The 56,741-nt window shown below is 65.5% G+C and carries 53 protein-coding genes, 1 tRNA gene and 1 pseudogene (1 of these 55 running past the window's edge); 41 read left to right on the top strand and 14 right to left on the bottom strand.

The genetic code is table 11. The annotated features are described in order from the left end of the window. From IT472_RS05100 to IT472_RS05080, 5 genes are all read right to left on the bottom strand, one after another. Positions 1-809, bottom strand: the beginning of a protein-coding gene (locus tag IT472_RS05100) for an AAA family ATPase (protein ID WP_297179335.1). Its footprint begins 820 nt before the window's first position; only the first 809 of its 1,629 coding nucleotides appear in the window; its start codon is at positions 807-809; its stop codon lies beyond the left edge, outside the window. 144 nt (positions 810-953) lie between these two features. Beyond that, positions 954-1,367, bottom strand: coding sequence for a hypothetical protein (locus tag IT472_RS05095; protein WP_297179331.1), 414 nt, complete (start codon positions 1,365-1,367; stop codon positions 954-956). 38 nt (positions 1,368-1,405) lie between these two features. Then, positions 1,406-1,888 (bottom strand): rRNA maturation RNase YbeY, encoded by a 483-nt coding sequence (ybeY, locus tag IT472_RS05090; RefSeq protein WP_297179329.1) that lies wholly within the window; start codon positions 1,886-1,888, stop codon positions 1,406-1,408. Then, positions 1,885-2,805 carry a hypothetical protein gene (locus IT472_RS05085; RefSeq protein ID WP_297179325.1) on the bottom strand — a complete coding sequence of 307 codons (921 nt, stop codon included), beginning with the start codon at positions 2,803-2,805 and terminating at the stop codon, positions 1,885-1,887. The genes ybeY and IT472_RS05085 overlap by 4 nt, the downstream gene beginning before the upstream one ends. Position 2,806: 1 nt before the next feature. Beyond that, positions 2,807-3,790 (bottom strand): PhoH family protein, encoded by a 984-nt coding sequence (locus IT472_RS05080; protein WP_297179322.1) that lies wholly within the window; start codon positions 3,788-3,790, stop codon positions 2,807-2,809. An 85-nt stretch (positions 3,791-3,875) separates the two neighbouring features. Here IT472_RS05080 and IT472_RS05075 point away from each other — a divergent pair, with 85 nt between their 5' ends. The 4 genes from IT472_RS05075 to IT472_RS05060 are packed head-to-tail and all read left to right on the top strand — an operon-like array spanning position 3,876 to position 7,573. After that, positions 3,876-4,598, top strand: a complete 723-nt coding sequence (locus IT472_RS05075; RefSeq protein ID WP_297179319.1) for a TetR/AcrR family transcriptional regulator — start codon at positions 3,876-3,878, stop codon at positions 4,596-4,598. Next, positions 4,595-5,554 (top strand): HlyD family efflux transporter periplasmic adaptor subunit, encoded by a 960-nt coding sequence (locus tag IT472_RS05070; protein ID WP_297179316.1) that lies wholly within the window; start codon positions 4,595-4,597, stop codon positions 5,552-5,554. The genes IT472_RS05075 and IT472_RS05070 overlap by 4 nt, the downstream gene beginning before the upstream one ends. 13 nt (positions 5,555-5,567) lie before the next feature. Further along, positions 5,568-6,494, top strand: a complete 927-nt coding sequence (locus IT472_RS05065; RefSeq protein WP_297179410.1) for an ABC transporter ATP-binding protein — start codon at positions 5,568-5,570, stop codon at positions 6,492-6,494. After that, entirely contained in the window at positions 6,491-7,573 is a 1,083-nt protein-coding gene (locus IT472_RS05060; protein WP_297179313.1) for an ABC transporter permease, read from the top strand. Before IT472_RS05065 ends, IT472_RS05060 begins: the two co-directional genes overlap by 4 nt. Before the next feature lie 15 nt (positions 7,574-7,588). Here the strand turns inward: IT472_RS05060 and IT472_RS05055 are convergent, their stop codons facing one another. After that, on the bottom strand, positions 7,589-10,711 hold the full coding sequence (locus IT472_RS05055) for a diguanylate cyclase (protein ID WP_297179310.1): 3,123 nt from the start codon (positions 10,709-10,711) through the stop codon (positions 7,589-7,591). A gap of 173 nt (positions 10,712-10,884) precedes the next feature. On the opposite strand from IT472_RS05055, the gene IT472_RS05050 reads away from it, so the two are divergent. Next, entirely contained in the window at positions 10,885-12,546 is a 1,662-nt protein-coding gene (locus tag IT472_RS05050) for an amidohydrolase (RefSeq protein ID WP_297179307.1), read from the top strand. A 2-nt stretch (positions 12,547-12,548) separates the two neighbouring features. Here the strand turns inward: IT472_RS05050 and miaB are convergent. Continuing rightward, positions 12,549-13,868: pseudogene (gene miaB / locus IT472_RS05045) on the bottom strand (tRNA (N6-isopentenyl adenosine(37)-C2)-methylthiotransferase MiaB); the annotation flags it as partial. Between the two features lie 204 nt (positions 13,869-14,072). Here miaB and IT472_RS05040 point away from each other — a divergent pair. The 6 genes from IT472_RS05040 (at position 14,073) to IT472_RS05015 (ending at position 19,027) form a co-directional block, all read left to right on the top strand. Then, positions 14,073-15,092, top strand: coding sequence for a lytic transglycosylase domain-containing protein (locus tag IT472_RS05040; protein WP_297179301.1), 1,020 nt, complete (start codon positions 14,073-14,075; stop codon positions 15,090-15,092). An 84-nt stretch (positions 15,093-15,176) separates the two neighbouring features. Next, the gene (petA, locus tag IT472_RS05035) at positions 15,177-15,773 is read left to right on the top strand and encodes a ubiquinol-cytochrome c reductase iron-sulfur subunit (protein ID WP_297179298.1); all 597 of its coding nucleotides are present in this window, start codon (positions 15,177-15,179) and stop codon (positions 15,771-15,773) included. Positions 15,774-15,776: 3 nt separating this feature from the next. Next, a complete protein-coding gene (locus IT472_RS05030; protein ID WP_297179295.1) occupies positions 15,777-17,060 on the top strand; it encodes a cytochrome bc complex cytochrome b subunit in 1,284 nt (427 codons plus the stop codon). Beyond that, a complete protein-coding gene (locus IT472_RS05025) occupies positions 17,053-17,796 on the top strand; it encodes a cytochrome c1 (protein ID WP_297179291.1) in 744 nt (247 codons plus the stop codon). The genes IT472_RS05030 and IT472_RS05025 overlap by 8 nt, the downstream gene beginning before the upstream one ends. 114 nt (positions 17,797-17,910) lie before the next feature. Continuing rightward, positions 17,911-18,546 carry a glutathione S-transferase N-terminal domain-containing protein gene (locus IT472_RS05020; RefSeq protein ID WP_297179288.1) on the top strand — a complete coding sequence of 212 codons (636 nt, stop codon included), beginning with the start codon at positions 17,911-17,913 and terminating at the stop codon, positions 18,544-18,546. A gap of 7 nt (positions 18,547-18,553) precedes the next feature. Then, on the top strand, positions 18,554-19,027 hold the full coding sequence (locus IT472_RS05015) for a ClpXP protease specificity-enhancing factor (protein WP_297179285.1): 474 nt from the start codon (positions 18,554-18,556) through the stop codon (positions 19,025-19,027). A 34-nt stretch (positions 19,028-19,061) separates the two neighbouring features. Here IT472_RS05015 and IT472_RS05010 read toward each other — a convergent pair whose 3' ends face one another. The 4 genes from IT472_RS05010 to IT472_RS04995 all read right to left on the bottom strand — a co-directional run bounded on the left by IT472_RS05010 (position 19,062) and on the right by IT472_RS04995 (position 22,398). Beyond that, positions 19,062-20,429, bottom strand: coding sequence for an SGNH/GDSL hydrolase family protein (locus IT472_RS05010; protein ID WP_297179282.1), 1,368 nt, complete (start codon positions 20,427-20,429; stop codon positions 19,062-19,064). A gap of 431 nt (positions 20,430-20,860) precedes the next feature. Continuing rightward, positions 20,861-21,196: a DUF3301 domain-containing protein gene (locus IT472_RS05005; RefSeq protein WP_297179279.1), complete on the bottom strand. Its 336-nt coding sequence runs from the start codon at positions 21,194-21,196 to the stop codon at positions 20,861-20,863. Positions 21,197-21,277: 81 nt separating this feature from the next. Next, a complete protein-coding gene (gene nadC, locus IT472_RS05000) occupies positions 21,278-22,132 on the bottom strand; it encodes a carboxylating nicotinate-nucleotide diphosphorylase (protein ID WP_297179276.1) in 855 nt (284 codons plus the stop codon). Beyond that, a complete protein-coding gene (locus IT472_RS04995) occupies positions 22,129-22,398 on the bottom strand; it encodes a Trm112 family protein (RefSeq protein ID WP_297179273.1) in 270 nt (89 codons plus the stop codon). The genes nadC and IT472_RS04995 overlap by 4 nt, the downstream gene beginning before the upstream one ends. A 127-nt stretch (positions 22,399-22,525) precedes the next feature. Between IT472_RS04995 and purE the strand changes: the two genes are divergently transcribed. Then, positions 22,526-23,038: a 5-(carboxyamino)imidazole ribonucleotide mutase gene (gene purE / locus IT472_RS04990; protein WP_297179270.1), complete on the top strand. Its 513-nt coding sequence runs from the start codon at positions 22,526-22,528 to the stop codon at positions 23,036-23,038. Continuing rightward, positions 23,035-24,174: a 5-(carboxyamino)imidazole ribonucleotide synthase gene (locus IT472_RS04985; RefSeq protein WP_297179267.1), complete on the top strand. Its 1,140-nt coding sequence runs from the start codon at positions 23,035-23,037 to the stop codon at positions 24,172-24,174. The genes purE and IT472_RS04985 overlap by 4 nt, the downstream gene beginning before the upstream one ends. A gap of 207 nt (positions 24,175-24,381) precedes the next feature. On the opposite strand, the gene IT472_RS04980 is transcribed toward IT472_RS04985, so the two are convergent. Continuing rightward, on the bottom strand, positions 24,382-24,960 hold the full coding sequence (locus tag IT472_RS04980; protein ID WP_297179264.1) for a Fe-Mn family superoxide dismutase: 579 nt from the start codon (positions 24,958-24,960) through the stop codon (positions 24,382-24,384). A 135-nt stretch (positions 24,961-25,095) separates the two neighbouring features. Here IT472_RS04980 and grxD point away from each other — a divergent pair, with 135 nt between their 5' ends. The 5 genes from grxD (at position 25,096) to ppnN (ending at position 32,133) form a co-directional block, all read left to right on the top strand. Continuing rightward, the gene (grxD, locus tag IT472_RS04975; protein WP_297179261.1) at positions 25,096-25,419 is read left to right on the top strand and encodes a Grx4 family monothiol glutaredoxin; all 324 of its coding nucleotides are present in this window, start codon (positions 25,096-25,098) and stop codon (positions 25,417-25,419) included. Further along, a complete protein-coding gene (locus IT472_RS04970) occupies positions 25,416-26,180 on the top strand; it encodes an SDR family NAD(P)-dependent oxidoreductase (RefSeq protein WP_297179258.1) in 765 nt (254 codons plus the stop codon). Before grxD ends, IT472_RS04970 begins: the two co-directional genes overlap by 4 nt. A 52-nt stretch (positions 26,181-26,232) precedes the next feature. Beyond that, positions 26,233-26,826, top strand: a complete 594-nt coding sequence (locus tag IT472_RS04965) for a YhgN family NAAT transporter (RefSeq protein WP_297179256.1) — start codon at positions 26,233-26,235, stop codon at positions 26,824-26,826. Positions 26,827-27,054: 228 nt separating this feature from the next. Then, positions 27,055-30,411: a TonB-dependent receptor gene (locus tag IT472_RS04960; RefSeq protein ID WP_297179252.1), complete on the top strand. Its 3,357-nt coding sequence runs from the start codon at positions 27,055-27,057 to the stop codon at positions 30,409-30,411. Between the two features lie 339 nt (positions 30,412-30,750). Continuing rightward, positions 30,751-32,133: a nucleotide 5'-monophosphate nucleosidase PpnN gene (gene ppnN / locus IT472_RS04955; protein WP_297179407.1), complete on the top strand. Its 1,383-nt coding sequence runs from the start codon at positions 30,751-30,753 to the stop codon at positions 32,131-32,133. A gap of 132 nt (positions 32,134-32,265) precedes the next feature. On the opposite strand, the gene IT472_RS04950 is transcribed toward ppnN, so the two are convergent. Next, positions 32,266-32,340 (bottom strand) — tRNA-Val (locus IT472_RS04950). Positions 32,341-32,602: 262 nt separating this feature from the next. On the opposite strand from IT472_RS04950, the gene IT472_RS04945 reads away from it, so the two are divergent. The 6 genes from IT472_RS04945 (at position 32,603) to IT472_RS04920 (ending at position 40,446) form a co-directional block, all read left to right on the top strand. Next, positions 32,603-33,322: a polysaccharide biosynthesis/export family protein gene (locus IT472_RS04945; protein WP_297179249.1), complete on the top strand. Its 720-nt coding sequence runs from the start codon at positions 32,603-32,605 to the stop codon at positions 33,320-33,322. Between the two features lie 24 nt (positions 33,323-33,346). Then, complete coding sequence (locus IT472_RS04940) at positions 33,347-35,644, top strand: polysaccharide biosynthesis tyrosine autokinase (protein ID WP_297179246.1); 2,298 nt, start codon at positions 33,347-33,349, stop codon at positions 35,642-35,644. A gap of 4 nt (positions 35,645-35,648) precedes the next feature. Then, complete coding sequence (locus IT472_RS04935; RefSeq protein WP_297179243.1) at positions 35,649-37,187, top strand: DnaJ domain-containing protein; 1,539 nt, start codon at positions 35,649-35,651, stop codon at positions 37,185-37,187. Continuing rightward, positions 37,184-38,461: a hypothetical protein gene (locus IT472_RS04930; RefSeq protein ID WP_297179240.1), complete on the top strand. Its 1,278-nt coding sequence runs from the start codon at positions 37,184-37,186 to the stop codon at positions 38,459-38,461. The genes IT472_RS04935 and IT472_RS04930 overlap by 4 nt, the downstream gene beginning before the upstream one ends. A gap of 70 nt (positions 38,462-38,531) precedes the next feature. Continuing rightward, the gene (locus IT472_RS04925; protein ID WP_297179237.1) at positions 38,532-38,957 is read left to right on the top strand and encodes a hypothetical protein; all 426 of its coding nucleotides are present in this window, start codon (positions 38,532-38,534) and stop codon (positions 38,955-38,957) included. Positions 38,958-39,060: 103 nt separating this feature from the next. Next, on the top strand, positions 39,061-40,446 hold the full coding sequence (locus IT472_RS04920; RefSeq protein WP_297179233.1) for an O-antigen ligase family protein: 1,386 nt from the start codon (positions 39,061-39,063) through the stop codon (positions 40,444-40,446). Between the two features lie 205 nt (positions 40,447-40,651). Here the strand turns inward: IT472_RS04920 and IT472_RS04915 are convergent, their stop codons facing one another. Beyond that, the gene (locus IT472_RS04915; protein ID WP_297179230.1) at positions 40,652-40,852 is read right to left on the bottom strand and encodes a hypothetical protein; all 201 of its coding nucleotides are present in this window, start codon (positions 40,850-40,852) and stop codon (positions 40,652-40,654) included. Positions 40,853-40,885: 33 nt separating this feature from the next. On the opposite strand from IT472_RS04915, the gene IT472_RS04910 reads away from it, so the two are divergent. The 17 genes from IT472_RS04910 to IT472_RS04830 all read left to right on the top strand — a co-directional run. Then, complete coding sequence (locus tag IT472_RS04910; RefSeq protein WP_297179228.1) at positions 40,886-42,190, top strand: acyltransferase; 1,305 nt, start codon at positions 40,886-40,888, stop codon at positions 42,188-42,190. Beyond that, positions 42,141-42,890 (top strand): SGNH hydrolase domain-containing protein, encoded by a 750-nt coding sequence (locus IT472_RS04905; RefSeq protein ID WP_343231809.1) that lies wholly within the window; start codon positions 42,141-42,143, stop codon positions 42,888-42,890. The genes IT472_RS04910 and IT472_RS04905 overlap by 50 nt, the downstream gene beginning before the upstream one ends. Positions 42,891-43,015: 125 nt before the next feature. Then, entirely contained in the window at positions 43,016-44,326 is a 1,311-nt protein-coding gene (locus IT472_RS04900) for a nucleotide sugar dehydrogenase (protein WP_297179222.1), read from the top strand. 2 nt (positions 44,327-44,328) lie between these two features. Then, a complete protein-coding gene (locus tag IT472_RS04895; protein WP_297179219.1) occupies positions 44,329-45,306 on the top strand; it encodes a UDP-glucuronic acid decarboxylase family protein in 978 nt (325 codons plus the stop codon). 276 nt (positions 45,307-45,582) lie between these two features. Next, positions 45,583-46,086, top strand: a complete 504-nt coding sequence (locus tag IT472_RS04890) for a transcriptional activator RfaH (protein WP_297179216.1) — start codon at positions 45,583-45,585, stop codon at positions 46,084-46,086. Between the two features lie 346 nt (positions 46,087-46,432). Further along, positions 46,433-46,792: a MarR family EPS-associated transcriptional regulator gene (locus IT472_RS04885; RefSeq protein ID WP_297179214.1), complete on the top strand. Its 360-nt coding sequence runs from the start codon at positions 46,433-46,435 to the stop codon at positions 46,790-46,792. 43 nt (positions 46,793-46,835) lie between these two features. Then, complete coding sequence (galE, locus tag IT472_RS04880) at positions 46,836-47,825, top strand: UDP-glucose 4-epimerase GalE (RefSeq protein WP_297179212.1); 990 nt, start codon at positions 46,836-46,838, stop codon at positions 47,823-47,825. Positions 47,826-47,908: 83 nt separating this feature from the next. After that, positions 47,909-48,766, top strand: coding sequence for an ABC transporter permease (locus tag IT472_RS04875; protein WP_297179209.1), 858 nt, complete (start codon positions 47,909-47,911; stop codon positions 48,764-48,766). Further along, positions 48,766-50,049 (top strand): ABC transporter ATP-binding protein, encoded by a 1,284-nt coding sequence (locus tag IT472_RS04870; RefSeq protein ID WP_297179206.1) that lies wholly within the window; start codon positions 48,766-48,768, stop codon positions 50,047-50,049. Before IT472_RS04875 ends, IT472_RS04870 begins: the two co-directional genes overlap by 1 nt. Continuing rightward, positions 50,046-50,348: a hypothetical protein gene (locus IT472_RS04865; RefSeq protein WP_297179415.1), complete on the top strand. Its 303-nt coding sequence runs from the start codon at positions 50,046-50,048 to the stop codon at positions 50,346-50,348. Before IT472_RS04870 ends, IT472_RS04865 begins: the two co-directional genes overlap by 4 nt. Next, positions 50,233-50,979, top strand: a complete 747-nt coding sequence (locus tag IT472_RS04860) for a class I SAM-dependent methyltransferase (RefSeq protein ID WP_297179202.1) — start codon at positions 50,233-50,235, stop codon at positions 50,977-50,979. The genes IT472_RS04865 and IT472_RS04860 overlap by 116 nt, the downstream gene beginning before the upstream one ends. Before the next feature lie 13 nt (positions 50,980-50,992). After that, on the top strand, positions 50,993-52,141 hold the full coding sequence (gene wecB, locus IT472_RS04855; RefSeq protein ID WP_297179199.1) for a UDP-N-acetylglucosamine 2-epimerase (non-hydrolyzing): 1,149 nt from the start codon (positions 50,993-50,995) through the stop codon (positions 52,139-52,141). Between the two features lie 38 nt (positions 52,142-52,179). After that, entirely contained in the window at positions 52,180-53,136 is a 957-nt protein-coding gene (locus IT472_RS04850) for an NAD(P)-dependent oxidoreductase (RefSeq protein WP_297179197.1), read from the top strand. A gap of 174 nt (positions 53,137-53,310) precedes the next feature. Continuing rightward, positions 53,311-53,499: a hypothetical protein gene (locus tag IT472_RS04845; protein WP_297179193.1), complete on the top strand. Its 189-nt coding sequence runs from the start codon at positions 53,311-53,313 to the stop codon at positions 53,497-53,499. A 166-nt stretch (positions 53,500-53,665) separates the two neighbouring features. Then, a complete protein-coding gene (locus IT472_RS04840) occupies positions 53,666-54,556 on the top strand; it encodes a class I SAM-dependent methyltransferase (RefSeq protein ID WP_297179191.1) in 891 nt (296 codons plus the stop codon). 86 nt (positions 54,557-54,642) lie between these two features. Beyond that, a complete protein-coding gene (locus IT472_RS04835; RefSeq protein ID WP_297179189.1) occupies positions 54,643-55,836 on the top strand; it encodes a hypothetical protein in 1,194 nt (397 codons plus the stop codon). Further along, positions 55,833-56,741, top strand: a 909-nt coding sequence (locus IT472_RS04830) for a glycosyltransferase family 4 protein (RefSeq protein WP_297179187.1), incomplete at its 3' end; no start/stop codon positions are given. The genes IT472_RS04835 and IT472_RS04830, both read left to right, overlap by 4 nt.

Below are 56,741 nucleotides of genomic sequence, written 5' to 3'. Positions count from 1 at the left end.
GGCAGAACCTCGCGTGCCGCCGCATCCACCAAACGGGCATCGATGCTGACCGCATCGCGTGCATAGCCTGCCAGCAGGGCGCGTTCTGCAATCACGTTGATCAGTCTCGGCACGCCGCCGGAACGCGCGTGCAGGCGGCGCACGGCCTTGGCGTTGAACGGGAAGCGCGAGCCGCCGGCCACCCGCCAGCGGTGGCGCAGGTAGGCCGCGGTTTCGCGTTCGTCCAGCGGGCTCAAGTGAAAGCGCGCAGTGATGCGCTGGGCGAGCTGGCGCAGATCGGGACGCGCCAGCAGGTCGCGCAGTTCCGGCTGGCCGAGCAGCAGGATCTGCAGCAGTTTCTGGTTGTGGGTTTCCAGGTTGGTGAGCAGGCGCACCTGTTCCAGCGTGTCGGCCGGCAGGCTCTGCGCTTCGTCGATCAGCACCACCACCCGCAGGCCCTGCGCGTAGGCGTCAAGCAGGTAGCTGTTGAGCGCGTCGATCAGCGCCTTGGCACTGCCGCGTTTGCCTTCGATGTCGATGCGCAGCTCCTCGCACACCGTCTCCAGCAGCTCGATCGGGTTCTGACGTGGGTTCAGCACCAGCGCGATGCGGGCATTCTCGGGGAGCTGTTCCAGCAGCAAGCGGCTGAGCGTGGTCTTGCCGGTGCCGACTTCGCCGGTCAGCTGGACGAAGCCGCCGCCACCGCCCTTGTCGATGCCGAACAACAGATGCGCCAAGGCATCCCGGTGGCGTTCGCTCAGGAAGACGAAGCGTGGGTCCGGCGTAATCGAGAAGGGCGGCTCGCGCAGCCCGTAATAGGCGAGGTACATCCGCCTAGCCTGCCATGACCGGCGCGTCGGCGCGACTGGTGGGGAGCCGGAGCCCGAGCTTGCCTGGTGTTTGCATCGACCCCTGCGGCCCTGTCAGCCCATGCGCCGTGGAATGCGGCGGGGCGATGGTCGGTGGCCGCAATTCTATGGCTGGGATGCCTGACCGAGGACCTCGAGCCAGGCCTGCCCGAGTTTCCGCATGGCATCGACCTCGTTCATGCCACTGGTTTGGTCACCGAAGCTGATGCGTAGCTTCTGGCCATTGTGGGTAAGGTTGATCCCGCCGCCGAAGACGTACCACGGCGAGTGCCACGCAAAGCTTCCCATACGCCATTGGAACAGGGTGCATTGCTCCCCCGCCAGCAGTGCCTGGGCAAATCCTTCGGCCCCCAGCTGCCGCTCGAGTTTCCTGATTTGCCAAGGCCAGGCGGATCCCGGGTGGTTGGTGGAGAAGGACAGGAGTCCTGAATTCAATACGAGCTGGCCGGGCACACTGCTGATGCCACGCAGTAGCCAGGCAGCGGAGGCGAATGCTTGAGTGCGGTCGTACGTGGTCATCGATGGCGTCCCCGGGGTCAGTCCAGTATCCGCTGCTATCAAGCGTCCCGGTAGGGATCAGGCAATCCGAGCCCGGCGAGGATCTCGCGTTCGAGCTGCTCCATCGCCTCGGCTTCGCGCGGCTCCTCGTGGTCCATGCCCAACAGGTGCAGGCAGCCGTGCACGGTCAGGTGGGCGTAGTGGTTGCGCAGGGGCTTGCGCTGGTCCTTCGCCTCGCGCGCGACCACCGGCGCGCACAGCACCAGATCGCCAAGCAGGGGCAGGCGCACATGCTTGGGCAGGCCGACCGGTATTTCCGCCGGAAAGCTGAGCACATTGGTGGCGTAATCCTTGCCGCGGTAGTGGCGATTGAGCGCGCGCCCCTCGCGTGCGTCGACAATGCGGATGGCGACGTCGGCTTCGCGGATCCGCCCGGCCAGCGCGGCGGCGGCCCAGCGCCGGAAGCTCACCGCGGCCGGCAGCCCGAGGCGCGGCAGCGCATAGCCGACGGCGACATCGAGATGGACGGGGCCCTGGGTCATTCGGTCTTCCAGTCGCTGGCGTTGAAATGGATGGTGACGACGCTGGCGTGTTCGGATTTTTCGTCCAGTTTGGCCGCTTGGGTGTCCGCAAAGCAGTTTTCGCTTTCGAATTGCGCCAACTTCCGCATCAGCGTCTCGGCCACGGTGTCGGAGCCTGCATCGGGATTGACCTGGATTTCCTTGTTCGCGCAACCGCCGAGGTTGATGACCTCGATGGCGGGAACCAGCGTCCGCGCGGCGCGGTCGGCCAGCGCGTCGAACTCGGCTTCGGAAATCAGGTCGCGCCCTGCGGAAATGCGGACTTTGTAGTAATACAGTTGGCGATAGAACAAGTAGCCGTTGGAGTAAATCGGGAAATCGCCGCGCGCATCCACCAAGGTGTCGCGCATCCGCAGGCGTCGGCCGATCGGCTTGAATTCGTGGGCGATGGTGGCCAGCATTTCGGCCATCGGATCGGTGGGCTTGTCAGCGGGCCGCGCTGCGGTGGCGGACGAGGCGGGGGGCTGTGCGTCAGGCGGCTGCAGCGGGAAAGGCTCATCGGCAAGGAAAACCAGGTCCTTGATCAGCCCATTGCTCTGCGCCGCCTCCACGCCGCTCTTGAAGGCCGGCATGCCCAGATCCACGGCCTGGTCGTGCGGCAGGCGGCCCGTGGGATAAACGAAAACGTCGAAGCGGATCTGGCCGTAGTCGGGCAGGGCGTAGCGGAAGCCGGCGCCGGCGGCTTTGTTCTTGTCGTCGAACGTCGTTTTTTCGAGCACGAAATCGCCAACGCGTTCGGGTGCGATCAGGTAGCTGGTGGTGATCAGCGGCTGTTCGGCTTGCGCGGTCGTGGGGGCAGGCTGGGCGGCTGGCGCCGGTGCGGCGAGGGTGAAGGCAAACAGCGCCAGCGTCATGCACAGGGTGGATTTGGCGATCACGTCAGTCTCCGATCATGTTGTTTCGCGCATCACGCGCTTCGTAGGCATTGACGATGCGTGCCACCAATGGATGCCGCACCACGTCGCGTGCTTCGAAGAACGTGAAACTCACCCCTTCCACGCCGCGTAGCACTTCCGCCGCGTCCTTCAGGCCGGATTTCTGGTGCTTGGGTAAGTCAATCTGGGTGAGGTCGCCGGTGATCACCGCGGTGCTGCCGAAGCCGAGCCGGGTCAGGAACATCTTCATCTGCTCGATGCTGGTGTTCTGCGCTTCATCGAGGATCACGAAGGCATCGTTCAGGGTGCGTCCGCGCATGTAGGCCAGTGGCGCTATCTCGATGACGTTGCGTTCCAGCAGGCGCGCCACCTTGTCGACGCCGAGCATTTCGTACAGCGCGTCATACAGCGGACGCAGGTAGGGATCGACCTTCTGGGTCAAATCGCCCGGCAGGAAACCGAGCTTTTCGCCGGCTTCGACGGCGGGTCGCACCAGGATCAAGCGCTGCACGCGTGACTGGTTCAGCGCTTCCACGGCCATGGCAACGGCGAGGAAGGTCTTGCCGGTACCGGCCGGACCGACCCCGAAGTTGATGTCGTGGCTGGCGATGCGCTGCAGGTAATGCCGCTGATTGTCGCCGCGCCCGCGCAGGGTGCCGCGCTTGACCCGCACCGCCACGTCCTGGGCAGTCTCGCTCCCGGTGGCAACGGCGGTCGCACCATCGCCCGCGAACGCCCCCAACCGCAGGTGCACGGCATGATCGTCCAGGGCTTCGTGTTCGGCCTCGTCCCAAAGCTGGCGTAACAGGCGTTCGGCCTGCGCCACCGCCCTGTCATCGCCACTGATCCTGAACACGCAGCCGCGATTGGCGATCTCCACGCCGAGGCGAAGCTCGATCAGGCGAAGGTGGGCGTCGAACGGACCGGACAGGTTGGCCAGCCGTTCGGTGTCATCAGGTTCGAGGCTGAAATCGTGTTGTGTGGGCATCGCGAAAGGGTAGCGCGTTTGTCCGGCAATGCCGCATCCATGCGTCATGATTGCATTTAATTAAACAATGAATTAAATTTAGCGCATGACAAGCTCACGTAAATCTCGTACTGGACGGGCAGCGGCCGCATCCAAGCCCGCATCCACGCCGGCGGCAAAGAGCGCAGCCAAGCCACGCAAGCGGACACCCGGGCGTCCACGGATCGATGCCCCCGACCAGCGCGAGCGCCTGCTCGACGGTGCACTTGCCTGCTTCGTGCGCAACGGCATTGCCGCCACCAGCTTGCGCGATATCGCCGCCGAATCGGGGGTGACGCCGGCGCTTGCGCATTACTACTTCGGCGACAAGGCGCAACTGCTGGAGGCGGTGATCGAGACGCGTGCGATGCCGGCCTTCCTGCAGGTGCGCGAGCGTGTGGCCGCAGCCGGCGACGATGTTGCCGACGTGGTGGCTGCTTTCGTGTTCGGTGTCACCGAGGCGGTCAAGCGTTATCCGTGGTGGCCGCAGCTGTGGGTGCGGGAGGTGCTGTGCGAAGGCGGCGCACTGCGCAATCTGCTGCTGACCCGGATCGCCCCGGACCTGGCGCGGATGCTGGCGCAACGCTTTGCCACGGCGCAGGCGCAAGGGCGACTCAACACCGATCTCGACCCGCGCCTGCTGTTGCCGACGCTGATCGGGCTGACCCTGTTCCCGGCTGCCGGTGCGCCGATCTGGCGGCAGATGTTCGAAGCCAATGACCTCGGCATGGACGACGTGCGCCGGCACGCCCTGGCCTTGCTTGATCGCGGACTGGAGCTCAAACCATGAACAACAAGGCGCTGCTGGGCTTCGCGCTGGCGTTGTCGCTGACCGCGTGCAATCAATCGTCGCCGCAGGTTTTGGGGACGCTGGAATGGGATCGGATCAGCTTGCCGGCTCCGGCGGCGGAGAAGATCGTTGCCATCGATGTGCACGAAGGCCAGCAGGTCGCCGCAGGCACGCGCTTGTTGCAACTGGAGCTGACCCGCACGCAGGCGCAACTGGATGCAGCGCGGGCGTTGGCGCGGCAGGGCGACGCGGCGCTGGCGGAACTGCGCGCCGGGCCACGCAGCGAACAGATCGCGCAGGCACGGGCGATGCTGGCCTCCGCGCAGGCGCAGGCCGTGGATGCGCGGGCCTATTACGAGCGCCTGCGGCCGCTCGGCCAACGCAAGCTGGTGGCCGCTGCCGAAGTTGACCGCGCCCGTGCCGCCGCCGGCAATGCCGATGGCCAGGTGCGTGCCGCCCAAGCGGCGCTGGCCGAATTGCTGCATGGCACGCGCAGCGAGGACATCGCGCAGGGCGAAGCCGCCGCCGCTGCCGCGCAAGCAGAGGCTGCGGCGCAGTCGGCAACGCTGGGCAAGCTCGATATCACCGCGCCGCGCGCGGGACGTGTCGACAGCCTGCCGTACAAGCTCGGTGATCAGGCGCCGATCGGTGCGCCCTTGGCCATCCTCTTGGTCGGCGATGCACCGCATGCCCGCGTGTACGTGCCGGAGCGCATGCGCGCGGACGTGAAGCCCGGGATGGCGGCGCAGGTGTTCGTCGATGGCCGCGATGGAAGCTTCGCAGGGCATGTGCGGATGGTGCGCAGCGAACCGGTGTTCACCCCGTACTACGCCCTGAATGGCGATGACGCCGCGCGCTTGAGCTACATCGCCGAGGTCGTGCTGGATCATCCCGGCGATTTGCCGGCAGGGCTGCCGGTGCGGGTCGAGTTCGTGGGCATCGCGCATGCGCGCTGAGGACGACATCGCGATCCGTGCCCGCGGCATCAGCAAGCGCTTCGGCGCGCTGCTGGCGGTGGATCACGTCGATCTCGCCGTGCCGCGCGCCTGCGTGTACGGCTTCCTCGGCCCCAATGGGTCGGGCAAGTCCACCACCATCCGCATGCTGTGCGGCCTGTTGACGCCGAGCGAAGGCACCATCGAAGTCCTCGGCCTCGACATTCCGAAGCAGGCGGAGGCGCTGCGTCGGCGGATCGGCTACATGACCCAGAAGTTCTCGTTGTACGAAGACCTCAGCGTGCGCGAGAACCTCGATTTCCTCGCCACCGTGCAGGGCTTGCCGCGTAGCGCACGCCGGCGGCGGGTGGATGAGTTGCTGCAGACCTACGATCTCGCGGATCGTGCGCGGCAATTGGCCGGCACCATGAGCGGCGGCCAGAAACAGCGGCTGGCCTTGGCCGGTGCGGTGGTGCACGGTCCTGAACTGCTGTTCCTCGACGAGCCGACCAGCGCGGTCGATCCGGAGTCGCGCCGCGCATTCTGGGAAAAACTCTTCGACCTCGTCGATGCCGGCACCACCATCCTGGTTTCCACCCATTACATGGACGAGGCCGAACGCTGCCACCGGCTCGCCATCCTCGACAGTGGCCGCCTGGTCGCCGATGGCGCGCCGGCGGCGCTGGCGGCGCGGTTGTCTGGACGCACGCTGGGTGTGCTGGCGCAGCAGCCGCGCCGCGCGCAGCTGGCATTGCATGGCATCGAGGGCATCCTCAGCGTGGCCCAGATCGGCAACGAATTGCGCGTGCTGTGCGCGCCCGGTCTTGCCGATCCCGCACGCCATCTGCGCGACGCGCTGCGGGTGCAGGCCATCGATGCCGAGGTCAGCGATATCGAGCCGAACCTGGAGGACGTGTTCGTGTCCGCCACCCACAGGCAGGCGGAGGCGCGCGCGGCATGAACCTGCAGCAGGTCCTCGCGGTGATGTGGAAGGAAGTGCGGCAGATGGCGCGCGACCGGATGACGATGGCGATGATGATCGGCATCCCGACCATGCAACTGCTGCTGTTCGGCTATGCGATCAACATCGATGTGCGCAACCTGCCGGCGGCGGTGGCCGACATGGCCGACACCAGTGGCTCGCGCACGTTCGTGCAGGATCTGTTCGCCACCGGTGTAGTGCGGCCGGTGGCCAGCGCCCAGCTGCCGCAGGACCTGCAAGCGCTGCTGCACGCGGGGACGATCAAGGTCGGCGTGGTCATCCCGGCGGATTTCGAGCGCCGGCGCGCCGAGGGCAGGGAAGCGGTGCAAGTGCTGGTCGATGGCAGCGACACGTCCGTGCAGGCGGCCGCACGCCAGCTGGCGCTGATGCCGCTGGACGGGGGTACGGCAATTCCGGCAACGCAGATCGCGGTGTTGCCGCTGTACAACCCGGCGCGCATCTCCGCGATCAATGTGGTGCCGGGACTGATCGGCGTGATCCTGACGATGACGATGGTGATGTTCACCGCGATGTCGATCGTGCGCGAACGCGAGCGCGGCAACCTCGAACTGCTGATCACCACACCGGTGTCGAGCGCGGCCTTGATGGTCGGCAAGGTATTGCCGTACATCGCAGCCGGGTTGGTGCAGGTGACGCTGGTCCTGTTGCTGGGCGCGCTGCTGTTCCAGGTGCCGATCCGCGGCGGCCTGTTTGATGTCTACGTGGTCTCGGCCTTGCTGGTGGTCGCCAACCTCAGTCTTGGCCTGCTGATTTCGACCTTGGCCAAGACCCAGTTTCAGGCCATGCAGATGGCGTTTTTCCTGTTCCTGCCGTCGATCCTGCTGTCCGGTTTCATGTTCCCGTTCGACGGCATGCCGATCATCGTGCAGTGGATCGCCGAAGTCTTGCCCTTGACCCACTTCATGCGCTTGATTCGCGGGGTGATGTTGCGCGGTTCAGACATGGAATCGATGTGGTCGGACCTGCTGGCCCTGCTGGTGTTCACCGTGGCGATGATGAGCTTCGCGACCCTGCGCTTCCGCAAGCGGCTGGATTGATCGGATCGTCCGGCTTCAGCGGACTTCGACGCGCTTGCGTGGCTGGTGCTGCCAGCGCGCCGGGTCATCGACGTCGTCCGTCGCCAGCACGGCGCGGTCACGCCCGCCTCGCTTGGCCTCGTAGAGGGCGGCGTCCGCGCGCGCGATCGCCTGATGCATGGCCTGATCGAGGTGGCGCAGATCGTTGTCCTCGGGCGGTGCGTAACAGGCCACGCCGGCTGACACCGAAATCCGCAGCGTGCCGCCATCGATGGCCACGGGCGTATCGCTGGTCGCCGCCAGCAAGGCAAGCACGCGTCCTGCTGCATGGGCGGGCGCGCAACCGTCGAGGGCGATCAGGAATTCCTCGCCACCCCAGCGCACCAGCATGTCGCCCGTGCGCAAGGCACCCTGGAGTCGCTGCGCCACCTCCTGCAGCACCACGTCGCCGATGGCATGCCCGTGGCTGTCATTGACGTGCTTGAAATGGTCCACGTCGATCAACACCAGCAACAACCGTTCCGCCGCGCCGTCGTGGCGGCGACGATCATCGCGGTGGACCAGGTTGGGCAGGACATCGAGGGCGTGGCGACGGTTGTGCAGGCCGGTCAGCGTATCGGTGCGCGCCATCGCTTCAAGCTGGCGGTTGGCGTCGGCCAATTCGCCGGTGCGTGCGGCGACTTCATCGGCGAGTTCGCGTGCCCGCAGGCGCAGCGAACGGCTCCGCCACCAGCCCAGCAGCAGGCCGCTGGCGACCAGCATCAATGCCCACAGCGCCAGCGCCCACGATCGTTGCCACCACGGTGCCAGGATCCGGAACGGCAGCCGCAGCGGGCCGACGACCTTGCCTTCGGCATCGCGTCCCCAAAGCAGCACTTGATAGTCGCCCGCGCCAAGGCGGTTGAACACGAATCGGTTGTCGGAGGACCACGGCAGCGGCGCGTCATGCAGGCCGATCAATTGCACCCGATAGCGGTTGCTGCCCTCGCGCCCGAACGCGAGCAGGCGCGCAGAAAACTCCAAAGGTGAGGTCCCGGCGGGCAGTTCCGCGCCGGCGGCCAGCGGCTGTCTGTTTTCGCCCGCGCTGGCGCTTTGCCAGAGCAGGCGGGCATCGTCGATCGGTGGCGGCGTGTAGCTCGTGTCGATCATTTGCAGAGCGGCCGTGCTGGCCACCCAGAGACGGCCACGATCATCCATCGCCACGCCGCGATCGGGCAGGAAATCGCGCGCAAACAAGCCATCCTCGCCGCCATGCTGGACCATGGGCGCCATCGCCAAGCGGGTGTCGACCGAGGTGTCCATGCGGGCGACGCCAGCTTCGCCGAACAGCCAGACCTGACCGCGCGTGTCGAACGCAAGCTGACTGATGCCACCGCCCTGGAACAGCCCGTCGCGCCGTTCGCAGCCGTCGGAACGCACGCGGACCACGGGGCCATTGGTGCCGATCCACAGTTCGCCGCCGCGCGGGCCACGATGCCCGACCAATGTGGTCACGGTTGCATCGCGCAAGCAGTCGCCGGCCATTGCTTGCCACTGCCCGTGGTGGCGGCGAAGCAGCCGCGTCTCCGTCGCCATCCAGAAATCTGGGGCTTCATCGCCCAAACCCGCCACGGCCATGGCGGTGATCGTGCTGCCCGCCGGCAACAGGGGTGGCGCGACTTCGCGACGCAATCCTTCGGCGGCACTCCAGCGCGCCAGACCGTGATTGGTAGCAATCCACAACACATCGCCGGTGGCTTGGTGCTCGACCACGAGTTTGTGGACGTAGACGGCGGGCAGGGGCGAGTTGTCGGTGGTGAACAACTCACGCCGCTTGCCCTGCAATCGCCAAAGTCCCTCGCGGGTCGCCATCCACAGCGCGCCGTCGGAGGTATCGACCATGTCCGCCGTGACCCCATCGGGAAGCCCGGGCACAGGTTCCCAGCCGTCGCTGGTGAGTCGGCGGGTGCCTGCAGCGGAGCCCATCCACAGGGTCTCCACCCCATCCAGAAACCGCACGCGCCCCAGCCCGGCCATGCCGCGGGTGGGCACGTCACGTCGCTCGTCAAGTAACTGCCAGCGTTCCGGATCGGCACGTGCCACGCCGCCTTCGGAAGTGCCCACCCACAGCAACGGCGCACCGCTGCCTTGGCCGGTGTAGGCGAGCGCCTGCACGGAACTGTCCGGCAGTCCTTGCGCCGGTCCGATCAGCCCCCAACTTCCGTCCGCACGGATCACCGCCAAGCCACCGGGCTTCAGCGCGGCGAACAGCAGGCCGCGATCACGGCCTTGGCCCGGCAACAACGCCGTCACCGAGCCGGGAAAACCTACGGCGGCGGTGTAACGCACCAGCCGCCGGCCATCGAATCGTGCGAGCCCGCGTCCGGTGGCGATCCACAGGTCACGACCGTCGCGGCCGCCCCATTGCACGACGGTGACGACAACGCTATTGGGCAGGCCGTCCTTGCGCGCAAACAGGAAACCGCTGTCGAGGAGACGGCCATCAGCCGTCAGGTCGTAGCGGCGCAAGCCTTCATCGGCGATGCCCAGCCACAGGCAAGGCCCGTTCGGCCCGCCACCCGGACTGACGCTGAGGACCTTGCGTCCCTGCAAGCCGGCATCGAGCGTGCAGTGCTGTGCCGTGCAATGCGCCAGCCCGCCACCGGTGGCAGCCCACACGCTGTTGCCACTGGCGATCGCGATTTGATGGACCACACGGGCATCGCCCGCAAGTCCCGGCACGGCGACCACACGTCCGGCGTGCAGGCGGAACACGCCGTCGCCATCGGCGCCGATCCAGACCGCGCCATCAGGCGTCGTCCGCACCGCGCCCACCGCATGCGCGCCGTGGACGCCAGGCAAGGGCAGGCGCGTCCAGCCGCCACCGTCGTAGCTCGCAATGCCGTTGCCGAGCCCCGCGTAGATCAGGCCGGCAGGGTCCTGCGTGATTGCGTAGACCATGTTGTCCGGCAAGCTGTCGTTGACCGAAAACACCCGCCACGCACGCCCCGGGAATTCGGCGGGTAGTGACGCGCGTGGCGCATCCTCGATCACGTGGCCCAGGGTGGTGGTCGGTATGGGCTTGACCGGCGCCGCCGCCGGCGCACCGGCGATCGCGAGCAATGGGCACCCGCACCACGCCAGCATTGCCCAGCAGAGGCCCAGTCCAACACGTCGCATGCGCGATCCCCACGCTCGTCGCGTCGAGACTAGCAGGTTGCAGCCATCACACGTCGCTGCCGCCTTCGGGATTCGCTTTCGAGGATCGTTTGTCGAGAACTGCTTTCGGGAAGCGTCCGGGCTGACGTACAGTGGTCCCGACCAAATGTGTACCGCGAGGATGGGGATAGACGATGGCAAGGTTCGGCAAGCTGATCGCGGGATTGCTGTTGTGCATGGCGGGGCTGCCGGCGCTGGCGCAAACCACTGTTCTGACCGCCCATCGTATCCACACCATGGATACCTCCCATCCGGTGGCGCAGGCGATGGCCTTTGATGCCAGCGGCAAGATCCTCGAACTGGGCGCGGTGGATGCCCTGCTCGCGCACTATCCGGGCGCAACCCGGCTGGACGTGGGTGATGCCACCGTCATTCCGGGCCTGATCGACGCGCATGGCCATGTCACCAGCCTGGGCATGGCGATGATGAGCGCCGAGCTGGACGGCACCGCGGACAAGGCCGAAATCCTCGCGCGCCTGCGCGCCAAGGCGCGGGACCTGAAGCCTGGCGAGTGGCTGCTCGGCCGCGGCTGGGACCAGAACGATTGGCCGGACAAGGCCTTTCCGACCGCTGCCGACCTCGATGCCGCGTTCCCGGATCGTCCGGTGTGGCTGTATCGGGTCGATGGCCATGCCGGCTGGGCGAATAGCGCCGCGATGCGAATGGTGCGGCGTGACCTCAGCGGCAGTTGGCAGCCGGACGGCGGCAATATTCGCCGGGATGCCTCTGGCCAGGCCAATGGCGTCTTCATCGACAACGCGATGGATCTGATCGAGGCGGCGCGCCCCGCCATCAGCTCGGCCACCACCGAGCATGCACTGGCGATCGCCATGCAGGCCGCGGTGGCGCATGGCCTCACCGGTGTGCATGACGCCGGCATTCGGTTGGAGGAAATGCGCGTCTACCAGCAGCTTGCCGATCACGGGCAGGTGCCGCTGCGCGTGTATGCGATGGCCGATGGCAACCACGCCGCGCTGGATTGGCTGTGCACGAACGGCCTGTACCGGCATCCTTCCGGTCGCCTGCAGATGCGGGCGGTCAAGCTGGTCGGCGACGGCGCCTTGGGCAGCCGCGGCGCGGCGCTACTGGCCGATTACAGCGATGACCCGGGCAACCGGGGCCTGATGGTGACCTCGCCCGACGACCTCCAGATCGCCGCCGACAAGGCGCATCGCTGCGGCGTGCAGGTGGCGATCCACGCGATCGGCGATCGTGCCAACCGCATCGTGCTCGATGTCTACGCCAAGGCCTTGGGCAGCGATGTCGATGGCGACCACCGCTGGCGGATCGAACATGCGCAGATCCTGTCGCCGCAGGTGCTGCCGCGGCTGGCGCGCATGCACGTGATCGCCTCGATGCAGCCGACTCATGCCACCAGCGACATGCCCTGGGCGGAAGATCGGCTGGGGCCGCAGCGCATCCTCGGCGCCTACGCGTGGCGGCAGTTGCGCGACACCGGCGCGCACGTTGCATTCGGCTCGGACTTCCCGGTCGAATCGGTCGATCCGCGCTTGGGCCTGTATTCCGCCGTCACCCGCGCCGATCCCGAAGGACGCCCGGTCGGTGGCTGGATGCCGCAGGAGGAATTGACCGCCTTCGAAGCGCTGCGTGGGTTCACCCTCGAGGCGGCGTACGCGGGCTTCTCCGAACACGAGGTCGGCAGCCTCGCCCCCGGCAAGCGCGCCGATTTCGTGGTGCTTGCGCAGGACCCGTTGGCGGTGCCTGCGGCGCAGTTGCGCACCTTGACCGTCAAGGCCACCTATGTCGATGGCAAGCCGGTGTATCAGGCGCGTTGAGTTCAGTCTGGCGTGACCACCCGCCCACGCAATGAATTGCGCATCGCCTGGGTGATCTGCACGTCGACGAACTGGCCGATCAGGCGCGGGTGACCGGCAAAGTTGACCGAGCGCATGTTCTCGGTCTTGCCGGTCAACTCGCTGGCGTCCTTGCGCGAGGGGCCTTCCACCAGCACGCGCTGCACGCTGCCCACCATCGCCTGCGAAATCGTCGCCGCGTGGGCGCTGATGTGCTTCTGCAGGCGTTCCAAGCGTGCGTGTTTGTCTGCGCTGGGGATGGTGTCTTCGAGGTCGGCGGCCGGGGTGCCGGGACGGCGCGAATAGATGAAGGAGAAGCTCTGGTCGAAGCCGATGTCTTCGATCAGCTTCATGGTCTTCTCGAAATCGGCATCGGTCTCGCCGGGGAAGCCGACGATGAAGTCCGAGGACACCGAGATGTCGGGTCGCACCGCGCGCAGCTTGCGGATCTTCTGCTTGAACTCCAGCGTGGTGTAGCCGCGCTTCATCGCCGCGAGGATACGATCGCTGCCGGCCTGCACCGGCAGGTGCAGGTAATTGGCCAGCTTGGGTACATCGCGGTAGGCATCGATCAGTGAATCCGAAAACTCCAGCGGATGCGAGGTGGTGAAGCGGATGCGGCCGATGCCGTCGATCTCGGCGATCGCACGGATCAGCAGGGCCAGATCGGCGGTGTCGCCATCGTCACCCAGCGGGCCGCGGTAGGCGTTGACGTTCTGGCCGAGCAGGTTGACCTCGCGCACGCCCTGCGCGGCCAGTTCGGCCACCTCGGTCAGCACCGATTCGAACGGCCGGCTGATTTCCTCACCGCGGGTGTAGGGCACCACGCAGTAGGAGCAGTATTTCGAGCAGCCTTCCATGATCGACACGAAGGCGGTCGGCCCTTCCGCGCGCGGCTCGGGCAAGCGGTCGAATTTTTCGATTTCCGGGAAACTGATATCGACCTGCGGCGCGTCCTGTTCGCGGCGTGCGCGAAGCATCTCCGGCAGCCGGTGCAGGGTTTGCGGGCCGAACACCAGGTCGACGTAGGGCGCGCGGTCGAGGATGGCGGCGCCTTCCTGCGAGGCCACGCAGCCGGCCACGCCGATGATGACCGGGCGCTCGCCCTGTTTGAGGTGCTTCCAGCGGCCCAGCTGGCTGAACACCTTTTCCTGCGCTTTTTCGCGGATCGAGCAGGTATTGACCAGGATCACGTCGGCTTCTTCGACGATCGTGGTCGGTTCCATGCCTTCCTGCGCGGCCAGCAGATCGGCCATCCGCGCCGAGTCGTACTCGTTCATCTGGCAGCCGTAGGTCTGGATGAAGAATTTCCTTGCGCCGGGGCGGGGCGTGGGCTTGGCGGGCAGGGCGGGCAGCGGCAACAGGTCGGTCATGGGCGTTCTCCGGGGCGCGGCGGGGAATCCGGGCCGGTTCAAGCGCGATTTTAAGGCAGCGCGCGGTCAGGGCGGACTGCAGGGCGAAAAATCAAGGGCTTGCCAACTTGACGCAAAACGTCGAGACTCAGGCCCATGCTGGGGAGGACCGCCACTGCGGTGCTGTTGCTTGCGCTGGCCGCGCCGTGCTGGGCGGGGAGTGTGTACCGCTGCCAGGACGCCGGCGGCGTCAGCTATGTGAGCAAGCGCGTTCCCGGCGCCCAGTGCACGCTGGTCAGCAGTTTTCGCAACCAGCGGTCGCGGGCACCGCGCCCGGCACGGGCGGCCAGTCCGGTCGTTCCGGTCAGCTTGGACAACCGGGCTGCCGCACCCTCTGGCGGCGTCGCCCCGGTTTCGGGCGTCACCGCAACCACGGCTGGTGTGGCTCCAGCCCCTGCCGCCGCGCCTCCTGTTCCAGCTGCCGGCACGACGCCCGCGATCCCCGCGATGGCCCCGGCGCCTGCGGCGCGCGCCTTGTCCGGCGCGCCACGCGTGGTGCGCGGGCAGGTGTATTCCTATGTTGATGCCAGCGGCGTGCGCAATTACACCAGCGTGCGCCCGCGCGGGGTTGCATCATCGGCAGTGCGCACGATTGCCTACAGCTACATCCAGGCATGCTATGCCTGCGGCGCCTTGCCGGGCGTGAACTTTGGCTCAGTGCGCCTCAATACCGACGCGTACAGCGCTGAAATCCGTACCGCTGCGCGAGCCAATGGCGTTGAGGAGGCGCTGGTGCGCGCCATCATCCACGCTGAATCCGCCTACAATCCGATGGCGCTCTCGCGTGCCGGCGCCCAGGGCCTGATGCAACTGATGCCGGGCACCGCTCGCCGATTCGGGGTTGCCGATGCCTTCAACGTGGGCCAGAACATTTCCGGCGGCGTCCAGTACTTGGCTTGGCTGATCAATCGGTTCAATGGCGACCTGACGCTGGTGGCGGCGGGCTACAACGCCGGCGAAGGTGCGGTGGCCAAATACGGTGGCGTCCCGCCCTACAGCGAGACCCAGCGCTATGTCCAGCGAGTGGCCCAGTTGCTGCAGCGCTACCGCGGGGCGCTGGCCCCGGCGATGGCTTCGACGGCGACTCCGGCACCGGGCGGATTGTCGGCTCGCTGAACGTTCCGTTAAACTTGCCTGTCTTCAGGTTCAGCGGGTCGTCGCGGAAGCGGCGGCTGCGTGCGCGCTTTTACGGAGTAAGGGATGGCCAACGAAGAGGTCGACAGCGGACGCCGCCGATTCCTCACCGCGACCACGACGGTGGTCGGTGCGGTCGGCGTGGGATTCGCGGCGGTGCCATTCATCAAGTCCTGGAGCCCGAGCGCACGTGCGCGCTTCGCCGGTGCGCCGGTGACCCAGGACATCAGCGCCTTGGCCGAGGGCCAGCAGTTGGTCGTCGCTTGGCGCGGCCAACCGATCTTCATCGCCCGGCGCTCCCAGGCGATGCTGGCGGTCCTTCCGCAGATGGACGCGCTGGTGGCCGATCCCAAATCGGACGCCTCCGAGCAGCCCGCTTATGCCAAGAACGAGAACCGTTCGATCAAGCCGGATATCCTGGTCTTGGTCGGCGTCTGCACGCATTTGGGCTGCGCGCCGGAGTTGTACGCCGAAATCAAGCCCGAACCGTTTGATCCGAACTGGAAGGGCGGCTATTTCTGCCCTTGCCACAAGTCGCGCTACGACATTTCCGGGCGCGTGCTGAAGTCGCAACCGGCGCCGTTGAACCTGCCGGTGCCGCCTTACTACTTCCCGGACGACAACACCGTCGTGATCGGCGTTGACCAGAAAGGGGCCGCGTAAGCCATGAGCAACAAGATCACCCAGCTTGCCTGCGCCACCGCCAACGGCGTCATGGACTGGGTCAATGCGCGCGCGCCGGGCATGATGCCCGCCTACCGCAAGCACATGACCGAGTACTACGCGCCGAAGAATTTCAACATCTGGTACATCTTCGGCGTGCTGTCGCTGGTGGTGCTGGTGAACCAGATCGTCACCGGCATCTTCCTGACCATGCACTTCAAGCCGAGCGCGGCGGAAGCCTTCGACTCGGTCGAATACATCATGCGCGACGTCGACTGGGGCTGGCTGATCCGCTACATGCATTCAACCGGCGCGTCGATGTTCTTCATCGTCATCTACCTGCACATGTTCCGCGGGATGATGTACGGCAGCTACCGCAAGCCGCGCGAACTGGTGTGGCTGCTTGGCATGGTGATCTATCTGGTGCTGATGGCCGAGGCCTTCATGGGCTACGTGCTGCCCTGGGGCCAGATGTCGTATTGGGGTGCCAAGGTCATCATTTCGCTGTTCGGCGCGATTCCGGTCGTTGGCACCGGCCTGACCGAATGGATCATGGGTGACTTCAACCCGGGCGACGCGACCCTGAACCGGTTCTTCGCGCTGCACGTGGTCGCGTTGCCGCTGGTGCTGCTGCTGCTGGTGGTGCTGCATATCTTCGCCCTGCATGAAGTCGGTTCCAACAACCCCGATGGGGTGGAAATCAAGAAGGGCCCGAAGGGCAACCGCTGGTCGCCCACCGCGCCGGCCGATGGCATTCCCTTCCATCCGTACTACACGGTGAAGGACCTGTTCTACGTCGCCTGCTTCCTCGGCATCTCGGCCTTCGTCATCTTCTTCGCGCCGACCTTCGACGGCTGGTTCCTCGAGCACGACAACTTCACCGCGGCCAACCAGTTGGTGACCCCGGCCCACATCAAGCCGGTCTGGTACTTCACCCCGTACTACGCGATGTTGCGGGTGATCCCGTCGTTCTTCGGGATCAAGCTGTGGGGCGTATTGGTGATGTTCGGCGCGATCGTCTGCCTGTTCCTGGTGCCGTGGCTGGACAAGTCGCCGGTCAAGTCCTACCGCTACCGTGGCTGGCTGAGTTGGACGATGCTGGCCATCTTCGTCGTCAGCTTCTGCTGGCTGGCCAAGATCGGCGCCGGCCCGGGCACCGATCCGGTCGAGGCGATCATCGGTCGGGTCCTGACCTTCCTGTATTTCGCCTTCTTCATCACCATGCCGGTGTGGACGAAGATCGACAAGACCAAGCCGGTGCCGGAACGGGTGACGACGCATGACTAAGAACTTCCTGTCCCGCGCAGCCCTGTTCGCCACCAGCCTGCTGCTCTCCGCCACCGCACTGGCCAGCGAAGGCGGCAACCTCCAGCAGTCGGGCACCGACCTCGACGACCGCGCCTCGCTGCAGCGAGGCGCGGCGTTGTACATGAATTACTGCAGCGGCTGCCATTCGCTGAAATACGTTCGCTACGCCCGGATCTCCGAAGACCTCGGGCTGACCGAAGCCCAGGTGATGCAGAACCTGAACTTCACCGGTGGCAAGTTCGGCGACCACGTGATCTCCGCGATGACCCCGGCGATGGGCCAGGCCGCGTTCGGCAAGGCACCGCCGGACCTGAGCCTGATCGCCCGCGTGCGCGGCCCGGATTGGATCTACACCTACCTCAAGTCCTTCTACGTTGACGAGAGCCGCCCGGTGGGCTGGAACAACACCCTGTTCCCGAACGTGTCGATGCCCAATCCGCTGTGGCAACAGCAGGGCATCCAGCAGCCCAAGTACGGGCCGAAGGATGCCGCCGGCGATGCCCCGGTCGAGGGTTTCACGCTCAGCCAGCCCGGCAACCAAACCCCGCAGCAGTTCGACCGGACCGCGCGTGACATCGCCGCGTTCCTCGAATACGCCGGCGAGCCGGCGGCGCTCAAGCGCAAGCACATCGGTGTTTGGACGGTGCTGTTCCTTGCATTTTTCGCATTCCTCGCCATGCTGCTGAAGAAGGAGTTCTGGCGGGACGTTCACTGATGTGGCGCGCCCAGGCGGCGCCCGCGAAGGGGAACGGGAGCTGTAAGGTCGCCTGCAGCGTGCGGGCGGCGTGGGTGCGTTCGGCGCGGCCGGGCGCGGGAGTGGATCCAGATGATGGCCGTGAGTCCTCGCATGCGTAATGCTCTGACCCTGTTCTCCGCCGTTGACGATGTCGTCTGCCACCGGGTGCGCCTGGTGCTGGCTGCCAAGGGCGTCACCTACGACTTCATCCCCGTCGATCCCCAGGATCCGCCGGAGGACCTGATCGACCTCAATCCCTACCACTCGGTGCCGACCTTGGTCGAGCGCGACCTGGTGCTGTACGCCGCCAGCGTGGTCAGCGAATACCTGGACGAGCGCTATCCGCACCCACCGCTGATGCCGGTCGAACCGCTGGCGCGCGCGCGTCTGCGACTGGCGATGCTGCGCATCGAACACGACTGGGTGCCGCAGGTGCAGGCGATCCAGCTCGGCAACAAGCAGCAGGTCGAGGCCGGGCGCAAGCGGTTGAAGGAACTGTTGGCGCAATCGCTGCCGCTGTTCAAGGCCTACAAATTCTTCCTCAATCCGGAAATGAGCCTGGCCGACTGCGCGATGGCGCCGATCATCTGGCGCCTCGACGCGTTGGGCGTGGCCCTGCCCAAGGACGGCAAGGTGATCGAGGACTACGGCAATCGGATCTTCCGCAACCCGGGCTTCGTGCGCAGCCTGACCGAGCAGGAAAAGAAGCTGCGCGAGCTCGTGCTCTGAGCCTGCGATGGGGGAGCCGCCGATCCCGTTGATGACCAGCCAGCGGCCGTACCTGCTGCGGGCACTGTACGAATGGATCGTCGACAACGGCATGACCCCGCACGTGCTGGTCAACGCCGGTGTCCCGGGCGTGCGGGTGCCCACGCACACGATCAAGGATGGGCAGGTGGTGCTCAACATCGCCGATCGCGCGGTGGCCAAACTGGCGATGGACAACGATGGGCTGCGCTTTTCCGCACGTTTCGGCGGGGTTTCGCAGAGCGTGGTGATCCCGATGGCGGCGGTGGTTGCGGTCTATGCGCGCGAAAGCGGGATGGGCATGGCACTTCCCGAGGATCCGAACCCGGCACCTGACACGAACCAGCCGGGTCCTGATCCGAAGCCCGGGGCATCAGCCGTGGACGACGATTCGCGTCCGGGTGGACCGGATGACGCGCCCGATCCGCCCAAGCGGGGCGGGCATCTGCGGATCGTGAAATAACGGGCGCGCATCGGGACTGCGCCGCTGCGACGGATCACTGCTGTTGGTTCAGCCCGGAAAACAGGTTATCAGCCAGCGCTTCGTAACCCTCGCGGCTGAAATGCACGCCGTCGCGCCGCGCCAGCCCGCGCGCCATCCAGCTGGTCATGCTGCACTGGCCACCCATCGCCTGCTGCCAGTCCCAGTACAGCGTGTGCTGTTGTTGGGCGACCGCACGCTGGACTGCCTGCACGGCGTCCAGTCCGACTGCACGCACCCCGCATTGCCCGGCGCCACTCTTCAGTGATTCCGGTGCACCGAGGATCAGGATCGCGCTGCCCGGGAAGCGCTGCCGCAGTCGGGTGACCGCCGCAGTCAGGGTGGAACGGAGGGTTTCGGGGTCGAGCGTGGTGCGGAAGGCCTCATTGGTGCCATAGGCCAAGGCCACCAAATCCGGACGGGCGGGCTCGAGGTCGTCCATCCAGCCATTGCGCCAGCGGTTCCACTGCTCGAGTTCGGAGCCATTGATGCCAACCGCCGAAACCACGGCGCCACGGCCATTGGCGGACTGCATCCACCAGCCACCGATCGCGGTCTGCGGGCTGATTGCCGCGCTGACCGTGATCGGCAGGTCGGCTTCGAACGCCACCGGATGCCACTGACTGTCGAGGTACGGGCTTTGCACCGTCTGCCTCCGGCCGCTGGCGTCGGTGACGGTCAGCGGCGCGTCCATCGGTCCTTGCCGGATCAGCAGGGTGATCGCCTGTCGCGGCGTGGCGTAACGGGGCTTCAGCGTCAGCATCGCGAACGGCGTGGTCATCTGGGCGATGAATCCGCCGAACGGATAGTCATAGCCGGGACCGGAGGTGCGGCTGCTGATCAGTTGCCAGCCGGTCTGGCTGACGGTGATTCGGGCCAACCGCTGGCCGGGGATCTGGATGGGTGTCACCCAGCCGATTCCGCCGTCACCCAGCAACTGCTGCAGGCGCAGGCGCAGTCGTTCGGTCAGGAAGTCACCTGCGGTATGGGAATCGCCGATCTGCAGGTAGCTGAAGTGCGCCCCTCCTGCGCCCGATCGCAGCAGCGCCAGCACTGCGGCGGCGTTTGGATCACCGAAGTCCTGCAGGATGGGACCTGCGCCTGGCGCAGCGTTGGCAAGGGGCGGTGCGTCTGGGGCCGGTGCGGTCCCGGGAGGCGGAATCGGGACTGCTTGGGGCGCGGCCGGCGGCGGTGGCGCCACTGGATCGGGCTGGTACTGCGCGGCCACCACCCAGCCATTCCCGCAGCGGGGCATGTTCTTGTATTCGGTGACACCCTGTTCATTCACGCGCTTGCAGACCACGCCGGGCCCCGCATGTACGGTCGGTCCGGGAAGCAACAGCGCACAGGCAACCACGGCACCGAGGTATCGGCGCAGTGGCATCAGCGGGGGGTCTTGCGAGCAGGCATGGCGGCTAGTTTATCGTGCGTCCGGCCCGGGCGTGGAAGCTGTGGAATGGGCTCGGTCGGGCGCGGTACAGGTGTTCTTGCCGGGATGCATTGCCTGCCGCAACCCGTTGCCGCTGCCCAATCTGCACGGCAGTGCCGCAGGCGGGTGAGCGGGTTTCCGTGCAATGCAGGGGTTTGACGACAGCCACGCCTGCAACCCGCATGGATGGCGTGGGCCGACAATGCCCGGATGGCGTTGTCCACCTTCCCCAAGGCAATGCTGAAGCAAGTCCCTCCTGGACGTGTCAGCACACGCGGCGTCCGGTGCATGCCCGAACGCAGCTCACGCGGATCAATCACATCGGTGATCGATGCGCGGCCGACCATCCATGGTCGGCAGGCAACGCCGACTGAATTCGCGTTGACCTAACCGGGCAAGTTCTGGATCACGTCCCGGGCGGCGCGGGTCGGGCCGATGAAACCAACCAGGCGTCCGTCCAGCAGGATCAACTGGCCGATGTGGCGATCGTGGCCGTCTTCCGAGTATTCGAAGCGGAACCGCCGCTCCAGCCCCAGCCAACCATCCGGCTTGCGGCGCAGGCGCAGCCCGGAGGCGTGCACCGATTGGTCCAGCCACTGCACGCCCGCCGCGGCGCAGGCGTCACGGCCGATCTCGGCCGCGCGTTCGGCGGCGGCGCGGGCGGCGGTGAAGAAGAAGAACGCCGCTGCACCGATGATCATCAGGATGAGCAGGGTAGGCATGCCTTTACTGTGGTGGCCACGCAGGGCACTTGCAAGCGGGTCGGGAGGACGACTGAAGTCCGTGCCGGAAAAGCGACGGACTCAGCCCAACTTGAGCGAAAAATCGATGGCGTGGACGTGCTTGGTCAACGCGCCGATCGAGATGCAGTCCACCCCGTCTTCGGCGATGGCGCGCACGCCGTCCAGATCGACCCCACCGGACACCTCCAGCGGGATGCGGCCGTCGAACGGGGTCGAGCTCGCCATCCGCACTGCTTCGCGCCGGGTGGGGGCGTCGAAATCGTCGATCAGGATCCGCGTGCAGCCGCAGGTGAGGGCATCGCGCAGTTGGTCCAGCGTCTCCACTTCGACGATCAGCGGCAAGTCCGGGTGCAACGCGCGCGCACGCGCGATGGCTGAAGCCACCGAGCCGAACGCACGGATATGGTTTTCCTTCAGCATCACCGCATCGAACAGGCCAATGCGGTGGTTGTCGCCGCCGCCCACGCGGACCGCGTATTTCTGTGCCACCCGCAGGCCGGGCAGGGTCTTGCGGGTGTCGAGGATGCGTGCGCGGGTGCCGTGCACGGCGGCCACATAGCGCGCAGTGACGGTGGCCGTGCCGGACAGGGTTTGCAGGAAGTTCAGCGAGGCGCGCTCGGCGCTGACCAAGGCGCGCCGGCGTCCCGTGAGCGTGGCGACCACGGTGCCGGGATGGATCGCATCGCCTTCGGCGCAGTGCCAGTCGATGCGAACCTCGGGATCCAGCGCACGATGGCAGGCGTCGAACCACGGCCGCCCGGCGATGACGCACGTCTCCTTGCACAGCAGGTGAGCGCGATCCGGACCGTCGTTCACCAAGGCTGCCGTGGCATCGCCCGGACCGAGGTCCTCGGCCAAGGCGGAGGCGACATCGCGGGCAATCGTGTCGGCAGGCGGCGTTGGGATCGCACTCATGCCGTTGGGAACCCTTCGACCTGGGCCGTGGCCAGCGCGTCTTCCGCACACAGCATCGGGATGTCGTCTTCGATCCGATACACGGTCTTGCGGTCCCGGGTCACCAGGGCGGCGTGCAGTGGTCCCCGCTGCGGGCTGCCGTCGCTGCGCAGGACGCAGCCGGTGACGATGGCGCGGTTCAGTGCCTCCAAGCCCGACGCGTCCAGTAACGCCAGCGGTTGCCGGGTGATGGGGCAGACCAGGATGTCGAGCAGTTTCCGATCCATGCAGTGCGCGGTAACCGCAAACGGGTTCCAGAACCTGCAAGGGTAGCATCCGGTGGCAAGCCGGTCCGGGCAAGGCGAACGACTGGCCGCGAAGCGCTAGAATGCCGATTTGACGAACGATGCCGCCATGACTGAAACGATACCCACCTCTCCGGTCCCGCTGGTCGGTATCGTCATGGGTTCGCGCTCCGACTGGGAAACGATGGAGCGCGCCGCGCACCTATTGGCGAGCTTGGGCGTGCCGCACGAGGTGCGGGTGGTGTCAGCGCATCGCACGCCGGACGTGCTGTTCGCCTATGCCGACTCCGCTGGGTCGCGCGGACTGCGCGCGATCATCGCCGGTGCCGGCGGCGCGGCCCACCTGCCCGGCATGCTGGCGGCCAAGACCGCGGTGCCGGTGCTGGGGGTGCCGGTGCAGAGCAAGGCCCTGAACGGCATGGACTCGTTGCTCTCCATCGTGCAGATGCCGGCCGGGGTGCCGGTGGCGACCTTCGCGATTGGCCAGGCCGGGGCCGCCAATGCTGCACTGTTCGCCGCGGCAATGCTGGCCAGCGACCATCCTGCGATTGCCGAAGCGCTCGCCGCGTTCCGCGACCGGCAGACCCGCGATGTGGTGGACAACGACGACCCGCGCGCATGAAAACGGTTGGCATCCTCGGCGGCGGGCAACTGGCCCGCATGCTGGTCCTTGCCGGTGCCCCGCTCGGGCTGCGCTTCAAAGTGCTTGATCCTGCCGCCGACGCCTGCGCCGGCCAGGTGGCACCACTGACCGTGGGCGAGTACGCCGACGAAGGCACGCTGGCCCGTTTCATCGATGGCGTGGATGTGGCGACCTTCGATTTCGAGAACGTGCCCGCACAGGCCGCCGACTGGCTGGCTGCCCGGGTGCCGGTGTTCCCGCCGCCGCAGGCGCTGGCGGTGGCGCAGGACCGACTCTCCGAAAAGAACCTGTTCCGCGACCTCGGCATTCCGGTCGCACCGTTTGCGGATGTCGATTCGGAGGCCGCGCTGCAGGACGCGGTGATGAAAATCGGCATCCCCTGCATCCTCAAGACGCGGCGCCTCGGCTACGACGGCAAGGGCCAGTTCCGCATCCGCGCGACGGAGGATATCGGTGCGGCGTGGGCGGCGCTGGGGCCGCAGGCGGCAACCACCGGATTGATCCTCGAGGGCCACGTCGCTTTCCAGTGCGAACTGTCGGTGATCGCCGTGCGTGGTCGTGACGGCGCGTTCCACGCCTGGCCGCTGGCACGCAATTGGCATGACGAGGGCGTGCTGTCGGCGAGCCTTGCGCCTGCGCCGGTCGACGCGGCGCTGCACGCGGTTGCGCTGGATCATGCGCGGCGCCTTGCCGAGGCACTCGATTACGTCGGCGTGCTGGCGCTGGAGCTGTTTTGCCGTGATGGTGAACTGTTGGCCAACGAAATGGCTCCGCGCGTGCACAACTCAGGGCACTGGACCATCGAAGGCAGCCAGACCAGCCAGTTCGAGAACCACCTGCGCGCCGTGCTCGGCATGCCGCTGGGTGACACCGGCGCACTGGGAGTTTCCTGCATGCTCAACTGGCTGGGTGAACTGCCGGATCCGGTGCCGCTCATGCGCGAGGCCGGAGGCCACTGGCACGACTACGGCAAGTCGCCGCGGCCGGGCCGCAAGGTTGGGCATGCCAGTGTGCGCGTCAACAGCCACGAAGCGCTGGTGGCCGCCCTGCAGCGCGTCGGTGTGGCGCTGGGCCGGCAGGCGCAGGTGGCGCCGGTGATTGCCAGCCTCGCCTGATCCGCGGAGGAACGCTCCAAGGACAACGGCCGGGTTGCCCCGGCCGTTTGCCCAAGCACGATCGCAGCTGTGACTTATGGGAACCTCGAATAACTGGTTTTTGCTCGTCATTCCCGCGAAAGCGGGAATCCATTGCCTTTGAATTCAATGACTTGAAGATGCTCACTGGAGCCTCGAGCCAGATATCCGAGGTAATTCGAGATTCCCTTATTTCATCTGCGCCGCCGCGAACTCCCAGTTCACCAGGTTCCAGAACGCCTCGAGGTACTTCGGGCGGGCGTTGCGGTAATCGATGTAGTAGGCGTGCTCCCACACGTCGCAGGTCAACAGCGGGGTGTCCTCGCCGGTGAGCGGGGTCGCGGCGTTGGGTGTGCTCACCAGTGCCAGCGCGCCGTCCGGGCGCTGCACCAACCACGCCCAGCCAGAGCCGAAGGTGCCCACCGCGGTCTTGGTGAACTCCTCCTTGAATTTGGCGAAGCTGCCGAACGCGGCGTCGATCGCATCACGCAGCGTGCCGGCCGGTTCGCCGCCACCGGTGGGCGACAGGCAGTTCCAGTAGAAGCTGTGGTTCCACACCTGGGCAGCGTTGTTGAACATCCCGCCTTGCGACTTGCGGACGATCGCGACCAAGTCCAGGTTGGCGAACTCGGTCCCCTCGATCATCTTGTTGAGGTTGGTGACATAGCCCTGGTGGTGCTTGCCGTAGTGGTAGTCGATGGTTTCCGCCGAGATGTGCGGTTCCAGTGCGTTGTTGGCATACGGCAGGGCGGGCAGTTCGATGGCCATGGGTCGGATCTCCGAGACGGAACAGAAGGGCAGTACGGCCGCGGCCGCCTGACGCATTACAATGGGCGATTGTAGCGAACCCTCGCGTCGTCGCTTCGTGAAGCGACCAGCCGCAACCCAGCAGGAGTGTCACCGGTGCCGACCGTGGAAGAGCGCATCCGCGCCGAAATCGACAGCCACACCATCGTGTTGTTCATGAAGGGCACGCCGGAGTTCCCGATGTGCGGGTTCTCCAGCAGGGCCGTGCAGGCCCTGCGTGATGCCGGCGCCGATCCGCTGTACACCGTCAACGTGCTTGAAGATCCGGAAATCCGCGCCAACCTGCCGCGATTCTCCGATTGGCCCACCTTTCCTCAGCTGTTCGTGCAGGGTGAGTTGATCGGCGGCTGCGACATCCTCGTGGAACTGGCCGAGTCCGGCGATCTGGCGCGCCTGCTGGCGGATGCGCGCAGGCCGTGAGCAATACCGGCGCATTGCAGGATCGGGTGATCCTGGTCGCGGGCGCGGCGGGCGGGTTGGGCGCGGAAGCTGCAGTGGCCTGCGCCGAGGCCGGCGCCAGCGTGCTCCTGCTCGGGCGCAAGGTGCGCGCGCTCAATCGAGTCTACGAGGCGGTCAAGGCGGTTGGTCCGGATCCGATGCTGTATCCGCTGGACTTGGAAGGCGCCACACCCGACGACTACGACCAACTGGCGCAGGCGATCGAGGGTGAATTCGGGCGTCTCGATGGCCTGCTGCACTGTGCCGCCGAATTCCGTGCGCTGACTCCGTTGGCGCACACCGATCCAGCCGATTTTGCGCGCGCCATCCATGTCGACCTGACCGCGCGCTGGTGGCTGACCCAGGCCTGCCTGCCGCTGTTGTCCAAGTCCGATGCCGGTGCCGCGGTGTTCGTGCTGGATACCCCCGAGCGTCGCGGCAAGCCCGGCGCGGCCGGTGCCTACTGGGGTGGCTACGGACTGGCCCAGCAGGCCCAAGCGGCACTGGTGCCGATGCTGCAGGCCGAGCTGGGGGCCCAGGGCACGCGCATCAGCGGCCTGCGCCCCGGCCCGATGCGCACCGGCTTGCGTGCCAAGGCCTACCAGCTCAATGCCGACCCGGAGGCACGCCCTGCGTTCGATTATGCGCAGGCCTGCGTGGACTTGCTGTCAGCGGCGGGCGCCCCGTGGCGTGGCCGGATCATGGATCGCGAACCCGTGCCCGCTGCCGCGGTGGACGCATGAGGTCCGGAGATTCCCGGCCGCGGGGCCAGATCGCGATGGCGAGGGACATGCAATGACCATCACCGCCGCCGCCCTGCTGCTGTTCTTCATCCTCGATCCACTCGGCAACATCCCGGTCATCCTCGGCCTGTTCAAGGGGATCTCCGCCGCGCGCCAGCGCCGCATCCTCGCACGCGAACTGGTGATCGCATTGGTGGTGCTGCTGCTGTTCCTCTGGGGCGGGCAATACATCCTGCACCTGATGCACCTTCGGCAGGAGTCGGTCTCGATCGCCGGTGGCATCGTGCTGTTCCTGATTGGCCTGCGGATGATTTTCCCGACCGCCGAAGGCGTGATGGGTGAGGTGCCCGGCGGTGAACCGTTCATCGTGCCGGTGGCCATCCCGATGATCGCCGGCCCGTCCGGCATGGCCGCGGTGATGCTGCTGGGCACACAACAGCCCGAGCGGATGTGGGAATGGATGCTGGCCTTGATCCTGGCCTGGATTGCCACGGCCGTCATCCTGCTGTGCTCCCCCTGGCTGCAGCGGCTGCTCGGTGCCCGGGTCCTGACCGCGGTCGAGCGCCTGATGGGCATGGTGATCGTCGCCATCTCGGTGCAGATGTTCCTCGACGGCGTCGCCCGTTACCTGCACGGCGCCGGCTGAGCCCGCCTCGCCTGTCCCGAACCGGTGTGACGGAGTCGGCAAAATCCGCGTGAAAGGCGATGGGCGGTGCTGGCCCGCCGGCCGGTTGTGTTAAACTTCCGTAACGGCGTACCGTTGCGTACGGCGTAGGGGCTTTGCTCAATTCCTCCTGCGACGCCAGTCGGGCGACTCCCGGCAGTGGCGCACGGTGGGCTTTCCTTATTCCACTCCAATTCCTGAGGCCATGCCATGAACCACCTGCACCGCGTCCGGCTGTCGAAGCTGTCACTGGGTCTGATCATCGCGCTTGCCGCGGCCCCCGTGTTTGCACAGAGCACTTCGTCCGGCGTGGGCGGCCTGGTGACCGGGGCCAATGGCCAGCCGGTGGCCGGCGCCGAAGTCACCATCACCCACGTCGAGTCGGGCACGGTCAGCCGAGCCACCACCGATGCCAGTGGCCGCTACAACGCCCGCGGCCTGCGCGTGGGAGGTCCGTACACGGTGACCATCACCAAGGCGGGCGAGGGCACCGACACCGAGGAAAACGTGTTCCTCGGCCTTGATCAGGTCGCCACCGTCGACGCCCAACTCCATTCCGATGGCGCAACCACGCTGGGTTCGGTGGTGGTCAGGGGAACGCCCAATTCGGCGACCTTTGCCTCAGACAACCGCGGCCAAGGCACCAACCTGTCGCGTGCCGAGATGGACCGCAATCCTTCCCCCGACCGTTCCATCCAGGATGTGGTGCGCACCGATCCGAACGTCGTCGTCACCGACCGCGACCGCGGCGCTTTCTCGGCGCTGGGCCAGAACTTCCGCTACAACAGCATCACCGTGGACACCATCCAGGCCGGCGATCCCTTCGGCCTGAACGACAACGGCTTGCCGACCAAGGGCACGCCGATTTCGCAGGACGCCATCCAGAGCTACAACATCTCCACGGCCAACTACGATGTCACCGTCCGCCGAGGCGTGGGTGCCTGGGTGAATGCCGTCACCAAGTCCGGCACCAACGATTTCCACGGTTCGCTGTATTACGTGTACCAGAATGCCGACGGCATGATCGGCAAGGGCGGCAACAATCGCAGCGCGCTGGCTGATTGGCGGGGCTATGGCAGGGACACCACATGGGGGATCACCGTCGGTGGCCCGATCGTCCGTGATCGCCTGTTCTTCTTCCTCTCCTATGAAGAAGGCAACAAGACCTCGCCGGGCTCGCTGTGGGGCCCTTCGGATTCCAATGCCGCTTCGCGGGTGAATGGCCTGACCCAAGCGCAGTTGGACCAGATCATCAGCGTTGCGCAAGGCTGGGGCCTGGATCCCGGCGACAACCATTCGGCCAGCACCGACATGACCTCCAAGCGCGCGCTGGTCAAGCTGGACTGGAACATCAACGACTACCACCGCGCCAGCTTCCGCTGGAGCCGGACCACCGAAGTCGAGCCGATCATCACCAACAGCAGCGCCAGCCTGCTGACCCTGTCCAGCAACTGGTATGCGTTCGACAAGAAAACCACCAGCTATGCCCTGAGCTTCTACGACGACTGGACCGAGAATTTCTCCACCGAGCTCTCGATCGGCTACAACCAGTTCGACCAGACCCGCGGTCCGCTGGTCGGCGGTTACCAGCCGGAGATCTCGGTGCGCCTCAACGGCACCGACAGCGGCACCATGGTCCGCTTGGGCACCGAGTATTCCAGCCAGGCCAACGTGATTGGCGTGAAGACCTGGAACGCCTATTTCGCCGGTACCTGGTACCTGGGCGATCACGTGCTCAAGGCCGGCATGGACTATCAGTCCGACGATTACTACAACATGTTCCTGCAACGCTACAACGGCCAGTACACCTTCAACTCCATCGCCGACTTCCTCGCCGGCAGGTGGCGCCAGTACCAGCTCGCGCTGCCGGCGCCAGGCTACACCCTCGATAACGTCGCCGCCCGCTTCCGGATGAAGCAGTACGGGTTCTTCGTCCAGGACGTCTGGCAGGTCAATGATCGCCTGTCGGTGCAGTACGGCCTGCGCTACGACTTGCCGCGCGTGAATCCGCCGCCGACCTACAACCCCTGTTTCGCCGCCGCACCGGGCACCTTGGGCAACCTCGGGCCGTGTGGACTGCGTGCCAACGCGGCCAACCCGAACGCCGCGACCGGCGGTTTCGGCTACACCAATGCAACCACCATCGACGGCAACGGCGTGCTGCAGCCGCGGTTGTCGTTCAACTACCGCCTCGACACCCAGCGCCCCACCCAGATCCGTGGCGGCGCCGGCCTGTTCCTGTCCAATACCCCGGCGGTGTGGGTGGCCAACCCGTATTCCAACAACGGCGTCGCGGTGGCGACCTGGAACATCAACCGCTACCGCTTGCCGACCGACCCGTTGTTCAGCGCGGATCCCTACAACCAGAACATCCCGGGTGGTGTGCTGACCCCGCCGGGACTGGGAACGTCGTCGATGACGGTCAACGTCGTCGATCCCGACTTCAGGTTGCCGACGGTCGCCAAGTACACCCTCGGCGTGGATCGTGAGCTGCCGTGGTGGGACATGGTCGCAACGGCCGAGTACCAGCATCTGGATGTCGTCAACGGCATCCGCTACACCGACATCAACCTCGGTGCGCCGACCGGGATCCTGCCCGATGGGCGCTACAGCTACGCGAAGTTCCCGTACTTGGCGCCGGGCAGCAGCAACACCACGTTCTGGAACCGCAACCCGTCGTTCGGCAACACCATCCTGCTGAGCAATACCGGCCGCGGCTATTCCGACAACATCACGCTGTCGCTGAAGAAGCCGTTCAACGGCACCTGGAGCGCCATGCTTGCCTATACGTGGAGCCACGGCACCGACGTCAATCCCGGCACGTCCAGTGTCGCCTACAGCAGCTACCAGAATCGAGCGTTCGTCAATCCAGGTGACGAGGAGGTCGGGATCTCGAATTACTCGATCCCGAACCGCGTGCTGGGTCGGGTGAGTTGGCAGCACAACTTCTTCGGGGAATACGCCACCCGGGTCTCGGCCATCTATGATGGCCACGACGGTGCGCCATACAGTTGGGTGTTCGGCAACGACGTGCTGGGCATCGGCCTGGGCTCACGCGGGCTGGCCTACGTGCCGGCCGGGCCGGACAATGTCGTCTGGGCCAACGCGACCTCGGCGGCGATGGCCAACTCCTTCTGGAGTTACGTCAACAGCAACACCGAACTGGATGGTGCCCGCGGTGAGGTCTTCCGCCGCAACGCGGCGCGCGCACCGTGGGTCAACCAGCTGGACCTGAGCTTCTCGCAGGAAATCCCGGGTTTCATGGCCGGGCACAAGGGCGAAATCCGCCTCGACATCTTCAATTTCCTGAACATGCTCAACCACAACTGGGGCGTCGAGTATCGCGCCGACTTCCCGCTGGTGCGCCAGTTTGCGAACTATGCGGGCGTCTGCACCGTGGTCAACGCAACCTGCACGGCCGCCGACATCGGCAAGTACATCTTCGACATCTCCAACAGCCTGTACAACAAGGGTGGCGTGTACATGCCGGATGACCTCGACGTCAACGAATCGAATAACCCGTCGCAGCGCTGGGCGATGCGCCTGACCCTGCGTTACACGTTCTGATCGACAGGCATCGTGGTTCGCGAAAAACGCCCGGGTGTCCCGGGCGTTTTTCGTTGCGCGATCCGGCCGCTCTATGGCAAGACCGATCAAGTACGCAAGCGGTTGGTCCGCATCACCCGGGGAGGTGAACATCTCCATCGAGCAGGTGCAAGCCAGCCATCCTTGGCTGCTTGGAACGGCTGGATTGTTCGGGGGCTCAACGCCCGAGGCAACGCTTGGTCGGCCTTGTCTGCCGACCCTGGGTGAGCGTGTGCTGACAATTCCGGGATGAACATGTTCGGCGAATCCCTAAGGTAAAGTGGACGCATGAATACGACAGACGACCTGCAAGACGGATACATGCTCTCTGGCGAAGGCACCGGCAGCCTGCTTCCCAGCGTTTCCACCCACATCTACCCCAAGGGCGCGCTCGACGTGCTCTCGCGCGAGGAAGTCGCACGCCTGCGCGATGCCTCCAGTGGCGGCCTGCATGAGCTGCTGCGCCGTTGTGCGCTGGCCGTGCTGACTTCGGGCAGCGCCTCCGATGACCCGCGTGCGGCGCAGGAGCTTTACCCGGAGTTCGATATCCAAGTGAAGCAGCAGGACCGCGGCTTGCGGATCGAACTGCACAACGCGCCGGCGATGGCCTTCGTCGAAGGCAGGATCATCCGCGGCGTGGCCGAACTGCTGTTCGCGGTCGTGCGCGACCTTGCGTTCACCGCGATCGACCTCAATGGCGACCCCGACCTGGACACGTCCCCCGGAATCACCGACGCCGTGTTCCGGCTGTTGCGCAACGCCCGCGTCCTGTATCCGACCGATCCGAACCTGGTGGTGTGCTGGGGCGGCCATTCGATCGGGCAGGACGAGTACAAGTACACCAAGCAGGTCGGCTACGAGCTGGGCCTGCGCGGGCTGGACATCTGCACCGGCTGCGGGCCGGGCGCGATGAAGGGGCCGATGAAGGGCGCGACCATTGCCCATGCCAAGCAGCGTCGCCGTCGCACCCGCTACATCGGCCTGACCGAGCCGGGGATCATCGCGGCCGAATCGCCGAACCCGATCGTCAACCACCTGGTGATCATGCCGGACATCGAGAAACGCCTCGAGGGCTTCGTGCGCATGGGCCACGGCATCATCGTCTTTCCGGGCGGCGTCGGCACCGCCGAGGAAATCCTCTACTTGCTGGGCATCCTGCTGCGCGAGGAAAACGCCCACCTGCGCTTTCCGCTGGTCCTCACTGGACCGACCGCGGCGGCACCCTATTTCGAACAGATCGACCGCTTCATCCGCCTGACCTTGGGCGATGTCGCCGCCAGCCGCTATGAAATCATTGTCTCCAACCCGGTGAAGGTCGCCAGTCGCATGTTCGCCGGCGTCCAGCACGTGCGCGAACAGCGCATTGCGCAGGAGGATTCATTCTTCTTCAACTGGGCGTTGCACGTGCCGCTCGAGTTCCAGCAGCCGTTCAACCCGACCCACGAGCGCATGGCCGCCCTCGACCTGCACCACGGACGCAAACCGCATGAATTGGCGGCCGACCTGCGCCGCGCCTTCTCCGGCATCGTTGCCGGCAACGTCAAGGAACCGGCGATGCGGCAGATCGAGGTCCGCGGCCCGTTCGAGATCAACGGCGATCCCGACATCATGCACGCCCTCGACGCCCTGCTGCGCGCCTTCGTCGAGCAGCGCCGGATGAAGATTTCCGGCGAATACCGGCCGTGCTACCGGGTGGTGTCCTGAGCCAGCACGAACCCAGGGTGAACCGGGACACTTGCCTGCGCGGACGATGCGTTCCTCCATCGCGCCTGCGGTGCATTGTTTCGATTGACAACAAAAACCCCTGATAAATCAGGGGTTTTGAGGGTCTCGACTTGGTGGGCGGTGCAGGGTTCGAACCTGCGACCCTTGCCGTGTGAAGGCAATGCTCTACCGCTGAGCTAACCGCCCGGAGAGCCGGGCATTCTACAGGATCGAGGGCGAAGGGCAACGGGGCGATGGGTTTGTCTGGCGGCGGTTGTCGCGGTTACCTGAGGCAACGCTGATGTGGTCGGCGTTGAGCTGCGTCCGGGCATGCATCGGACGCAGCGTGTGCTGAGCAAGTTCAGGAGAGACGTGTTCAGCATTGCCCTGACAGCAAGAAGCAGAGCGGCAGTGGTTGCGTTGGCGCGATTGGTCGGCATAATCACCAGTCCGGGAACAAGGAACGTCCATGCTGCGGCGTCTGCCATCGATCTGCCTGCTGTTGATCTTGTCCCTGCTGCTGGTTGCCTGTGCCAGTGGAAGTGGGGTGAGGAACGTGCCGCGCGCAGGCGCCGGTGCGGCAGCGCTGCCGCCGCCGGATGCCAACAACATGGAAGAGGCTTTCCGGGAGGCGAGCGATTATCGCATTGGCGGAAACGACCTGATTTCGATCAGCGTGTTCGGCGTGGATGCACTGAGCAAGGAGGTGCGCGTCAATGCCAAGGGGCAGATCTCGCTGCCCTTGATCGGCACCGTGAATGCCGGCGGACTGACCACCGCCGAACTCGAGGCCCTGCTGAAAACCAGGTACTCGGAAAATTATCTTCAAAATCCGCAGGTCAGCGTGTTCGTCAAGGAATTCGCCAGCCAGCGCATCACCATGGAAGGTGCATTGAAAAAGCCTGGGGTCATTCCGATCAGCGGCAAGATCACCCTGCTGCAGGCGATCGCGCTGGCCGGCGGCATCGATGAGAAAATCGCCGATCCGCGCGGGATCGTGATCATGCGCCAGGTCAATGGCAGGCGGATGGCTGCAGCCTACGATCTGCGGATGCTGCGCAATGGCAGCATCGAAGATCCACAGCTCTACGGGGATGACATCGTCGTGGTCGAAGAGTCGGGCAGCAAAACGACGCTGCGCAGGTTCCTCGATGCGATGCCGATCATCGGCCTGTTCCGCTGGTTCTGACGTCGCAACGAGGACGCGTTTCAAATGACAGACGACAAGCTTCCGGTCGATCCGGCGCAAGGTGGCGACCGGCTTCCAGCGCGCCAGGATCCCGTTGATCAGCGGGCGTTGGCCTTCGCACACGGGCGCGGTGTGCTGAGTCTGTTCGAGGAACCATCCGAGGATGAAGCCAACGAATTCGACCTGCGCAAGTATTGGCACATCCTGCTGAAATGGCGCTGGCTGGTCATCAGCATTGCCGCCGCCGTCACCGCGCTGGCGTTGGTCAACACGTTGATGACCACGCCGATGTACGCCGCCCAAACGCTGGTACAGATCGACAATAAGACCGCGGAGTTGACCATTGCCGCTGCCGGCGGTGGGCAGGTCGCGCCGGATTATTCTTGGGACGACGAGTACCTGCAAACCCAGCTTGAATTGCTCAAAAGCCGCAGCCTGGCCGAGCGTGTCGCGACGCGGCTGAATCTAGACCAGACCGCGCTGGATCGCCTGGAAGCACCGAGCTTGTCGAGTCGGCTGCTTGGCCTGATTCGGCCACGACCTGCCTTGACGGGGACGGCCAAGCCCGGTGCTGTCCCGACTGCCCAGTCCAACGCCATTCGCGATGCGGTAGCCGCCGAAGTCAACGGTGGCCTGTCCGCGACCCGTGTGGAAAACACTCGCCTGGTCTGGATCCGTTACGACAGTCCTTCCCCCGATTTCGCCGTGCGCGTGGCCAATGCGATTGCCGAGGAGTTCATCGCGTCGAATCAGGACCAGAACAGCGGCCGTTCGAATTTTGCCAGGGATTATCTGGAACGCCAACTTGCGGAAACCAAGGCCAAGCTGGAGGCGTCTGAGCGCAAGCTGGTCGAATACGCCCGCGCGCAGGGGTTGACGATCACCGATGACGAGGGGCGCACGCTGGCATTGGAAAGCCTGACCCAGCTCAGCGCGGCGCTGGCACAGGCGCAGCAGGCACGAATTCGCGCACAAGCACGCTACCGCAACAATGCAACCTCGACCGAACAGCTGACCGCCTCGGCCATCGGCCCATTGCAACAGCAGCGGGCGGTGCTGATGGCGCAATACCAACAGAAACTGGCCACGTTCAAGCCGGACTACCCGGAAATGGTCCAACTGCGCCAGCAGATCGATGAAATCGACAAGCAGATCGCCGCAGAACGTGGACGGATCGGCGGTTCGGTCAAAGCCGAGTACGACGCGGCTGCCGCAGAAGAGGCGGCACTGACTGAGCAGGTGGAACGGCTGCGCACGCAGGCCTTCGTGGCAAGCAGCAGCAGCATCGAATACAACATCCTCAAGCGCGATGTCGACACCAATCGCCAGCTCTACGACGGTCTGCTGCAACGGTACAAGGAATTGGGCGCAACCAGCGCGGCCGAAGCCAATAACATCCGCATCATCGATCCTGCCGACGGCGCCGGACGTTTCAAGCCCAATGTGCGCCAAGACCTGATCCGTGGCGTGCTGTTTGGCTTGCTGCTGGGCGTGCTGGCTGCCTTCTTGCTTGAATATCTCGACGACACACTGAAATCGCCGCACGACATCGAACAGAAACTCAAGCTGGCGGTACTGGGCGTGGTGCCCAAGGTCAAGGAAGGGCGGCGGGTGGCCGAAGCCGCGGCGGATGCGCATTCGGGCTTCTCGGAGGCTTACCGATCGGTGCGCGCGGCGCTGCAGTTTTCCACCGACCACGGTGTTCCACGCACGCTGCTGGTGACCAGTCCCGGGCCCGGTGAGGGCAAATCAACGGCGGCGCTGGCGCTGGCGCGCAACTTCGCGCGACTGGGCAAGAGCGTGCTGCTGGTCGAAGGCGACCTGCGCAATCCATCCTTGCACCGCACCTTGGGCCTGAAGGCAGCGGCGACCGGGCTGAGCGGCCTGCTGTCCGGTTCCGATGCACTCACCAGTGTCATCCAGCCCAGCGGCGAGGACGGGCTGCAGGTCATCCTCGCCGGGCCGCTGCCGCCGAACCCCGCGGAACTGTTGTCCGGCTCCAAGCTGGTGTCGATGCTGACCGTGGCCATCGAGCGCTTCGACCAGGTGATCATCGACGGGCCGCCGGTGCTGGGGTTGGCGGATGCGCCGATCCTCGCCAATTCTGCCGACGGCACCGTGCTGATCATCGATGCCGGGAAGACCAAGATTCGCACCGCGCAGATTGCGCTCAAGCGTCTGCTGGCGGCGCGCGCCCGCGTGGTCGGGGCCTTGCTGTCCCGCTACGATGCCCAGAAGTCGGCGTACGGCTACGGATATGGCTACAACTATGACTATGGAAGTGGTGGCCGCGAAGGAACGCCGAAACTGACCAGGGGTTGAGTGGATGGACGGTGCGAACGGCACCGCGTTGGAATGGGCACTGGCGCTGCTGAGTGCGCCCGCGGAGCGCTACCGCCTGCGGCAGCGACCGTTGCCACCCGGCGTCGGCGAGCTGCTGGCTGTCGCCGCCAGCGTGGCGCCGGACGCGACTGATGTGGCGTTACCGCAACGCGGCTTGCTCCAGACCGGGGAATCCGCCGCAACCCTGCGCGAAGCCGCGCGCTTCTACGCGCGCGAAATCCTGTTCCACGCGGACGCCGATGCCTACCGCACGCTGGGCGTCGCGGCTGACGCGCCGGCGGAACAGATCAAGGCGAACCACCGTCTGCTGCAGGTCTGGTTGCACCCCGATCGCCAATATGCCGGCGACGACTCCATCTTTGCCGCGCGGGTGAATGCGGCCTGGAACCAGCTGCGCAGCGAGGATCGACGCCGAGCCTACGACGCCGAACGAGCAGCCGCGACGGGCCGTGCGTTCGCGCCTGCACCCGCCGCAACCCGGCCCGACGCCCGCCCGCTGCCGGCGGCGGTCTGGCATCCGCAGCCCGGGACACCCGCCGCCTTCACCCGCAAGCGCCATCGGGCGCTGGTGGCCGGCTTGCTCGGCATCTGCCTGCTGTTGGGCTGGCTGGCCTTGCGCCAGAGCCTTCGCGAACCCGAGCCCTGGGGTTTTGACATCGTCGATGCCGCAGTGCCCGCCGCGGATAGGCCTGCGGATATGTCGCTGCGGCACGAAGGCGCTGAATCCGCCGAGACGGCGCCTCTACGCCGGGACGTGGACGCTGCCGCCCCCGCACCCCTGCCTGTGCTGCCGCCCGAATTGGACCTGCCGCCGGTCCCGCTGGCGGCGGAGGATGTCGCGCCGCTGACGACGGCGCTTCCAGTCACCCCGCCGCCGGCGGTGCCCCCGGTGCCGGTTGAGCGGGTTGAGCTGGCGTGGCAAGCCGGCGCGGCGCATGCAGCGAGACATCCTGTCCAAGCTTCGTTTTCGACTCCGTTGCCGGCCGCTCCCGCAGTCGCTGCCAGCCCGGCGGCGTTGCCACCGACGCCCGTCGTCGCGGCCAACCCCGCGCCGACTATCCGCCGTCCGCCGCCCGATGCGGCCACCGCTGCGGCAGACCCCACTGAGGCGGTGCAGCAGGACAGCCTGTTCGGTCGCCTGCGGCAGGTGTTCGGGCGACGCAGCCAAGCGCGGACAGAGCTGGGCCCAGGCGCGGAAGGGGACGAAGCCTACGCGCGCATCCAGCAGGCACGCCAGGTCGGGCAGCAGCTTATGCACTACCTCGTGTCGGACAGCCGCACGCCGCCACCGATCTGGGCCAGCGCCTCGGCCTTGGACCGCGCCGACGGCTTGCGCCGTGACCTGCGCCAGCTGGGCGCCACCCGGCTGGGCGCACCGCAGTGGCGCATCGGACAGACCCATGGTTCGCTGCGCTCCCCCTACCGGGTTGCCGGCTCCAGCCAGGGCAGCGTGGTCGCCGCGCTCGCTTGGCGCGATGACCGCTGGCTGGTGACCTCGGTTGCGCTGGAAGCCGGCCCGTGAGGCGGGGCGTGCGGGTGGTGGCGCTGGCTGCCACGCTGGCCTTCGTGGCGCTGGCCGGGTGGCGGATCGTCGGCCAGCTACAGGCGGAACGACTGGCCAACGCCGACCCGGAGCGCGCCTTGCAAGCCCATCCGGGCGACCCCGACGCGCTGTGGGCGCTGGCCGAACAGCAGCTGGCGCAGGGCGAGCGTGCCGCCGCCGCCGCGACCGCGCGCACGCTGCTGGCGCGCGAGCCACTGCAGGGCCGCGCCTTCCGCCTGCTTGCCCAGATCGAAGAACACACCGGGCACGACCCGCAGGCGCGGCGGCTGTACGCGATCGCCGCGCAGCGAGCGCCGCGCGATTCGGAGGCCATCAGCGGGCTGGTCCGTCTGGCGCTGCGCAGCGAGGACTTTCCCGAAGCGCTGCGCTGGATCGATTTCTATCTACGCACATCACCCGATCGCGCCGCGGCCAATGCCCGGCTTCTGCCGCAGTTGGCGCCGCTGGCCCGCGATGGCCGTTTTGCCAGTGCGCTGGTCGCAACGCTGCGCCAGAATCCGCCCTGGCGCGAGCAGATGCTGCGCGTACTGTGGACCTCGCGCGCTGCGGCAGATCGGGTCTATGGCCAGCTCGATGAAGAACACGCCCTGAGTCCGGAGGAATTCGCCGGCTGGATCGACGCCCTGATCGGGCAGGGCGATTGGGACGAGGCGCACACACGCTGGGTCGCACGCACGCCGGGGGCAGAGAGCCATCGTCTCCGTGTCTATAACGGCGATTTCCGCCGCGAGCCCTCTGGCGCCGGTTTCGACTGGCGGCTGCGGGTGGCTGGCGTGGCCAGCGTCGATTTTGCGGCGGCGGGAGCAGGGACGGGTGGGCGAGTCATGCACCTGCGCTTCTTCGACCAGCCGGTGCGCGGCGCCGTGCTGGAGCACCCGCTCCGCCTGCCGCCCGGTGCCTATGCCGTGCGCCTGCGGCTGCGCGCGCGTGGGCTGCACTCCGCGGGTGGGCTGCAGTGGCAGCTGGTCTGCCCATCCCGTCTCGGTGCGATCGCCACTGGCGAGCCGCTGGTCGGCAGCTTCGACTGGATCGAGCCCAGCTTGACCGTTCAGGTTCCCCAAGCCGACTGCCCGGGACAATGGTTGCGCTTGAACACCCTCAGCCACGGTGGCAAGGGCCTGCGGATGGCCGGGGAACTGTGGATCGATGCCGTCCGGATCGAGCCGGCGACCATGGCACCGCCCACGCGACCGGCCCCGAATCCCGTGCAAAGTCCCGTGCAAACTCCTTGACAGCGGGCGCGTGTCGCACCTAAGGTAACGGCCTGTGGGACTATTCCACGCTGACGTCAAGGGTCCAACAATGAAAACGCTGGCGATCGTTTTGGCCGCAACGGGCGTGCTGTTTTCGGGTTCGCTGTTCGCACAGTCCCAGGAAAACGTGACCTTGCGGATCAAGAATGGCTCGGTCATGACCAGCAACGGCGGCGAATTCGTCACCGCGCAAAACGGCCAGGGCTTGACCCGCGGCGAAAAGCTCTCGATCAGCAATGCGACCTATGCACAGGCCGTCTACGACCGTGGTACCCAAGATACCAGCGACGACTGCGTCATCGAATTCAAGGCCGCGGGCGTCTATGAAGTGCCGGGCGACTGCAAGCCTGCAGGTGCGTGGCAGGCTGGTTCCAATGGCATCAACAAGTGGATCGTCGCCGCCGTGGCGATCGGTGCTGCGGCCATGCTCAATGACAGCCCCAACGATTCGATCAGCTACAGCATGGTCCCTTGATCGCAGCCGGCGCACTCAGGTGCGTCCAACGCGAATCGGCGGCAAGCGGGACAGGTCGAACGGCCTGTCCCGTCGCTTTTGAGCCGGCAGCAGGACGCTTCGGTTGATCGCGCTGGCGGCGGAGGCGAGGTTCCAGCGCGTAGCGTTGGCGCTTGCTGCGCTGTGCGCGGTCGCCTTGCTGTTCGCATCTTGGCTGTTCGGCGGCGTGGTGCAAGACCGCAGCTGGCACGACGAAGGCTTGGCGCTGCTGGCGCTACCCTTGCTACTGACGGCAACCGCCGTCTTGCTGCAGTCCCCGCCGTCCAGCAGGCTCTTGCGCACCGCGCTGGTGATCATGCTGGCCGGATGGGTGGTGGTCGCGCTGCAATTGCTGCCGCTGCCGGCATGGCTGGGAAGCGGCGCACCGCGTGCGAGCCTGACACAGGATCTTGCGGCTGCAGACGTGGCCGCCCCGGATCTGCGTTGGAGCCTGTCGCCCTTTGCCACCGAACAATCGCTGTGGCGGATGCTGCTGCCCTTGGCTGCATTTCTTGGCGGTCTAGCGGTCGCACGCAGATTTCGGCGCGTCCTGCTGGGCGGCATCGTCCTGCTGGCCCTGGCCAACCTTGGGCTGGCCCTCCAGCAACAGGGCCTACCGATCGACAGCCGCGCCCGCCTGTACCCGGTGATGGATGGTTCGGTGATGTTCGGCGGCCTGTTCATCAATCAGAACCACCACGCCACGGCCCTGATCATCGCAATGGTGCTGACGCTGAGCCTCGCGGTCGATGCCTGGCGCCGGCGGCGGCCGGGTACCCGCCGGCATGAACTGCAGGCGTTGGTCTGGTCAGGCTTGGCGGTCTTGTTCCTGTGCGCTGTCCAACTGACGCATTCGCGCGCCGGGATCGCGCTGCTGGCCCCCGCGCTTGCCGGCAGCCTGCTGATGACCGGCATCATCCGCTTGCCTCACGCCCTGCGCCGCCCCTGGCTGGTCGTGGCGGTGGCCGCGCTGGCGGTGGTTGCGGCAGCCCTCTCATTGCCGTGGCTGGCAGCGGCGCCGGGCGCCGACCCGCGCTTCGTGATCGCCGCCAAGACCTTCCAGCTCGGCCTGTCCTATTTGCCTTGGGGCAGCGGCGCCGGCAGCTTCACCCCGGTGTTCGAAACCGACCTGCCCAAGGAACTGTGGATTCCGCAATACATCAACCACGCCCACAACGAATTTGCGCAATGGTGGCTGGTCGGCGGTTTGCCGGCCGTCGCCGTCGTCGCCGCGGGATTGGCCATCCTGGCCGTGGCCGGCTACCGCCTGCTGCAACTGCAGGGCCGCCGCTCCGCTGCGGTGCTGGCGGCCGGCTGTTGGACCGCGATCACGGTCACGCTGGTGCATTCCTGGGTCGATTTCCCACTCGGCACCCCTGCGCTCGCGGTGACCGTGGCCATGCTCGGCGGCATCCTGTTTGCGTGCCTGGATGAGCTGGGTGGCCGCGAGCGAACGCGTGCGTCTGGATGACGCAAAGCGCCCCCTCACCTCGATCTCTCTGCCCCTCATCCCAACCCTCTCCCCGCACGCGGGGAGAGGGAGTCGGCACGCCGCTAAACCTTAGCGACCGGAAAACTCTCTCCCCGCAAGCAGGGCGAGGGAGACAAACGCACGATGCTCCTGCTTTTCCTTCTCTCCGTCCTGCGGGGAGAGGGAGTCGGCACGTCGCTAAACTTTAGCGATCGGAAAACTCTCTCCCCGCAAGCTGGGCGAGGGGGACAAACGCACGATGCTCCTGCTTTTCCTTCTCCCTGTCCTGCGGGGAGATGGTGGCCGCAAGCGTGGGCAGGCGTGCCCGCAGGGTCTTTTCCTTCTCTCCGTCCTGCGGGGAGACGGTGGCCGCAGCGCTGGACGAGGGGCGCTCTTGCTTTACCATCACACCCTGCCGCCTGACTGCCAATGAGATCGCATGGCTGAGCTTTCCTACCGCCGCCACATTGACGGTCTGCGCGCGGTGGCGGTGTTGGCGGTGGTGGCCTTCCATGCCGGGCTGCCGTGGCTGCCGGGCGGCTACGTCGGTGTGGACGTGTTCTTCGTGGTATCGGGCTTTCTGATCACGGGCCTGCTGCTGCGCGAGTTCGAGACCCGCGGCGATATCTCGCTGGCCGGCTTCTACGAACGCCGGGTGCGGCGCTTGGCGCCGGCGCTGTTGCTGGTGCTGGCGGTCACCTTGGCGCTGGGCACGGTGTTCCTGGTGCCGATCGGGGGCGAGCAGCAGGGCTTGGCCAAGTCGGCCATCGCTACCTTGCTGCTGGGCTCCAACGTCTGGTTCGCCCACGCCACCGGGGGCTATTTCGATGCGCCGGCGGCGGCCCAACCGCTGCTGCACACCTGGTCGCTGTCGGTCGAGGAACAGTTCTATCTGGTCTGGCCGGCCCTGCTGCTGCTGGCTTCACGTTGGGCCAAGCGGCGCGGAAGCGACCCGGATCGCGCAGCGGCACTCACGCTGGCCTTGGTCGGGCTGGCGTCACTGGTGCTCTCGGTCGTCACCACCCAAACCCATCCGGAATTTGCCTTCTTCGGCTCGCCGACGCGGGCCTGGGAATTCGCGATCGGCGGGCTGGCGTTTTTCCTGATTCGCCGCCGCAGCGCGCCGCTCCCGCTGGCGCAGCCGCTGGCGCTGCTGGGGTTGGCAGCGATTGCCTGGGCCTGCGTGACGTTCGTTGAAGGCGAAACGCCGTTCCCCGGCTGGCGCGCGGGGATCCCTGCGCTGGGCGCGGCGCTGGTGATCCTCGGCGGTGAACACAATGAGCGCGGCTGGTGCACGCGCTGGCTGACCCTGCGGCCGATGGTGTTCATCGGGCTGCTGTCGTATTCGCTGTACCTGTGGCACTGGCCGCTGCTGGTGGTGGCGCGGCTGGAGACGCTGGACGAAATCGGGCCATGGGCCGTTGCCGGGATTTGCGTTCTGGCCTTCGTGCTGGCGTGGTTGACCTATCGATATGTCGAAAATCCGCTGCGGCGCAAGCAGTACCCACTGATGGCCACGCGCAAGCGCGCCTTCGTCGTCGGTTTTGCGGGCTGTGCGTTGGTCATGGGTCTGGCCGGCGGCTTGGGCGCGTGGTCGCGGCTGGGCTGGCGCGGGGATGCGGGGCAGGCGGCGTTGCAGGTGGCGCTGTCGGAGATGCGCAAATCACGCACGGATTGCGCACAGGGACGCCCATATGGCGGCACGTTGCAGGCCAATGAAAGCTGCACCCCCCCCCCCGCGTGATGGCGCTCCTGCCCTCCTGCTGTGGGGGGATTCGCATACCGATGCATTGGCGGTGATGGTTGAAGCGATAACGCGGAATCGTGGGGCGGTCATGCGTATTCGTTACCTGCCGGAATGTCCCCCACTTCCCGGTTTTGCGATCACGCTGGCGGGTATCCAATTTCCACGCGGCAGCGGCCTGGATGGTGGCTGCGAAAAATTCAATGCCGACGTGCTGGCTGAAGCGCTGCGCCTGCGTCGCAGTGGGTTGACCGCCGTGGTGATGGAGGCGCATTGGCCGGCCTACGTGAAAACGCCGGAAGCGCTGCGCGCCGCCACGGTTGCATTGAACAAGGCGATCGTGCAACTGACACGGGCCGGTTTGCGGGTCGTCCTGATCGAACCGAAGCCCGACCAGCGCCATGAGGTGCCGGCCTGTCTGGCGCGTCGCCCCGAGGCGCAGTGCGGCCGTCCGCGTGCAGAGGTGGAGGCGGACCGGCGTGCCGCTCGGGACATGATCGCGCAGGCCGGCAAAGTGCCGGGCGTGCAACTGCTGGATCCGCTGCCGGCACTGTGCACCCGCGATTTCTGCCCCGGCGTGCTGGAGGGCGACGTCCTCTATTCGGACAGCCACCACCTCACCGTGGCCGGCGCCATGCGCTTGCGCCCCTTGCTTGCGCAAGCGTTGCAGACGGCTGTTCCTGTCCGTCACGCACCGTAGGCGCGCATCGAGGCCAAAGGCCGAGGGGCGCGAATTGCTCATGTCCCGTCCTGCCGGCGCACGCCGGCATCCATTGAGACTTTGCCGCAAAATAGACAGCTTCCGACTTCACGAAAGCCCCAGAGATGCCATCACTCGTCAACGCCCGCATCGCCATCGTCGGCCTCGGCTACGTCGGCCTGCCATTGGCGGTCGAATTCGGCAAGCAGTTCGATACCTTCGGCTACGATCTCGATGGCGGGCGCATCGAAGAGCTGCGCCGCGGGCACGACCGCACGCTGGAAGTGACGGCGGAGGAACTGGCGGCCTCAGGGCGCCTGCGCTACACCGCCAACCTCGATGACCTGCGCGATCGCAACGTCTACATCGTCACCGTGCCGACCCCGATCGATGCGGCCAAGCGTCCCGATCTCACTCCGCTGATCAAGGCCAGCGAAGCGCTGGGCCGCGTGCTGTCCGCCGGCGATACGGTGATCTTCGAATCCACCGTGTATCCCGGCTGCACCGAGGAAGTCTGTGTGCCGATCCTGGAGCGCGTGTCCGGCTTGCGTTACGAGGCGGCCGTCTGCTCGGATCCGAACGCAGGGCAGGGCAGCTTCGCCATCGGCTACTCCCCCGAGCGCATCAACCCCGGCGACAAGGCCCACCGGGTCACCACCATCAAGAAGGTCACCTCGGGCTCGACGCCGGTCACCGCCGATTTCGTCGACGCGCTCTATGCCAGCATTGTCATTGCCGGCACCCACAAGGCGCCGTCGATCAAGGTGGCCGAAGCCGCCAAGGTGATCGAGAACACCCAGCGCGACCTCAATATCGCTTTGGTCAATGACCTGTCGATCCTGTTCCACAAGCTCGGCATCGATACCCTCGATGTGCTCGAAGCCGCCGGCACCAAATGGAACTTCCTGCCGTTCCGGCCGGGGCTGGTGGGCGGCCACTGCATCGGCGTGGACCCGTATTACCTCACCCACAAGGCGCAGGAAGTCGGCCACCACCCGCAGGTCATCCTCGCCGGCCGTCGCACCAATGACAGCATGGGGCCGTTCGTTGCCGACCAGACCCTGAAACTGATGCTGCAAAAGGCCATCAACCCGATCGGCGCGCGCGTGCTGGTGCTGGGGCTTGCCTTCAAGGAAAACTGCCCGGATCTGCGCAACACCCGCGTGGTCGACATCATTGACACCCTGCGCGGCTACCACATGCAGGTGGATGTCCACGATCCCTGGGTGGACGCGGCCGAAGCGCGCCACGAATACGGGCTCGACGTGCTGGCGCAGCCGCAGCCGGGTCGCTACGATGCCGTGATCGTTGCCGCCGCCCATCGCCAGTTCATCGCGCTGGGAAGCAGCGGCATCCGCGCCTTCGGCAAGCCCGACTGCGTGATCTTCGACGTGAAATCCGCATTGCCACGCGACGCCGTGGACGGGAGGCTGTAAGGATGCGCAATTACGAAGCGCGCCAGCGCGTGCTGGTGACCGGTGGGGCAGGGTTCTTAGGCTCGCACCTGATCGATCGTCTGCTGGAACGCGGCGACGAAGTGATCTGCGTCGACAACCTGTTCACCGGCAGCAAACGCAACATCGAGCACCTGCACGGCCACCCGCGCTTCGAGTTCGTCCGCCACGACGTCACCTTCCCGCTCTACCTCGAAGCCGACGCGATCTTCAATCTCGCCTGTCCGGCCTCGCCGATTCACTACCAGCATGACCCAGTACAGACCACCAAGACCTCGGTGCATGGCGCGATCAACATGCTCGGCCTCGCCAAGCGCCTGCGCTGCCGGATCTTCCAGGCCTCGACCAGCGAGGTCTATGGCGATCCCAGCGTGCATCCGCAGACCGAAGACTACTGGGGCAACGTCAACCCGATCGGCATTCGCAGCTGCTACGACGAAGGCAAGCGCTGCGCCGAAACCCTGTTCTTCGATTACCACCGCCAGCACGGGCTGGACATCAAGGTCGCGCGCATCTTCAACACCTACGGCCCGCGGATGCATCCCAATGATGGCCGGGTGGTGTCGAACTTCATCGTCCAGGCCCTGCGCGGCGATCCGATCACCATCTACGGCGAAGGCCAGCAGACGCGCTCGTTCTGCTACGTCGATGACCTGGTCGAAGGCTTCCTGCGCCTGATGGACACACCGCCCGGCTTCACCGGCCCGGTCAATCTCGGCAACCCGGGTGAGTTCACCATTCGCCAGCTTGCCGAACAGGTGATCGCCTTGACCGGCTCGGCCTCGAAGCTGGAGTTCAAGCCACTGCCCGCCGACGATCCGATGCAGCGCAAGCCGGATATCACAATCGCGCAATCGAAGCTCGGCTGGCAGCCACAAGTGGCGTTGGAGGAGGGGCTGACCCGGACGATTGCCTATTTCGACGGGCTCTTGGCCGGGCGGAGTGCGACCACGACAGCGTAGGGTAACGCTGAACAAGTCCTGTCATCCCCTTGCAGGCAAACAGCTTGTCGTCCCCGCGCAAGCGGGGGTCCATGGACGTTGGATCTTGCTTGATCTTTGTGAATGTCGGACCGAACGGAAAGTGTCCTTGGATGCCCGCCTAGGACAGATATCCGTGTGTCAGAAGCGGTGCGGGGATGACGCTGGGGGCGATGAGTTCAGCTATCCTTGGGACTTGTGATCCGCATCACGCTCCGTTAGGATGCGTTCACGCATTGAACGCATAGGGAACACGGCGTGCAATCTTGGTTTGCGGTCCTGACCAAACCGAGGGCGGAAGCGGTTGCCTTCGACAATCTTCAGCGGCAAGGCTACACCTGTCTGTGGCCGCGCGTTCGACGCAGCCGGCGCGATGCAACCGGAATGCGTGAACGCATCGAATGCCTGTTTCCGAATTACCTGTTCCTGCGCGCCGATCCGGAAACGGAATCGCTGGCGCCGGTGCGCTCGACCCGCGGTTCCCTCGGCCTGGTGCGCTTCGGTGGCACGCCGGCAAGGGTGCCGGACGCGGTGATCGAACACATCCAGTCCCGGCTCGATCCCGGCGATGGCATGGTGCGGCTCGATGCGCCGGCTTGGGTGCCGGGGACGCCGGTGCGGATCAGTGAGGGGCCGTTGTCGGGCATCGCGGCGATCTTCCTGTCGACCGACGGCGTGGACCGGGTGCGAATGCTGGTGGAGCTTCTGGGCAGCGTGCGTGAAGTGGTGCTGCCGAGGCAGCAGGTGGCAGCCAGGATTTGACCCACCTTGGTGGGATTTTGTAGGAGCGTACCGAGGTCAAAGGCCAAGGTGCGCGAAATGCCAAGTACGTCGGCCCAGCGAAATGGCCGCTATCGCAGGGCGGTAGCGTGTCTGATTCTTGCGCCGGAAACGTCCATGGATGCCCGCCTTCGCGGGCATGACGGTGGAAAGTGTCCAGTATGCCCCGACGGTATCCTCGTTCCACACCCCGTCGTCCCCGCGCAGGCGGGGACCCACAACGTTCCGCAACTTCGAGAGTGCTAGGCGCGCCGTCGTCCCCGCGCAGGCGGGGACCCATGGACGTTGCTCTCATTGTCATGACAGCCGCCCCACCTGATCCAACCCCATGAACGACGAACTGCGCCTGCAACTGCTGCGCATCCTGGCCGAACGCCCGGAACTGAGCCAGCGCGAGTTGGCGCACGAACTCGGCCTGTCTCTGGGCAAGACCAATTACTGCCTGCGCGCCCTGATCGCGCGCGGTTGGGTCAAGGTCAACAACTTCCGCACCAGCGGCAACAAGCGCGCCTACGCCTATGTCCTCACCCCGAGTGGCATCCAGGCAAAATTCTCTGCGGCCTCGCGCTTCCTGCAGCAGCGCCAAAGCGAATACCTGCGCCTTGAGCGTGAGATCGAACAATTGCGCGGCGAGCTGGCGCAAGCGCAATCTGCCAACGCGGCCCCGATGCAGACCACACAATCATGAATAACGCCATGTCCACGCGTCTCGACCCGACGGATCCAGACGCATGAGCACCGTCCTCGTCACCGGCGGCGCCGGCTACATCGGCAGCCACGCCTGCAAGGCGCTGGCGATTGCCGGGTTCACGCCGGTTGCCTACGACAACCTCGAACACGGCCACGCCGAAGCGGTGCGCTGGGGGCCGCTGGAGCAGGGCGATCTGGCCGATCGCGCCCGCCTCGATGCCGTCATCGCGCAGCACAAGCCTGTCGCCGCCATGCACTTCGCCGCCTATGCCTATGTCGGCGAGTCGGTGACGAATCCCGGCAAGTACTACCGCAACAACGTCGGCGGCAGTTTGAATCTGCTGGAAGCCCTGCGCGACCACGGCATCGACGCCTGCGTGTTCTCCAGCACCTGCGCCACCTACGGCGTGCCCCAGCACCTGCCGTTGACCGAAGACCATCCGCAGAAACCCATCAATCCCTACGGGGCCAGCAAGCTGGTGGTCGAACGGATGCTGGCCGATTTCGACGCCGCCCACGGGCTGCGTTCGATGCGCCTGCGCTACTTCAATGCGGCCGGCGCGGACCCCGATGGCGAAACCGGCGAAGTCCACGATCCGGAAACCCACCTGATCCCGCTGGTCCTCGACGCCGCGGCCGGAACGCGCCCCGCCATCACGGTATTCGGCACCGACTACGCCACCCCGGATGGCACCTGCATCCGCGACTACATCCATGTCAGCGATCTGGCCGATGCGCACGTGCTGGCCCTGCGTGCGCTGCTCGAAGGTGCGGCGAGTGCCGCCTACAACCTCGGCAACGGCAAGGGTTTTTCGGTGCGCGAAGTGATCGACTGCGCGCAGCGCGTGACAGGGCGTGAGATCGCCGTCAGCGAAGGCGAACGCCGCCCCGGCGACCCGCCGGTGCTGGTGGGCGATGCCACCCGCATCCGCAACGAACTGCACTGGTTGCCGAAACTTGCCGACCTCGACGCCATCATCACCACCGCCTGGCGCTGGCACACGCGATTGGATGCAGGCATCAGGGGATAGCGAGCCCCCAACCGTCATGCCCGCGCAAGCGGAAATGCATGCACACCGATGCCGATACCGCCATTCCATCACCACAAATAACCATGACCCCACCCACCGCCCGCGACGAACAATTCGACCGCGCCCACCTGACTGAAATCAGCGCCTCCGGCAACTCGCTGCGCGCCGAGCTGCGCGAGCTGTGGGCCTACCGCGACCTGCTGGTGCTGCTGATCCAGCGCGATGTCAGCATCCGCTACAAGCAAAGCGCGGTCGGCATCGGCTGGGCGATCCTGCAACCCCTGCTGACCACGCTGATCTTCACCGTGGTGTTCGGCAACTTCGCCAAACTGCCGTCGGAAGGCTATCCCTACGCGCTCTACACCATGTGCGCGCTGGTGCCGTGGACGTTCTTCGCGCGCGCGCTCACCGGCGCCAGCGGCAGCATCGTCGGTTCCGCCAACATGGTGACCAAGGTCTACTTCCCGCGCCTGGTGCTGCCGATCAGCAAAACCGTCTCCGGCCTGGTCGATTTCGTCGTCGCCTTCGTCATGCTGATCGTGCTGCTGGCGATTTATCGAGTCACGCCCAGCCTCGGCCTGCTGATGCTGCCGGTGTTCATCCTGCTGGCGCTGGCCACCGCGCTCGGGATCGGCCTGTGGCTGACCGCGCTGAACGTCAAATACCGTGACATCGGCCTGTTGGTGCCGTTCCTCACCCAGATCTGGATGTACGTCTCGCCGATTGCCTACTCCAGCCAGATCGTGCCGCAGAAATACCTGTGGCTGTACAGCCTGAACCCGATCTACGGCGTGGTCGAAGGCTTCCGCTGGGCGCTGCTGGGCAAGGCCGCGCCGGACATGGGCCCGCTGGCACTCTCCTGCGGCGTGGTGGTGCTGATGCTGATGAGCGGCATCTGGTTCTTCCGGCGCACCGAGCGCGAGTTCGCGGACAATATCTGATGACCATCGCCGTCAAAGTCGAAAACCTCGGCAAGCGTTTCCTGCTGGGCGAAAGCATCGAGCACACCCTGTCCAGCCGGGTTGGCGACCTGCTGCGTGGGCGAGTGCGGCGTGCGGCCGGGCGCGAGGAATTCTGGGCGCTGCGCGACGTCAATTTCGAGGTCAAGGAAGGCGAGGCGCTGGGCATCATCGGCGGCAACGGCGCCGGCAAGTCCACCCTGCTGAAAGTGCTCTCGCGGATCACCCCGCCCACCGAAGGCCGCGCGCGGGTGAAAGGCCGTCTGTCCAGCCTGCTGGAAGTCGGCACCGGCTTCCATCCCGAACTGACCGGCCGTGAGAACGTGTTCCTGAACGGCGCGATCCTCGGCATGCGCAAGGCCGAGGTGCAGCGCAAGTTCGACGAAATCGTGGCGTTTTCCGGGGTCGAGAAATTCATCGATACCCCGGTCAAGCGCTATTCCTCCGGCATGTACGTGCGCCTGGCCTTCGCCGTGGCCGCCCACCTCGAACCGGACGTATTGATCATCGACGAAGTGCTGGCGGTGGGCGATGCCGATTTCCAGAAACGCTGCCTCGGCAAGATGAATGACGTCGCCAAGCAGGGCCGCACCGTGCTGTTCGTCAGCCACAACATGGCGGCGGTGCAGAAGCTGTGTTCGCGGGCGATCTGGATGCGAGAGGGGCAGGTGGCCAGCAGCGGCGAGCCGGGCGAGGTGATCGGTGCGTATCTCGAAGCGTCGGGCCAACACGCCAGCGGCGAGGCCGACCGTCCCGGCTATCTGTATTGGCGTGAATCGACCACGGAAAACGAAGACGCTGGCATCACCAGCCTGCAATTGCTGGGTGAGGATGGCCGGCCCCTGCAATCGGCCGCAACCTTCGAGCGCCTGCGTTTTCGCGTTGGCTTCGAAACCCGGCGGGCGTACCGGAGTTTTGCGGTCGAAATTCAAGTCAATACCAGCGATGGTGTGTCGCTGCTACTGACATCGTCATCGCCGGATCAGAGCCTGCCGTTTTCGGTCGAACCCGGGACACATTGGATCGATTGCGAATTCGAGCGGTTTCCGTTGGCCGCGGGCGAATACATGCTGGTATTAAGTTTGGCGATCCCCGGCATCGAATACGTCTGGCGCAACGAAGCCCTGTGTCGTCTGCGGGTTGAACCACGCGACGTGTTCGGCTCCGGATTGCCCCCCGATTCCCGGCGCTATCTGGTGGCAACCTCGAATCGTTGGGCGATGGTCAACGATCATGCCAAGGGTGCGGGTGTTGTCGTTGGATGAGTGATGCTCTGCACTGCCGCAGTTGTGGAAGCGCGGAACTGGATGACCTCGGGCCCTGCGCCCGTCCGGTCTCCGCGGCGGAAGCGGGTATCGACCCCGGGCATCTGCTGCGCTGCCGGCAGTGCGGGCTCGGCCAGCGTCATCCCATCCCCGATGCCGACGCCATCGCCGCCATGTACACCGATGCCTCACCGGAGGCGATGGCCTACGACTACGAACGAAGCCAATGCGGCGTGGGCGCTGGCCCGGCAGTGGTTGCGCGAGCGCTTCGGCAACCGGCAAGACGTGGCAGTGCTTGACATCGGCTGCCATACCGGACGCTTCCTTGGCGGACTGCCGGAAACGTGGCGTAGACACGGCATTGAAAGCGCGCGCGAACCGTGCCGGATTGCGCACGAGACACAGAATGTGACGATCATCGGCGCACGCCTCGAAGACACGGAGGCGGCGTGGGCAGGTCAGTTCGATGCGGTCACCCTGTTCGACGTGATCGAGCACCTGCCTGACCCGGGTGTCGGCATCGCGCAAGCCGCACGGCTGGTCAGGCCGGGTGGGGTGCTGTTGATCAGCTCCGGCGATCTCGACGCCTGGACCTGGCGGTGGCTGGGATCCGGCCACTGGTACCTGCAGACCCCACAGCATCTGTCGGTCATCTCGCGCCGATTCCTTGGCTACATGGCGGATAAGCTCGGGCTGGATTTGCGGGACAGTGCAATCATTCCGCACCGCCACGCCCGTGCTTCGGCGCGGCTCAACGAATCCGTCCGTGCCACCTACTGGGGCCTGCGCCAGCGCGGCGGCGCGTGGCGGCTGCCGCACCGACTGTTGCAAACCCTGCCCGGGTTTCAGCAGTTGCGACACATGCAGTCGGTGCCGTGGACGATGACGCTGGAGGATCACCTGTTGGCGGTGTTCGAGCGGCGGATGTGACGAGGCTGATGAAATGAGTATGGAAAATGCCACCACGAGGCGACATTGCGTGCTTTGCGTGGTCGGGGCGCGTCCCAATTTCATGAAGATCATGCCGCTGATGCGGGCGTTCGCCGCCCGTGCCCCGAATGTGATCGTCAAGCTGGTGCATACAGGCCAGCACTACGACGTCGAAATGAACGCAAGTTTCTTTGGCCAGCTAGGAATTCCTGCACCGGATGTGAGCCTTGAAGTCGGATCGGGTTCGCATGCGGTACAAACCGCCGAGATCATGAAGCGGTTCGAGCTGGTCGTGGATGACCATGCGCCGGATGCGGTGCTGGTGGTCGGGGATGTGAATTCGACCATCGCCTGCTCGCTGGTGGCCGCCAAGAAAGGCGTACGGGTCATCCACGTTGAAGCCGGGTTGCGCTCGCGCGACCGCAGCATGCCCGAGGAAATCAATCGCATCCTGACCGATCAACTTTCGGACAGGCTTTACATCACGGAAGACGAAGCCTTCGACAACCTGCTCGCGGAAGGCATCGCTTCGGAGCGAATCGTGCATGCAGGCAACGTGATGATCGATACCTTGCTGGCATGTCGAAATAATGCGGTCCCGGCCGTGGATACGCTGAGGCGGGTACTGGGCAACGCCGCCGAGGGCTGGGTTGAACACGGGTATGGCGTGCTGACGTTGCACCGTCCATCGAACGTCGATGAGCCGGAATCCCTGCGGCAGCTGCTGACGGCCATCGCTAGGATGAGCGAGCGGCTGCCCATCGTGTTCCCGATGCATCCGAGGACGCGCGCCCGCATCGATGAATTCGGCCTGGGTGGGATGTTCGAGCAATCGCGGGTTGCCGTGCTCGGCCCACAGGGCTACCTGGAAATGCTTGGACTGCTCGATGGTGCACGTCTGGTTCTGACGGACTCCGGAGGATTGCAGGAGGAATCCACGGCGATCGGCCTGCCATGCCTGACCTTGCGCGAGAATACGGAACGGCCCGTGACCATTCGGGAAGGCACCAATTCACTCGTTGGCACGGATGCGGCTGCGATCGAGGCTGCGTTCGGGGATGCCTTGTCACGCGGTCGCTGCGTCGAGCGTCGTCCGCGCAATTGGGATGGCCATGCCGCCGAACGGATCGTGGACGATCTCGTCGCGTGGCTGGAACGTTGATTCACGGTTCTAATTCTATTTCTGCTGGGGATACATACATGGGCAAGAAAATACTGGTGACGGGTGGCTTGGGTACGATCGGACGCGGCTTGATTGCCGAGCTGCGCGGCAAGGGTCATGACGTCTATTCCATCGACCTTCGGCACAGCGAGGACGAGATCGGGTTCTCCCTGCGCACCGACGTCGCCGATCCGCGCTATGCCCGTTGCGATATCGGTGAATACCGGCAGTTAGAGCGTGTCTTCAAGACCTGGGGGCCATTCGATTATGTCTACAACTGTGGCGCCGAATTCGGGCGCTGGAATGGCGAGGACTACTACGAGCAGCTTTGGAAATCCAATGCGATCGGCACCAAGAATCTGATCCGGCTGCAGGAAGAGCAGAATTTCCGGCTGATCCATTTTTCGTCCTCTGAAGTGTACGGGGACTGGCCGGAAATCATGGCGGAATCGGTCATGGATCAGTACGAAATCCGCCAGATGAACGATTACGCGATGACGAAGTGGGTCAACGAGATGCAGATTCACAACTCGCGGTTGCACTACGGCACCGAGTCGGTGATCGTGCGCATCTTCAACACCTACGGGCCGGGTGAGTACTACAGCCCGTACCGTTCGGTGAATGCCCGTTTCGTCTATTGCGCGTTGATGGGGTTGCCGTGGGTCGTGTTCCGCGGCTACTCGCGGACATCGACCTATCTGTCCGATTCGGTCCGGACGCTGGCGAACATCGCGGAACGGTTCGTGCCGGGCGAAACCTACAACATCGGCGGACAGCGGTTGCACACGATCGAGGAGCTTTCGGACATCGTGCTGGCTGCCACCGGGGCGAGTCCTTCCCTGGTCGAGTATCGGGATTCCGAAATCCTGACCACACGCGACAAGAAGGTGGATACGTCCAAGGCCCGCGACCATCTCGGGCACCAGGACAGCGTGAGTCTGGCGGAAGGCGTTGCCAAGACGGCGGCCTGGATGAAGGATGTATACCGAATCTGATTTGAGACCGATGCAGTTTCCCAAAACGCTGTTGCTTTCGAGGACGTTGCCGGGTAACGGGCATGTCGGCGAGAACGTGCGACGAGCGGGTCAGGATCGGTTTCGTTGCGTAGCGTCGGTGACTCGAGATACATCTATTGCCCTGACCCGTGACTGTCGGAATTGCCGATCTACATGATCCTAAACGAGCAGCTGGAAGTCAGAAGATTGGGGGCAATGAGGCGTGAAGAGATCGTCGTTGAACTGCTGGAGGGATTCCAAGCAGCGGTGACCCGCTGCACGCGGGAAATCGTCGACGCAGGCAGGAAAGCCGGAGGTGGTGCCGCTTGGACCCGCGAGCACCTGCAAATGCTCCAGATCTGAAGTTCCGACAGAGCATGTTGGTGACGTATCACTGCATGTTCAAAAACAATGAACAGGCGAAATCATGAGAAAGTTTCCACTGCTGCGCCGGCTTCTTCGGCCCCTTCGACAAGCGTTTGATCGTGCCATCAGCTCAAGGCGCTTTCTCGGATATTTGGCGTCCGCAATGGATCGAACCGAGCCCGGACGCGGTGACATTGCCGCGTTCGATGGCCATCAGTATGTTTTACTTCGGCGGCACTACTACCTGCCATTGCCCGATGCGAGGGATATCGCGAGTATCCGGGGAACTGAGCTGATCGGGTGCGAGTTTGATCCTGAGGCATGTTTCTCGTTCCATGACGAGCATGTGGCGAGATTCGACGCTGAGTTCCGCTCCTTGCCGCACAACAGTGCCGACTCATCCGTCAACTATCATCTCGTGAACGGTACGTTCATGGCGGTGGACGGCAACATGTACTACGGTCTGATTCGATCTTTTGCGCCGAAGCGCATCGTCGAGATCGGGTCGGGGAATTCGACGAGGCTTGCCTGCGATGCTATCAGAAGGAATCGGGCGGAAGGGCGCTCTACAAGCCATCTGACCTGCATTGAGCCGTTCCACACGTCGATTCTGGAACAACTCCCCGAGGTGTCCGAAATCAGGCGCGAGTATGTCCAGGATGTGGGCCTCGAGGTTTTCACCAGCCTCGAAGCGGGCGATATCCTGTTCATCGATTCGACCCATACCGTGCGGCCGGGTGGTGACGTGTGGTGGGAGATCTGCGAAATCCTCCCGCGCATCAAGCCTGGCGTCTTGGTGCACTTCCACGACATTTCCCTGCCTCTTCCGTATCCTGCGCGGACATTGGAAAACCATTGGTACTGGATGGAGCAGTACTTCCTGCAGGCATTCTTGAGTTTCAACAAAGAGTTTTCCGTTGTATGGGCGGGCAACTACCTGATGCAGGCCGCGCCCGCGCGGATGACGGCATTGTTCGGAGAGGAGTATGCGGCGATGCGCTCGGCATTTCCGGATTCAGAGCCGGCGAGTCTCTGGTTGCGGAGAGCAGCTTGACCGGTGGTTCGCAGGCAGTGATACACCCAATGCCTCATGCTCAGGCGTTTGGACAGGATGTGTCCGTTCGGGTAATACCGAAGTCCTTGCTCCTGTCTGGATCGGCGCCAGGGACAGGCCACGTCGGCGAGATCATCCTCGGCGATATCGTGCGACGCGCGGGTCTGGATCGATTCCATTGCGTTGCCGTTGCGTCGGCGAAGAGCTGCTGGTGCCCTGACCCGTCGCTGTCCGGGCTCGCCGTGCGCGGCTTCACCACCGACATGCTGCGCGCGAAGCGCTGGGGCGGCGGCAAGTGGGGCGCGGCGGGATCGGCCATCCACTACCGCACGGGGTTTCAGGCCGAGCTGTCGAAGCTGACCCAGGCAATCGTCGCCGAGGCCAAAGCCGCGCAGGTCGGACAGGTGTTCGCAGTACTCGACAACGCGATGATGTTCGCGTTGGCGCACCGCGTCGCTGATCGGCTGGGCGTCCCGTTGGTGAGTCTGGTCTGGGATCCGCCGGAGTATCTGCTGCGGCAGGCGGGTTTCGATCGCTGGAGCCGGGCCGGCTTGCTGCAGGAATTCCAGCGCAGCCTGAAGGCATCCCGGTACGTCGCCGTGGTCTCCGAGACCATGCAGGACGCTTATGCCCGATACACCGATGCCCCCATCGGCATCCTGCGTCACGGGCTGCCGATGCCGGACGAGACCGCCGCGTCGGACTCCTGCGTGGACTTGCCGCAGGACGAATGGCTGATCGGGTTTGCCGGCACCTTGTATGCCCCGGACGCGTGGAAGGCGCTGCTGAAGGCGCTGGATCAGGCCGATTGGCAGGTGGCAGGACGACCGGTGCGGCTGCGCGTCATGACATCCAGCATTATCCTGGCGAACCGGAAGCCTGCTCGCATCGACTATCTGGGCTTCCGTTCAACCGAGGAGGTGCAGGCCCTGCTCGCAGGCTGTCATGCCTCCTACATGCCGCAGCCGTTCGTGGCGCATCTGCGCGACTTGTGCCGGTATTCCTTCCCGACCAAACTGAGCAATTACCTGGTGCTCGGGCGGCCGGTCTTCCTGCACGCGCCGCCGGAGGGGGCGCTGTCGGCGTTCTTCCGCAGCCATCCGTTCGGCGCAAGCGCAACCAGTCTGGAACCGGAGGGCATTCTTCAGGCACTGGAGGCCTTGCTGGGGAACGCCGAGGCGTACACAGCAGCCTGTGCCAGCGCCAGTCGCGTTGCTAGGGAGCAGTTCTCCACGCCCGTGTTCCATGCCGCCGTGGATGCACTGCTGGCCACCGCATGACGCGACTGCTGTTCTTCATGAACACCTCGTCACCGTTCGGTGGCGTTGAAACGTGGCTGGATCGGGCGCATGCGCATTTTCAGTCCCATGGGTTCGAGCCCGTGGTGGGTTTGGTGCAAGGGCTGCGGTACAACGACCCCGACCGCTATCGGCGTGCCCATCCAGACCTGAATGCGGTCGACGTCGATGGCCGCGGGCTGGACCGGGAAGGCCGGGTGCGCGCGCTTGTGCGCTGCATCGGGTGGGTGAAGCCGGATGTCGTCGTGCCGATGGGCATCGTCGATGCAAACGAAGCCGTGGTTCGTTGCAAACAAAAAGGCCAGAACCTGCGTCTGGTCGCACACGCTCAAGGCAACCTGGCCCCGATGCTTGCCGATCTGCGGCTCTATCGGGATGCGTTCGATCGTGTCATTTGCCCAGGCAAGCTCACCCGCAAGGTCTTGGTGCAGTGGGCGGGTTTCCCGTCTGATCGCGTGCTGCATATCCCCAACGGCGCCGATCCGGCGTTTTCGCCGCGCCAGCCGCGTCGGTCCGATGGCGTGATTCGCCTGGGCTTTGTCGGCCGTCTCAGCCAGAACGACAAGCGGGTACTCGATCTGATTCCCCTGTGTCGTGCGCTGTCCGAGCGCGGTGTTCCGTTCGAGTTGGACGTGGTGGGGGACGGTCCGGCCCGCAAGGAACTTGCGGACGGTTTGGCCGCGTGGACGGATCGCGTGCGTCTGCGTGGGGCGCTGCCGCCGCAAGCGATCTATCAGGACATCCTGCCGGCGCTGGACACACTGGTGCTGACCTCGGCATCGGAGGCGTTCGGGATCGTGCTGGTGGAGGCGATGATGCACGGCGTGGTGCCGGTGTCGTCGCGCTACCACGGGTTTTTCAGCGAGGCGCTGGTGCAGGAGGGCAGG

The sequence above is a fragment of the Thermomonas sp. genome, assembly GCF_020850895.1.
Taxonomy (GTDB): Bacteria; Pseudomonadota; Gammaproteobacteria; order Xanthomonadales; family Xanthomonadaceae; genus Thermomonas.
This window is presented reverse-complemented; position numbering and strand designations above follow the sequence as displayed.

Bases quoted from the DNA above. Each gene is read 5' to 3' on its own strand.
- IT472_RS04995 (WP_297179273.1), bottom strand. From the start codon at position 22,398: ATGGATCGGAAACTGCTCGACATCCTGGTCTGCCCCATCACCCGGCAA.
- IT472_RS04905 (WP_343231809.1), top strand. From the start codon at position 42,141: ATGGCGGCACGTTGCAGGCCAATGAAAGCTGCACCCCCCCCCCCGCGT.
- IT472_RS04940 (WP_297179246.1), top strand. From the start codon at position 33,347: ATGACAGACGACAAGCTTCCGGTCGATCCGGCGCAAGGTGGCGACCGG.
- ppnN (WP_297179407.1), top strand. From the start codon at position 30,751: ATGCTCTCTGGCGAAGGCACCGGCAGCCTGCTTCCCAGCGTTTCCACC.
- IT472_RS04935 (WP_297179243.1), top strand. From the start codon at position 35,649: ATGGACGGTGCGAACGGCACCGCGTTGGAATGGGCACTGGCGCTGCTG.
- IT472_RS05095 (WP_297179331.1), bottom strand. From the start codon at position 1,367: ATGACCACGTACGACCGCACTCAAGCATTCGCCTCCGCTGCCTGGCTA.
- ybeY (WP_297179329.1), bottom strand. From the start codon at position 1,888: ATGACCCAGGGCCCCGTCCATCTCGATGTCGCCGTCGGCTATGCGCTG.
- IT472_RS05025 (WP_297179291.1), top strand. From the start codon at position 17,053: ATGACTAAGAACTTCCTGTCCCGCGCAGCCCTGTTCGCCACCAGCCTG.
- petA (WP_297179298.1), top strand. From the start codon at position 15,177: ATGGCCAACGAAGAGGTCGACAGCGGACGCCGCCGATTCCTCACCGCG.
- IT472_RS04860 (WP_297179202.1), top strand. From the start codon at position 50,233: ATGCCTCACCGGAGGCGATGGCCTACGACTACGAACGAAGCCAATGCG.
- IT472_RS04925 (WP_297179237.1), top strand. From the start codon at position 38,532: ATGAAAACGCTGGCGATCGTTTTGGCCGCAACGGGCGTGCTGTTTTCG.
- IT472_RS05015 (WP_297179285.1), top strand. From the start codon at position 18,554: ATGGGGGAGCCGCCGATCCCGTTGATGACCAGCCAGCGGCCGTACCTG.
- IT472_RS04885 (WP_297179214.1), top strand. From the start codon at position 46,433: ATGAACGACGAACTGCGCCTGCAACTGCTGCGCATCCTGGCCGAACGC.
- IT472_RS04915 (WP_297179230.1), bottom strand. From the start codon at position 40,852: ATGGTAAAGCAAGAGCGCCCCTCGTCCAGCGCTGCGGCCACCGTCTCC.
- IT472_RS04960 (WP_297179252.1), top strand. From the start codon at position 27,055: ATGAACCACCTGCACCGCGTCCGGCTGTCGAAGCTGTCACTGGGTCTG.
- IT472_RS05080 (WP_297179322.1), bottom strand. From the start codon at position 3,790: ATGCCCACACAACACGATTTCAGCCTCGAACCTGATGACACCGAACGG.
- IT472_RS05050 (WP_297179307.1), top strand. From the start codon at position 10,885: ATGGCAAGGTTCGGCAAGCTGATCGCGGGATTGCTGTTGTGCATGGCG.
- IT472_RS05010 (WP_297179282.1), bottom strand. From the start codon at position 20,429: ATGCCACTGCGCCGATACCTCGGTGCCGTGGTTGCCTGTGCGCTGTTG.
- IT472_RS04840 (WP_297179191.1), top strand. From the start codon at position 53,666: ATGGATCGAACCGAGCCCGGACGCGGTGACATTGCCGCGTTCGATGGC.
- IT472_RS05075 (WP_297179319.1), top strand. From the start codon at position 3,876: ATGACAAGCTCACGTAAATCTCGTACTGGACGGGCAGCGGCCGCATCC.
- IT472_RS05070 (WP_297179316.1), top strand. From the start codon at position 4,595: ATGAACAACAAGGCGCTGCTGGGCTTCGCGCTGGCGTTGTCGCTGACC.
- IT472_RS04980 (WP_297179264.1), bottom strand. From the start codon at position 24,960: ATGGCCATCGAACTGCCCGCCCTGCCGTATGCCAACAACGCACTGGAA.
- IT472_RS04850 (WP_297179197.1), top strand. From the start codon at position 52,180: ATGGGCAAGAAAATACTGGTGACGGGTGGCTTGGGTACGATCGGACGC.
- IT472_RS04870 (WP_297179206.1), top strand. From the start codon at position 48,766: ATGACCATCGCCGTCAAAGTCGAAAACCTCGGCAAGCGTTTCCTGCTG.
- IT472_RS04945 (WP_297179249.1), top strand. From the start codon at position 32,603: ATGCTGCGGCGTCTGCCATCGATCTGCCTGCTGTTGATCTTGTCCCTG.
- IT472_RS04895 (WP_297179219.1), top strand. From the start codon at position 44,329: ATGCGCAATTACGAAGCGCGCCAGCGCGTGCTGGTGACCGGTGGGGCA.
- IT472_RS04910 (WP_297179228.1), top strand. From the start codon at position 40,886: ATGGCTGAGCTTTCCTACCGCCGCCACATTGACGGTCTGCGCGCGGTG.
- IT472_RS05060 (WP_297179313.1), top strand. From the start codon at position 6,491: ATGAACCTGCAGCAGGTCCTCGCGGTGATGTGGAAGGAAGTGCGGCAG.
- wecB (WP_297179199.1), top strand. From the start codon at position 50,993: ATGAGTATGGAAAATGCCACCACGAGGCGACATTGCGTGCTTTGCGTG.
- purE (WP_297179270.1), top strand. From the start codon at position 22,526: ATGACTGAAACGATACCCACCTCTCCGGTCCCGCTGGTCGGTATCGTC.
- galE (WP_297179212.1), top strand. From the start codon at position 46,836: ATGAGCACCGTCCTCGTCACCGGCGGCGCCGGCTACATCGGCAGCCAC.
- IT472_RS05030 (WP_297179295.1), top strand. From the start codon at position 15,777: ATGAGCAACAAGATCACCCAGCTTGCCTGCGCCACCGCCAACGGCGTC.
- IT472_RS04845 (WP_297179193.1), top strand. From the start codon at position 53,311: ATGATCCTAAACGAGCAGCTGGAAGTCAGAAGATTGGGGGCAATGAGG.
- IT472_RS05040 (WP_297179301.1), top strand. From the start codon at position 14,073: ATGCTGGGGAGGACCGCCACTGCGGTGCTGTTGCTTGCGCTGGCCGCG.
- IT472_RS05020 (WP_297179288.1), top strand. From the start codon at position 17,911: ATGGCCGTGAGTCCTCGCATGCGTAATGCTCTGACCCTGTTCTCCGCC.
- IT472_RS04985 (WP_297179267.1), top strand. From the start codon at position 23,035: ATGAAAACGGTTGGCATCCTCGGCGGCGGGCAACTGGCCCGCATGCTG.
- IT472_RS04900 (WP_297179222.1), top strand. From the start codon at position 43,016: ATGCCATCACTCGTCAACGCCCGCATCGCCATCGTCGGCCTCGGCTAC.
- IT472_RS04875 (WP_297179209.1), top strand. From the start codon at position 47,909: ATGACCCCACCCACCGCCCGCGACGAACAATTCGACCGCGCCCACCTG.
- IT472_RS04865 (WP_297179415.1), top strand. From the start codon at position 50,046: ATGAGTGATGCTCTGCACTGCCGCAGTTGTGGAAGCGCGGAACTGGAT.
- IT472_RS05005 (WP_297179279.1), bottom strand. From the start codon at position 21,196: ATGCCTACCCTGCTCATCCTGATGATCATCGGTGCAGCGGCGTTCTTC.
- IT472_RS04965 (WP_297179256.1), top strand. From the start codon at position 26,233: ATGACCATCACCGCCGCCGCCCTGCTGCTGTTCTTCATCCTCGATCCA.
- IT472_RS05055 (WP_297179310.1), bottom strand. From the start codon at position 10,711: ATGCGACGTGTTGGACTGGGCCTCTGCTGGGCAATGCTGGCGTGGTGC.
- nadC (WP_297179276.1), bottom strand. From the start codon at position 22,132: ATGAGTGCGATCCCAACGCCGCCTGCCGACACGATTGCCCGCGATGTC.